This is a genomic window from Flavobacterium sp. (assembly GCF_027490375.1).
Lineage (GTDB): Bacteria > Bacteroidota > Bacteroidia > Flavobacteriales > Flavobacteriaceae > Flavobacterium.
On record NZ_JAIXYH010000095.1, the window covers coordinates 1 to 40891 of the forward strand.

36 protein-coding genes and 1 tRNA gene are annotated in these 40891 nt (G+C 41.6%); 22 read left to right on the forward strand and 15 right to left on the reverse strand.

Annotated features, from left to right (window positions below; all coding sequences use genetic code 11):
- Positions 1–696: 696 nt before the first annotated feature.
- A complete protein-coding gene (locus Q0064_RS14140) occupies positions 697–1128 on the forward strand; it encodes a hypothetical protein (protein ID WP_298148857.1) in 432 nt (143 codons plus the stop codon).
- A 65-nt stretch (positions 1129–1193) separates the two neighbouring features.
- On the forward strand, positions 1194–1475 hold the full coding sequence (locus tag Q0064_RS14145) for a hypothetical protein (protein ID WP_298148858.1): 282 nt from the start codon (positions 1194–1196) through the stop codon (positions 1473–1475).
- 55 nt (positions 1476–1530) lie between these two features.
- On the opposite strand, the gene Q0064_RS14150 is transcribed toward Q0064_RS14145, so the two are convergent.
- From Q0064_RS14150 to Q0064_RS14165, 4 genes are all read right to left on the reverse strand, one after another.
- Entirely contained in the window at positions 1531–4689 is a 3159-nt protein-coding gene (locus Q0064_RS14150) for a T9SS type A sorting domain-containing protein (protein WP_298148859.1), read from the reverse strand.
- A 425-nt stretch (positions 4690–5114) separates the two neighbouring features.
- Positions 5115–6017: a DUF4349 domain-containing protein gene (locus Q0064_RS14155; RefSeq protein WP_298148860.1), complete on the reverse strand. Its 903-nt coding sequence runs from the start codon at positions 6015–6017 to the stop codon at positions 5115–5117.
- A 357-nt stretch (positions 6018–6374) separates the two neighbouring features.
- A tRNA-Met gene (locus Q0064_RS14160) sits at positions 6375–6447 on the reverse strand.
- A gap of 80 nt (positions 6448–6527) precedes the next feature.
- Entirely contained in the window at positions 6528–7682 is a 1155-nt protein-coding gene (locus Q0064_RS14165) for a DUF4861 family protein (protein ID WP_298148861.1), read from the reverse strand.
- A gap of 123 nt (positions 7683–7805) precedes the next feature.
- Here Q0064_RS14165 and Q0064_RS14170 point away from each other — a divergent pair, with 123 nt between their 5' ends.
- The 3 genes from Q0064_RS14170 (at position 7806) to Q0064_RS14180 (ending at position 12272) form a co-directional block, all read left to right on the forward strand.
- Positions 7806–10502, forward strand: coding sequence for a PAS domain-containing protein (locus tag Q0064_RS14170; RefSeq protein ID WP_298148862.1), 2697 nt, complete (start codon positions 7806–7808; stop codon positions 10500–10502).
- Positions 10503–10620: 118 nt separating this feature from the next.
- Positions 10621–11103, forward strand: a complete 483-nt coding sequence (locus Q0064_RS14175; RefSeq protein ID WP_298148863.1) for a DUF1761 domain-containing protein — start codon at positions 10621–10623, stop codon at positions 11101–11103.
- The gene (locus tag Q0064_RS14180; protein WP_298148864.1) at positions 11094–12272 is read left to right on the forward strand and encodes a GNAT family N-acetyltransferase; all 1179 of its coding nucleotides are present in this window, start codon (positions 11094–11096) and stop codon (positions 12270–12272) included. The genes Q0064_RS14175 and Q0064_RS14180 overlap by 10 nt, the downstream gene beginning before the upstream one ends.
- Before the next feature lie 265 nt (positions 12273–12537).
- Here Q0064_RS14180 and Q0064_RS14185 read toward each other — a convergent pair whose 3' ends face one another.
- The gene (locus Q0064_RS14185) at positions 12538–13419 is read right to left on the reverse strand and encodes a diacylglycerol kinase family protein (protein ID WP_298148865.1); all 882 of its coding nucleotides are present in this window, start codon (positions 13417–13419) and stop codon (positions 12538–12540) included.
- A gap of 216 nt (positions 13420–13635) precedes the next feature.
- On the opposite strand from Q0064_RS14185, the gene Q0064_RS14190 reads away from it, so the two are divergent.
- The 7 genes from Q0064_RS14190 (at position 13636) to Q0064_RS14220 (ending at position 19388) form a co-directional block, all read left to right on the forward strand.
- The gene (locus Q0064_RS14190; protein ID WP_298148866.1) at positions 13636–14604 is read left to right on the forward strand and encodes an App1 family protein; all 969 of its coding nucleotides are present in this window, start codon (positions 13636–13638) and stop codon (positions 14602–14604) included.
- A gap of 35 nt (positions 14605–14639) precedes the next feature.
- Positions 14640–15860, forward strand: coding sequence for a helix-turn-helix domain-containing protein (locus Q0064_RS14195; RefSeq protein WP_298148867.1), 1221 nt, complete (start codon positions 14640–14642; stop codon positions 15858–15860).
- An 82-nt stretch (positions 15861–15942) separates the two neighbouring features.
- Complete coding sequence (locus Q0064_RS14200) at positions 15943–16305, forward strand: hypothetical protein (RefSeq protein ID WP_298148868.1); 363 nt, start codon at positions 15943–15945, stop codon at positions 16303–16305.
- A gap of 33 nt (positions 16306–16338) precedes the next feature.
- The gene (locus Q0064_RS14205) at positions 16339–16983 is read left to right on the forward strand and encodes a DUF2807 domain-containing protein (RefSeq protein ID WP_298148869.1); all 645 of its coding nucleotides are present in this window, start codon (positions 16339–16341) and stop codon (positions 16981–16983) included.
- Between the two features lie 27 nt (positions 16984–17010).
- Positions 17011–17496: a DoxX family protein gene (locus tag Q0064_RS14210; RefSeq protein ID WP_298148870.1), complete on the forward strand. Its 486-nt coding sequence runs from the start codon at positions 17011–17013 to the stop codon at positions 17494–17496.
- Positions 17496–17840 carry a hypothetical protein gene (locus Q0064_RS14215; protein WP_298148871.1) on the forward strand — a complete coding sequence of 115 codons (345 nt, stop codon included), beginning with the start codon at positions 17496–17498 and terminating at the stop codon, positions 17838–17840. The genes Q0064_RS14210 and Q0064_RS14215 overlap by 1 nt, the downstream gene beginning before the upstream one ends.
- Positions 17841–18407: 567 nt before the next feature.
- A complete protein-coding gene (locus Q0064_RS14220) occupies positions 18408–19388 on the forward strand; it encodes a pyruvate dehydrogenase complex E1 component subunit beta (RefSeq protein WP_298148872.1) in 981 nt (326 codons plus the stop codon).
- A gap of 83 nt (positions 19389–19471) precedes the next feature.
- Here Q0064_RS14220 and Q0064_RS14225 read toward each other — a convergent pair whose 3' ends face one another.
- Positions 19472–21370: an ABC-F family ATP-binding cassette domain-containing protein gene (locus Q0064_RS14225; RefSeq protein WP_298148873.1), complete on the reverse strand. Its 1899-nt coding sequence runs from the start codon at positions 21368–21370 to the stop codon at positions 19472–19474.
- A gap of 72 nt (positions 21371–21442) precedes the next feature.
- Here Q0064_RS14225 and Q0064_RS14230 point away from each other — a divergent pair, with 72 nt between their 5' ends.
- Positions 21443–21835 carry a DUF983 domain-containing protein gene (locus tag Q0064_RS14230; RefSeq protein ID WP_298148874.1) on the forward strand — a complete coding sequence of 131 codons (393 nt, stop codon included), beginning with the start codon at positions 21443–21445 and terminating at the stop codon, positions 21833–21835.
- Here Q0064_RS14230 and Q0064_RS14235 read toward each other — a convergent pair.
- The 8 genes from Q0064_RS14235 to Q0064_RS14270 all read right to left on the reverse strand — a co-directional run bounded on the left by Q0064_RS14235 (position 21813) and on the right by Q0064_RS14270 (position 31674).
- Positions 21813–22862: an FAD-dependent oxidoreductase gene (locus tag Q0064_RS14235; RefSeq protein WP_298148875.1), complete on the reverse strand. Its 1050-nt coding sequence runs from the start codon at positions 22860–22862 to the stop codon at positions 21813–21815. The two genes, Q0064_RS14230 and Q0064_RS14235, sit on opposite strands and share 23 nt — an antisense overlap.
- 61 nt (positions 22863–22923) lie before the next feature.
- A complete protein-coding gene (gldN, locus tag Q0064_RS14240) occupies positions 22924–23814 on the reverse strand; it encodes a gliding motility protein GldN (RefSeq protein WP_298148876.1) in 891 nt (296 codons plus the stop codon).
- Between the two features lie 40 nt (positions 23815–23854).
- Positions 23855–25399, reverse strand: coding sequence for a gliding motility protein GldM (gene gldM / locus Q0064_RS14245; RefSeq protein ID WP_298148877.1), 1545 nt, complete (start codon positions 25397–25399; stop codon positions 23855–23857).
- A gap of 53 nt (positions 25400–25452) precedes the next feature.
- Positions 25453–26085, reverse strand: coding sequence for a gliding motility protein GldL (gene gldL / locus Q0064_RS14250; protein WP_298148878.1), 633 nt, complete (start codon positions 26083–26085; stop codon positions 25453–25455).
- A gap of 50 nt (positions 26086–26135) precedes the next feature.
- Positions 26136–27557, reverse strand: a complete 1422-nt coding sequence (gene gldK, locus Q0064_RS14255) for a gliding motility lipoprotein GldK (protein WP_298148879.1) — start codon at positions 27555–27557, stop codon at positions 26136–26138.
- Between the two features lie 156 nt (positions 27558–27713).
- Complete coding sequence (locus tag Q0064_RS14260) at positions 27714–28862, reverse strand: formimidoylglutamase (protein ID WP_298148880.1); 1149 nt, start codon at positions 28860–28862, stop codon at positions 27714–27716.
- A gap of 3 nt (positions 28863–28865) precedes the next feature.
- The gene (gene topA, locus Q0064_RS14265; protein ID WP_298148881.1) at positions 28866–31376 is read right to left on the reverse strand and encodes a type I DNA topoisomerase; all 2511 of its coding nucleotides are present in this window, start codon (positions 31374–31376) and stop codon (positions 28866–28868) included.
- Positions 31333–31674, reverse strand: a complete 342-nt coding sequence (locus Q0064_RS14270; RefSeq protein WP_298148882.1) for a hypothetical protein — start codon at positions 31672–31674, stop codon at positions 31333–31335. The genes topA and Q0064_RS14270 overlap by 44 nt, the downstream gene beginning before the upstream one ends.
- A gap of 54 nt (positions 31675–31728) precedes the next feature.
- On the opposite strand from Q0064_RS14270, the gene miaB reads away from it, so the two are divergent.
- The 7 genes from miaB to groL all read left to right on the forward strand — a co-directional run bounded on the left by miaB (position 31729) and on the right by groL (position 38309).
- On the forward strand, positions 31729–33177 hold the full coding sequence (gene miaB, locus Q0064_RS14275; protein ID WP_298148883.1) for a tRNA (N6-isopentenyl adenosine(37)-C2)-methylthiotransferase MiaB: 1449 nt from the start codon (positions 31729–31731) through the stop codon (positions 33175–33177).
- A gap of 3 nt (positions 33178–33180) precedes the next feature.
- The gene (locus Q0064_RS14280; protein ID WP_298148884.1) at positions 33181–34440 is read left to right on the forward strand and encodes a sigma-54 dependent transcriptional regulator; all 1260 of its coding nucleotides are present in this window, start codon (positions 33181–33183) and stop codon (positions 34438–34440) included.
- Between the two features lies 1 nt (position 34441).
- On the forward strand, positions 34442–34960 hold the full coding sequence (locus Q0064_RS14285; protein ID WP_298148885.1) for an LptE family protein: 519 nt from the start codon (positions 34442–34444) through the stop codon (positions 34958–34960).
- Between the two features lie 4 nt (positions 34961–34964).
- Complete coding sequence (locus Q0064_RS14290; protein WP_298148886.1) at positions 34965–35765, forward strand: tetratricopeptide repeat protein; 801 nt, start codon at positions 34965–34967, stop codon at positions 35763–35765.
- A gap of 10 nt (positions 35766–35775) precedes the next feature.
- Positions 35776–36138 (forward strand): preprotein translocase subunit SecG, encoded by a 363-nt coding sequence (secG, locus tag Q0064_RS14295; protein ID WP_298148887.1) that lies wholly within the window; start codon positions 35776–35778, stop codon positions 36136–36138.
- A gap of 242 nt (positions 36139–36380) precedes the next feature.
- Entirely contained in the window at positions 36381–36656 is a 276-nt protein-coding gene (locus tag Q0064_RS14300; protein ID WP_094487229.1) for a co-chaperone GroES, read from the forward strand.
- A 27-nt stretch (positions 36657–36683) separates the two neighbouring features.
- Positions 36684–38309 (forward strand): chaperonin GroEL, encoded by a 1626-nt coding sequence (groL, locus tag Q0064_RS14305; protein WP_094487230.1) that lies wholly within the window; start codon positions 36684–36686, stop codon positions 38307–38309.
- 72 nt (positions 38310–38381) lie between these two features.
- Here the strand turns inward: groL and Q0064_RS14310 are convergent, their stop codons facing one another.
- Positions 38382–39269, reverse strand: coding sequence for a Brp/Blh family beta-carotene 15,15'-dioxygenase (locus Q0064_RS14310; protein WP_298148888.1), 888 nt, complete (start codon positions 39267–39269; stop codon positions 38382–38384).
- A gap of 107 nt (positions 39270–39376) precedes the next feature.
- Here Q0064_RS14310 and Q0064_RS14315 point away from each other — a divergent pair, with 107 nt between their 5' ends.
- Together Q0064_RS14315 and Q0064_RS14320 are read left to right on the forward strand one after the other, a co-directional pair.
- On the forward strand, positions 39377–40108 hold the full coding sequence (locus Q0064_RS14315; protein ID WP_298148889.1) for a bacteriorhodopsin-like: 732 nt from the start codon (positions 39377–39379) through the stop codon (positions 40106–40108).
- 50 nt (positions 40109–40158) lie between these two features.
- A complete protein-coding gene (locus tag Q0064_RS14320) occupies positions 40159–40383 on the forward strand; it encodes a hypothetical protein (RefSeq protein WP_298148890.1) in 225 nt (74 codons plus the stop codon).
- The last annotated feature ends 508 nt before the right edge of the window (positions 40384–40891 follow it).

Genomic DNA, 40891 nt, shown 5'->3' on the forward strand with positions numbered 1-40891 from the left:
CGACAGGCTCAGGCACCTTTGGAGCACAATGTTTCACTAAGTATTCCACAATGGGCACAACGCCGCAAAAGCCGAACTCAGGCAATAGTTTTAGGCACACAGAAAACGCCGAAGCGCACAGAATTTTGTGGAATGTTTGGCTGATGAAGAACACACAGAACGTATCAAACCGTTTGAAAAATTGTATCGACCTTCGACGCACTGTTTTCGACAGGCTCAGGCACCTTTGGAGCACAATGTTTCACTAAGTATTCCACAATGGGCACAATGTTTGCCTTCGACAGGCTCAGGCACCGGCGATACGTGGGTAAGGTTGGGAAAAGCGATACGTTAAGTGGTGAAATCATCGAAGTTTTAATACTCCAATCTTAATACTGCAATAAAACCGCTCTGCGAACTTTGCGGAAATCTTCGCATCCTTTGCGGTTGAGCTTTCGACAAGCTGAGGCACCGGCGATACGTGGGTAAGGTTGGGAAAAGCGATACGTTAAGTGGTGAACGTCGCTAAGTCTTAATACTCAAATCTTAATACTTGATACTTCATCCTAAAATATGCGGAAAACCCGTAACCGTATGTCGATTTTTTTTCAAAACTTCGCCTCGATGGGGGCGGGTGGGATGGGGAGCGATTCCCACGTACGAAATTCCCAGAGATAAATTTTACGGAAAAACCGCAATTTTTGGGAGATTGGGAGATTGGGAGCTTCGCAAATTTCCGGAGCCCAGTCTTGGCAACGCCCACCTGCCGAAGCAAACGACCCGTACGCAGAAACCGTACCGTTAGAAGTGTTGCAGTCGCCGGTAGTTCAAGATCCCGACACCATCAAAACCAAACAGCAGCAAGATGTGAACAAATATTTACAAGAGCAGGAAATGCAGTTGGCTACATTTATTCAAACACCATCATTTTATGAGAGTCCATGCAGCCAGTTTCTCCCCGGTACCGAGGAATACGAATTCTGCTGTGCCTTAAACCCCGGCGCTTGCGGTAACGTAAATATAGATTTGCTTTACTACTACCACCCCGACCACCTCGGTAGTTCAACAGCTATTACCGATAAAGACGGTACGCCTTACCAAATCGACGCAGGAGATTCACCGAACACCACTAAAAACAACTCCCAGTGAGGTAATATTTCTTAAATTTACCCTTTGGAGAAATCGTAGCTTTAGCGGAGATTCTTCGAACACCGATGAAGAATAAAAGCTTGGTGAGAAAAACCTTTGTAGAACAAAACACCTTTGGCCCTTTGGATAACCAGTTTAAATTCAATGGTAAAGAACTTGATTCTGATATGCGCAGCATTCTTCGAACACCGATGAAAAATAAACACTTTGTGAGAAAAACCGGTCTCTACTACTACGGCGCCCGCTTTTACGACCCGCGTTTTAGTTTTTGGTATTCTCCCGAGCAAACAAGTGCGATGGATCCTATAGAGGAGAAGGAACTAGCTGGAATTCAAGAAGAAAAATAAAAAAGCCATTACCCAAAGAGAGTAATGGCTTTTTCTAAAAAAATGGAGTGGTTAGTTAATTTTTAATCAGTTTTTTTGTGGTCATTTCCGTTTGATTTTCATTGTAAATTTTGACAATGTAAATTCCACGAGGCAAGGCAGACACGTCTGTAGAGATCGTATTTTTACCCTCTACTAATTGATAAGTGTTACTTACTACTCTATTTCCTGTGTAAGCAAATATTTGAAGGGAAATCTCGCCATTTCGATCAGACAAAATATCCATATAGAAACGATCAGATACCGGATTTGGATAAAGTTCCGAGAAGGTCCCGCCAGCTTCTGCACGCGCACTTCCACAAATAGGCTTAGTTATAGCTAAGGTTCGCGTTGAACCCGCCATAGCTGCTCCACACGCGGTTCCAGAAGCTACAACTCGAATGCTGGCCGTTGAACCAAGTAAAACGGAAGCAAGCGATACAGGATAATTTACGACAACATTAGTAGTGCCTTGACCAGACACTATCGTTGCGCCTGGGATATTATAGAAACTCCAAGTATAGGTTGAAGCGCCAGGAACAGTTGCACATGAATAAGAGATAGAAGATCCCAATGATGCGCACGAAATTTCGCTTGGTCCTGTTATAGAAGATGAAGGCGCAAAAACTCTGTACACTCTACTGGATCGCACGCTGCTTTGTGCACATCCATTCGACGATTGGATAGTAATTGCTCCAACACCGGAAACTAAACTTGAAGGATATAAAACCGTGAACGTTAAGTCGGTGCTAGTTGTGATTGTATTTGTTGTATTTGATAAGTTATTTGGGGATTTTACCACTGACCCGGCAGGGCCAGTAATCGTCCATGATGTTGCAAATGCTGGAGCCGATGCAAGAGTATACGTGTAAGCACCTGAACTTGGACATATTGCATAAAACTGTCCGATTGGCATTGCTGGAGTTGAAGGTAAACGACGTGTAACGGTAAGCATTCTAGTTAGAGCTGCAGAACCCACAGAATTCGAAGCAGCAACAATCACTTGACCGCTAGCAGTAAATTCATTTGAATAATTTACATTAATGGAATGAGTTCCTTGACCTGAAACAATTGTTGCTCCAGCAGGCACCGACCAATTGTACACAACACCTAAGACATTAGTGGTACTGTAGGAAACGCTTGTCGTTGTCCCTACAAATGAGCATACATTTGCACTAGAAGCTGTAATTGTTCCAGGCGTTCCTGGTATAGCTTTGGTTGCGGTATAAGTCCTTGCAGCACTTGCGCATCCTGCTGATGATATAGCTCGAACCGAAAGAGGCATCGTGCCGGCAGTCGTATTGCAACCAAATAAATTAACAACAACCACATGCGTACTGGCTCCAGAAACTATTGTCGCCCCGCTGGGTAGTGTCCATTCATAAGACGTCGCATTTGCAACAGGAACAATCGAAAACTCAACAGGTAAAGTAGTTCCAACAAAATTTCCAAACGCAGAAGAACTTACTGTGATATTGTTGTGTTTTGCAACAATAGAGCCCGGCATTGCAGGTGCTCCCACAACATTAACAACTAATGCAACTCTTGGTCCCTCTATTCCTCCAATAGTCTGCGACACATAAAATGTTCGGGTGGTTAAAGATGAAGTTGAAATAGTTGGTGTCGTTAGCGATGCGGTCCCACCAGTAGCAGCTGTGTACCATTTTAAAACACTTCCCGGCACCTCCTGCACTAATGTCGCCAAATCTGGAGCTGTAGAATAGCGGCATAGGTTGACAGGAGAGCTTGTTTGCAAGTTAACTTGATCATAAAAATAATACTGACCTGTTGTTCTGTTAAAATGTGCGGTAAACGTTGATGCCGAGGTCACGCCAATATTTGAACCATTTAAATTAGCAACTCCGCCTGGAAATGAATTACCTCCCCAATTAGTTCCCCAGTCAGCGCCTTGACGAAATTTTAGTTCTCCAACAGTAAGATTTAAACCAGAAAGTGTATAATCAACGCCATTTGTAGTACTCATGAAAGTATCTGACGACCAGCCGCCTGGTGTTGAACTTCCAATTACGCCAATTGAGAGATATTGAAAACTGTATGCACCCGTTGTTCGATTAAACGAAATATTATAATCGCCTCCAATAACTGGGATATCTGATCCCGAATTTGTTCCCGTTCCTGTAGGGAAACTTGCAGAACCCCATGTAGTTGTGTTTGAATAGGACTGCCGGAACCGATAGCTACCACTATTAATAGTATAATTGTTAAGATAGTACGTAACTCCATCTAAAGTCGTTAATTCAATATCGGTTCCACCACTTGTAAACAAACTTATTACTGGAAATCCCGCGTTGAAACTGTAAACCCCAGTTATCCTGTTAAAATTAATTTGATAAATGCCCGGAACAACAGAAATATTATTACCGTTTAATGTTGCTGTTCCGTTGGGAAAAGCACTTCCGCCCCAGTTAATAGCCCAACTTTGCCCTTGTCTGAATTTTATTTCGCCAGCCACTAGAGATACATCAGATCTCGAATAGTTGACACCGTCGGTGGTGGTAAGTAATGTGTCCGATGTCCAACCGTTTGGCGTCGAACTACCTATAATTCCTATGGTTGGAAACGTAAAACTAAACGCCCCCGTTACCTTGTTAAAACGTATATCATATGTCCCTGGCGTGACAACAATCGACGGTGCATTTATCGTTGCTGTTCCTGTAGGAAAATTGGAAGAACCCCAAGTAGTAATAGGACTACTGCTTTGAACAAACTGAATGGTTCCAGCTGTCAATGTGTAGCTGTCAAGTGCATAATTAATTCCATCGACGGTTGACATGGCAACATTTACACCTGCACCGGGACCAGCGGAACCACTTATATTTACGATTCCAAAGCCAGTCGATGCGGGAGTAAAGCTGTAAACTCGAGTTGTGCGGTTAAACATTACATCATAAACACCCGCAGTAACTGGAATATTGCTACCATTAGGCGCGGCAGTTCCGTTAGGAAAAGAATTTGCACCCCAGTTATTGGCCCAACTGGAATCCTGTCGAAACTTTAGCCCTCCAGTTGTGAAAGTGAAGTTTGATAATGTGTAATTTACATTATCTGTTGTACTCATTGCTACGTCGGTTCCCCAACCGCTTGCTGCATCACCAATCACGGAGATACTTTGGGCGCTACTGCTCACACAAAACAGCAAAGCCGTTATCACAGTTAAAACGATTTTTTTTAGCATTCTTTAAAAGTTTTTGGTTAATATTTTATTAAAATTATAATAAAAATGCTAAAAAATTTTAACGATCGTAATTTTACCTCTACTAAAACGTTTTCGTGTTGATAATTTTTTTTAATCCTTAGATTTTTATGCAAAGGTTTCTTTATCAATAATAAGTATGCACTAAAAACGAATGTCCATCAATAATTAGTAAATATCGTAAGTGTGAATAAATATTTAAGGTTTTTCCGTAATGCCATGTCGATTTTTTTTGGGAGCTTCGCCCTAAACGGGAAGGGGAAAACGGGTTTATCCCTACGAAGAAAAAACGAAAGTTGGTTACGGGAAAACCGTAAAAATTAAAAGATTTTGAGATTGAAAGATTTTGAGATTGAGAGATTATTGAAATCCCTTCGTTAAAAGACCAAACGCCGATACCTTGTAAATCAAGGTAGTTCCACTCGACGGTTGCTTTTTCTATAACCAACGATTACCAGAATAAGTACAAGTACAACTGGCCAAATTCGAACTAAGAATGTAATAATTCCCTCGAGCAAATTCCAACCACTTTTAAAGCCTTCGAATATCTTATCTCCAAAACTAGCCTGAAAAGTATCGAGGTTTGCTTCGTTTAAAACCACTTCGCGGCGCATGCGTTCGCGTTGGTAAACCTTAAGGGTAACAGTACTAAAGGCTACATTATCACGTAAGGAAAGTTTGTTCATGAAAGCTTGATCCACTTGTGCGCGTCGTAAATCTGCTTCATTTTCGGCGTCAACAATACCCGACAGTTTTGTTCCTTTATGGTCAATTGCCTTACCAATACGTTTTGCTACCACTGCATTACGCCGACGCTCTAAATCGGTTGCCAAAAGTTGTAAAGAAACATCGTCACACTTAAGCGTTTGAAAATCAACAAACTTAACCTCCTTCCCGATCGTACGCAAAACAGTATCGAGCTGTAAGTTCGGTACGCGCAGCGTTATCACATTTTCAATTTTATACTTCTTCGTCAGCAATAAACTGTCGGCACTAACAGCTACTTCATCACTTTGTAGTACCTGCGTTTGAAGATTTGACAAGGTTACAAAACCGCCAAACTTTTTTGTAGCATATTCAATTGCTTGTGTGGCGGCCCTAACATCCTCTACTTCAAATTGCGCATCAACAGTGCGAACAAACTCACGTTCAAGATTAGGGGCATTTACAGAAGCAGTGTTCGATGTGTCAACGACCTCACTTTCCATTTTTGCTTCGGAGAATCGCTCCTCGGCCAATTGATTTTTACACGCTGTCGCTGAGAAAAAAAGTACGACAAATAAAACAGATGGGAATACAGGTACCTTCATGATTAATTGATTTACAAATGATTAAAAAATATGTAATGATCAATCAATGCAATGTGTTTTTAGGTTTGTAATGGACAGTAATAAAAACTATGCCAAAAAAATTACGGGCTTAATGCAGAAATCCAGAAAATCTTCCCTTAATAAAAATTGTGTAACTCTTCTTTGTTTAGAACAGGACTCGAACCTGTGTCCGCCTTGGCGGATAAGAGCCCACGAGCGTAAAATAAAAAACTCCAACCTTTCGATTGGAGTTTGACTTGTAGCGGGAACAGGACTCGAACCTGTGTCCGCCTAGGCGGATAAGAGCCCACGAGCGTAAAATAAAAAACTCCAACCTTTCGATTGGAGTTTCTCTTGTAGCGGGAACAGGACTCGAACCTGTGACCTTCGGGTTATGAGCCCGACGAGCTGCCTACTGCTCTATCCCGCGATGTTGAGTGCAAAGATACACCTCTTTATTCGCTAAAAGCAAGTTTTTTTTGAAAATTTTTAGAATGCGCTCACAGCCAACTACTCACGCGGTAATTTCAACGCTACTTTTAACGGATTTGATCTGCAAAGCTCGAAATTCTTGACGGTTTGTTCCCATTCTTTAAACGCTGCTGCGCTCGTTTTCGGAATTAATTGATATGCCACAGCAAAAGTGAAGCGATCTTTGGGCTTGTACGAAAATAAAGTATGTGTTCCTAAAGCCGGATCGGCACTAAAAGTTTGTACATCTTTTGGATTTTCGTACGGAAAAAAAACGGTTTGTACCAATTCTTGCTCTCCTTTGCGGGTTTGAAGATGATAATACCGAGAATCAGTGGTAAGCTTTGCTTGTGAAAGTACTCCCTCGGCAACAATCGAATAGCCCAGCGCTTTTGAAGGCTGCGTCATAAATACATCAACAGAAATAAACAGCGCACTTTTGTCGATCGAAATTCGTTTAATTTCTCCAATCTTTTGGGAACCCCACGTTGGGTAGTACAATAAAAAAACCGTTCGAATTGGCCCGGCCGCCAAAATTTCCAATTTTTCAATTTTCTCTGCAAATTCCAACACATTATCTTTTAAAACAGCTGTAGCACCAAGACCTAAACTGTGCGAAACATCAGAAACTAAACTTTGAAAAGGAAGTTCTTTATTTTTATACTTTTTAAGCTGACTCTCTAACGCTTGCGCAGATGGCTTGATCCCAAAGTCAAAAGCTGAAGGCTTCGACTTGCTGCGCTCTGGCGTTCTAAATACAACACTTTCATTTTCCCAATAAATCTGCCCGTTATGCTTAAAAACAGCTGTTTTAACCATCGAGCTCGAAGCGCCACGAGTACTATCTAATACTATGTCGTACGACAAAATAGAACCCGCAGGAATGTTCACGTGCAGTAAAACCTGATCTTCCACACCATCGAAATCAGAATCGTACCACTGCGTAGGTAAATAACTATCTGTCCCTTCTCGCTTAATGCGAAACGCTTTCTTGGCGTGTTTCTTTACTGTTGTATGTAACAAACTTCGCTGAATGGCTATAACTTCAGAGCGATCGATGTTTAAGTCGTTTGTAACCGTGACCTTCTGAAAAACCTGTGCCTGCAAATGAGTGCTAGAAAAGACAACAAATAGCAGTAAAATCAATTTTTCTAAAGTTATATGTTTAGGAAGAATTCGAAAATTTGAACCCATTTTATGGAAAAAGATTGTACATTTAGGAAGTTCAAATGTAAGGAATGTGCCAAAGCAGTTCGCTTATTTACCACTGAATTCTCGCGCACCTTGCCTATTAGAAATTTAAAAACCTAACTCCACTTGACAAAAAACGACTTTATCAAATTAATTGCTAGCAAAGAGCCGCAACTTGAGGCATATTACCACAATTTGCCAGAAGAGGTATTTCAGGATACCGAGTTGTTTTTCCATCTGAAGTTGTTTTTAGCGCTGCCCGAGCCCGTTTTTCTAGTTTGGGGAGTCGAACCCTATTTCCTACCTAATACCAAAGCGTTGAAATATGATGGGCTAATTGAACATTTTTCGAAACTAAAAGCTTTTCCTGCAAACCAATCCCAAATTTTGTTGCTGGAAAATAGAGTCTTTACTTTCGAGTTTCATCCCATAGACGAACAGCAACCTCACTTCCAAAAAGGAATTCTTTATGTAAAAGAAGAATCCTCAACCGATCAACACGATGCGCAAATACTTGAAAAACTTCCCGTTGCCGCCTGTATTTTTAGCACGAAAGAACTAATCGTTACAGCAGCTAATGATATTATGCTTTCTTATTGGGATGTCGGTAAAAATGTGATCGGAAAACCGCTGCAGCAAATTTTACCGATCCTTCACGACCAACCGTTTATTGCGCTTTTGCAGAATATTTTCCGTACAGGAGAAATACACACCAGTACACAAGCGCCCGCCCGACTGCTACGCAACGGAATGGAACAAACGCTGTATTTCGACTTCACCTACGTGCCTTTAAAAGATGACAAGGGTAACGTATACGCCATTTTAAGCACCGCCTCTGATGTAACTGCGCGTGTGCATCTAAACCGAAAAGTTAAAGCAGAACAACAACAGTTTTTAGATTTGTTTGAAAATGCGGCAGTTGCCGTGGCTGTTTTAGATAAAAATCTAGTTTTTGAAAAAGCTAACCCTTTCTACTTGTCGCTCGTAAATCGAACTGCCGAAGAAATTATCGACCGACCTTTACTGGAAGCCATTCCTGAAATTAAAGGACAGGGATTCGACGAACTTTTACTCGACGTCATTGCCAGCGGAAAACCGTACGCAGCAAAATCGGAGCGAGCAGAGATTACAAAAAATGGAGCACTACAAACCATTTATGTGGATTTTACCTTTCAACCGTTGGTATTAGAAACTGGCGAAATTGAAGGTGTTTTTGTGATTGTAACTGATGTTACGCAGTCGGTGATCGTCGATGCCGATAATAAAAGCAAAGAAGCTACACTACAAAGTATTCTTGAAAACGCTGCGGCTGGTATTTCCCTGTTTGTGGGTCGCGATTTGGTCATTGAGCTTCCTAACAAGAAAATTGTTGAGCTTTTAGGTAAAGGACCAGATGTAGCCGGCAAAAAGTTAACCGAAGTAATGCCTGAATTACTTACTGAAAACCAATCGATTATTGGAATTTTACACGGTGTTTTTGATTCGGGCATCCCCTACTCTACGCAAGATTCTATGGTAAAAATCGTCCACGACGGTGTATTACTCGAAAAGTACTACAACTTTACGTATACGCCCTTATTCGACGAAAACAAGAACGTTTATGCTGTCTTGCAAGTTGCTATTGAAGTTACCGATAGCGTTTTGGCACGCAAGAAAATTGTCGAAGCACAAGCTGCTTTAGAGCAAGCGGTTGATTTGGCGCAACTTGCCACTTGGCAATACAACTTAAAATCGAGCACGCTAATTGGGAATCGGCGTTTTACCGATTGGTTTAAGAATGTGGATGCTTTGGATGCCGAATATTTGGAATTTCAGAAATTTCTCGAAAACATCGCCACACATCCTGAAGAACTTCAAGGGAAAACCGATTTTCGAGACGAGCGCGTCAAAATTGAACCGCAAACGGGCAAAAAACGCATCATTGTTTCGGCAGTGAAAATTAGTTACGACGACGAACAGAAGCCGGAATACATCTCGGGCACTTCGCAAGATGTTACTGTGCTTCGGCAGAAAGAAGAAGAATTAGAAAAGCTGGTTGCCAAACGAACCAAACAGCTCGAAGTGGTTAACAGCACACTCGAACAAACCAACCAAAGTTTAGAACAAAGCAATAAAGCACTGGCACAATTTGCCTATGTAGCTTCGCACGATTTACAAGAGCCGCTTCGAAAAATTACCACCTTCGTGAAAATGCTTGCGAGTCATTTAACTGAAAAAGATAGCCGAACGGAAATCTACATCGAGCGAATCATCAATTCTTCGGAACGAATGTCGAATTTAATCCGCGATATTTTAAGCTATTCGCAGTTATCAAACGGCGAGACAAAATTTGTGCAGGTCGACCTCAACCAAGTTGTTTCTGAGATATTGGCCGATTTCGACTTAGTTATCGAACAAAAAAATGCCGTTGTTCACGTGACCGACTTACCAACAGTGTCGGGAATTAAAATACAGCTGAGTCAGCTTTTTGGAAATGTTATTTCAAATTCGCTTAAGTATTGTCACGATTCAAGACCGCCGCGCATTGATATTAGCTACACAGCAGTAACCGGCGATCAGGTTACTGATTTGAATTTGAGAGCCGATTTAAACTATTATCAGTTTACAATTCGCGATAACGGCATTGGTTTTTCACAGGAGTATGCCGAACAAATTTTCAACATTTTTCAGCGTTTACACGGAAAGCTTGAATACTCGGGAACAGGCATCGGACTGGCGATGTGTCGAAAAATATGTGAGAATCATTCCGGCGCCATTCGCAGCAGCGGAACTGAAGGTATTGGTGCTACATTTGACATCTACTTGCCCGCTTTACAAAGCTAATTTTAGGAAAAACGTTCCTTAATAATTTGCTTCACTACTTTCTTAGAGAAAAGTCTTTTGCGTTTAAGTCCGTAAGAAAATGCTTACTATCTTTGATTAAACCAAAAACTAAACAATTATGAATGTAAACTTTATCGCTATACTCGGAGCGGCTGCCGTTCCGCTTTTAGTTGGATTTTTATGGTACAGCAAACTGCTATTTGCTGATGCCTGGATGAAAGTCGCTAAAATTAAACCCGAAGACTTGGCGTCATTTAATCCGGTAAAAGTATTCAGCTTGTGTTTTCTCTTTTCAATTTTCATCAGTTTTGTGCTCCAATTTTTAGTCATTCATCAAACGGGTGCTATTGGCATGATTGGTGGGGATCCAACAGCTGCCAAAGAATCGTTTACTGCCTTTATGTCTGATTACGGAACTGCTTTTAGAACGTTTAAACACGGCGCGCTTCACGGTTCTATGACTGGCATTCTTTTTGTGCTTCCGATTTTTGGAATAAACGCACTTTTTGAAAAATTATCATGGAAATATGTTTTGATTCACGGCGGCTATTGGACAATTTGTTTAGGTGTCATGGGCGGTATACTGTGCCAATGGGCCTAAGTGAAACAAAATTAGAAACGGTTATTTACGAGAACCCGCAAGTACTTCCCGAATATTGGGATTCGCTCGCGGGTTCTAATATTTTTTTAAAGCAGTCGTATTTAAGTGCTTGTTACGAAAGCAAACCGAAAAACATGCGCTGCTTTTTTATCGTTGTTCGTGCGGAAGATAAACCTCTAAGCATTGCCGTTGCCCAATTTCTAGATTTGAATCAGTTAGAAACCTTCGGCGAACGACAACGCTGCATGAAAACAGTTGCTCGGAATTTTATCTTCAAGAAATTTAGTTCGCATGTGCTTTTTATTGGAAACAATATGCTCAGCGGGCAGCATGCTTTTGCGGCTTGCGATGAAATAAATTCAACTAAAGTACTAACCGCCTTACAGCGTGCAGCCACGCAAATTAAGGAACGACTGAGGACCGAGGGTATTTCCCTACATCTCACCGTTTTCAAAGATTTCGACGCTGCATTCTTACAACAAAACAGTCCGAATTTCCCAGACTTTTTCAAGTTTACGACCCAGCCCAATATGGTTTTCGAACAGCTAAACACTTTTGCCCACGAAACGGATTATGTGGGCGCTTTTGCCAAGAAATACCGCGATCAGTACAAACGCAGTCGCAAACGCTTGCAACCAATTACCTCGCGCTTTTTAACGGAAACCGACTTAGCGGATTACCAGAAAACTACTGCCGACTTGTACTTTAATGTGGCGAAAAACTCGGCATTCAATACCTTTTTACTTCCCGAAAATCATTTTTTGGCATTGAAAAAGCAGCTTCAGGACGACTTTATCGTAAAAGGATATTTTGAAGCCGAACGTCTTGTAGGCTTCAGTACTATAATACGCAATGGCAGCACTGCCGACACTTATTTTTTGGGTTACGATGCCGAAATTCAAAAACATCATATGTTGTACCTAAACATGCTGTACGACATGATACTAACTTCGATTTCGCTAAAGTTTGAAAAAATTGTTTTTGGACGAACGGCAATGGAAATTAAAAGCTCGGCAGGTGCAGTACCGCAAGAGCTTTTTGGATTTATGAAACACCACAATTACCTGTTAAACAAAATATTACCCTACTTTTTTAAACAGCTAGAACCCAAAGTAATCTGGCAGCAACGACATCCGTTTAAAGGAGTTGGTGACGAAGCACAGCAGTAGATGTTCAGTTTGCTTTTCTTGTCGTAATGTTTTTGGATAACGATTTTCCTAGCCCCGGGTGCAGCGGCAGCTCCGAAAAAAATACGGCTACGTGAATTGTACAGCAAACGGCGACCCAAGAAGCTGTGTGCTGGACATATGAACGTGCCGTATTTTTTGAGGACTACAGCGAAAGACGGGATTAGCTTCGAAAAATAAAACAAAAAACTTTGATTATCAGCTAGTAACGCAATAAAACTCTATCACGTATAAAAATTGCTTGCCATTAATTATAATCGGGAACGGCAATTTTCATATTACTGGCTAAGATGGAGATATTGAGTTCGGAAACCAAACCGATGTACTCGCCGTCGACTTGAAATTCGGTTGGCGGATCGATGAAAATACGTGCGTTTTTGGTGCTGTAAATGTCGACATCCTCGGTATCCAGACGGATGTTTCCCGTTAAAATCTTGGTTAAAACCGCAAAATCGAGATTGCGAAGCACTACTATTTCGAACTGCCCATCGTCCATTTTACCAAACGGATTGATCACGACGCCGGTTCCATACTTTTGTGAATTGGCCACCACAACCATTTTTGCCTCGGTAATTACCTCTTTACCTTCCATTTCGATACGCGCCTGAAACGGTCCGGTTTGCTCTTTAAATGTAGCGAGCACCTGTTTTGCATAGCCCAACATGCCGCGCGTGGTGCCGCTTTCGTAGTTTTTAACCAGCATAGCGTTTAAACCCACATCGCTTAGGTGCAAACTTGTGTGCCCGTTTATTTTTATCATGTCGATATCGATAAACTTAGCTGAAAAAGCGGCGGGAATGGCGAGATCTAAAGTGGCAGGAATATCTAAATCGACCGACAAGCCGTTTGCCGAACCGGCAGGTAAGATTCCGAAAAGTACGTCGACATCTTCGAGAGCTGCCGCCACTTCTTTAATGGTACCGTCGCCGCCTGCAATAATTACGCGTTGTGGTTGGTATTGGTCGTACAAATTTCGGATGTGCTTACCATCGTTAATACCACAGGTTTCGTAAACAATGGTTTGCAAACCCAAAGTAAGTGCATGTGCTTCAACATCGGCTACGAGTTCGCCTTTGTCGATATCGCCTGCTATCGGATTCACTACAATGATTACAAATTTCTCTGCCATTTGATGAGGTTTGCTCAAAATTAGAGAAATTTAGGGCAATCCCAATTTACATTAACGATTTGCATGAGATCGCACAGAAAACGCCTTTCTTTTTCGCTTTTTGAGATTGCGGAATGCGGACAAATGTGGTTTACTGCTGTGTATTTTAAGGCATTTTGAAAAAAGCGCTGATAAAATCGTTTCCAAACAAAACGCTTTGCCGTACTTTTACATAGTATGAAACCTGTTTTAAAACTATATCGAGGTTACGCCAACGAAAATCAGCTTTTAGTGATGGGTCATGTGTTTAAGCCAACGACTAAAGCCGATTACGATTTTCAGAAAACGAAATTTAGGAACGCTCGCTCGGTGATTCGCATGTTTCGACAAAAGACAGCGTCGAATTTTGATGTATATTTCAAACACGACGGACGTGTTATTCACACCAAAACCTTAGACGACGGCTTTTTTCAGTTTTGCATTCCGCTCGACAACGATGTGGGTTACGGCTGGATTACGTACGAAGTTTCTATTAAGTCGGAAGGAACGCACGTCACACAAAAAGGCTCGTACATTCGGCCGTTTGAAGGAAATTTGGGTTTTATCTCGGATATCGACGATACCTTTTTGATTTCCCACAGCCGAAATATCTTTAAAAAGCTGTACATCTTGTTGTTTAAGAACGTGAACGACCGCAAAATCTTTTCCGACGTGGTTGCGCATTATCAGGCTTTAAGTACAGCCGGACGCAATAACAAAACCGAACAAAACGCTTTTTTCTATGTGTCGTCGAGCGAGTGGAATTTGTATCGATTTATTGTTCAGTTTGCCGAATTGCATCAGTTGCCTCGAGCGGTATTGTTGCTAAAAGACATCAAACAGAGTTTATTCGACTTTTTGATAACCGGACGCGGAAACCACGATCATAAATTTCAGAAAATCAAACATATATTAGAGTTTTATCCGAAATTAAACTACACGCTATTGGGCGACGATTCGCAACAAGACGCCGAGCTTTACGAACGGATTTGCAAAATGTTTCCGGTAAATGTTCAAGCCGTTTACATTCGGCAAACGGGCAAACTTCCTAAACAAAAGGTAACCATCGCCATTCAAAATATGAGTTTAATGGGTGTTCACACCTGCTATTTTACGAACAGCAAAGAAGCTATTGCACATTCTAAAAGCATCGGACTCATCGTATAAAATTATGCTTACCTTAGTTGCGTTAGTCGAAACGCATGCTTTTTCAATTTAATATCTACTCCGGGTTACTCTTAATTTTCTTTACACACAATCTGGTTTATGCCTTGATACTTCTCCAAAAAAGTATACAAGAACGCAGTAAATCGGCGTTTTGGCTCGCTTTATTTTTGATTATCGTTGCCTTGTATTTAGCGCCTTGGATGTTGGGCTTTGCGGGTTGGTACGACTCAGAAAGCTACCGTGCAGTGATCTTCAGCGTACCGTTCCATCAACTGTATTTTTTTGGACCGATTTTGTATTTCTACACACAAGCGGTTTTAAATCCGGCTTTTACGTTTCGAAAAAAGTACTTCTGGCATTTACTTCCTGGTTTTTTATACCTGCTTTATGCATTGATACAGGTGGCAAACGATTACTACGGCAACGGAGGTGCGTTTCCGGAATTTTATGCCGATATCGACTTCGACGAATGGTACCAAATTAGCGGTCATGTTAGCATGCTTTGCTATTTAATTTACTCTTTGAAATACTACAATTTGTATCGAAAAGTGATTCAAAACATCGTCAGTTTTGCCGATGAACTCACGTTTAAATACGTAAAGGAATTTATCATTAGTTGTTTGGTGATTATTGGTGTTGACATTGGCTTTCGAATTGCTTTTGAGATTTTTCCGGAGTTTGCGAATTTTATAGGAAGTTGGTGGTACTACATGGCGGTTGGCGTGATTTCCTACCGCATTGCCATTAGAGGTTATGCTAATGAAAATTTTAGAAGCAAACGCGTTGGCTATGGTTTCGTGAACGAAAGTAAAATTGAAAACGCCGAAATACTTGCGGAGTATGCCGAAATCGAGTTCCCACAAAGCGACTCAAATAATTTGGGACTAACCGAATCGGAGGAAAAACTGCGCGACCAACTAGAAAAATTACTGATTACCAACGGCTATTACAAAAATCCGGAACTTACCCTCCTCGATTTGGCAAAAGCAACCGGCAGTAATACCGCGCTTATTTCAAAAGTAATCAACAAAGGCTTTAACCAGAATTTCAATGATCTGGTAAACACACTTCGAATCGACGCTTTTAAAGCAAAAGTAGCTGCTGGCGAAAATTCGAAATCGACCTTACTTGGCTTAGGGCTCGACTGTGGTTTTAATTCGAAAGCTACTTTTAATCGGGCGTTTAAAAAGCATACGGGAGTAACGCCAAAAGACTACTTAGCAAAAAACACAGCAGAATTAGGTCTCAAATTATAATTTGAAGCGCGCAGCTACTGGGATTGCCGCAATTTTGCTTCATCAATAACCGGAAACTGGTTTTCCAAAAAAGTAAACAATTATGAAAAAAAATGTAATCCTTTTAGTGCTCGCAACAGTACTTGCTTCGTGCGGAATGTTTAGTTCTTTAAACTCGGGAACAACAATTAACGCCAATGAAAAATTTGTACTCGGCGATAATCCACACGGCAATTTTAGAACGCACATTAGAAACGACGGCTCGACCACGCTTCGTGTTTTTCAAGCACCAAATGCCGGCGGAACCCACTCTCCTATTCTACTTGAACCTACGCAAAGTACGTACGTAAAAACCGACGAAAATACTGCTTTAGTAATCGAAAATACGGGAAATATAGCGGGCTTCGTTTCGTTAAAAGTTAAAGGTGATTTAAACCTGAACATGGGATTCCAAAACAAGAAATAACAAACACATTCTAAATTTCTAAATCTAATACACATGAAAATCTTAATTAGCACTACCGTAGCACTTCTTTTATCCTTATTCTCGTTTGCTCAAGAAAAAATCGAAAAGAGCTTTGACTACAAAAACTTCGACAAAGTGTACCTCCAAGGACAAAACGCCGATGCACAAATTTCTATCGGTAAAAACTGGTCGATTCGCGTAGAAGGTCCCGAAGAGAGCGTAAACAACCTTGAAATGACCTATTCCAGCACGGAATACAAACTGGAAATAAAAAATAAACCAGGAAAAGTCGGATACAAGAAAAATCAAAAACCAACCACTATTTACATTACAATGCCCGAAGCAAGCGTTATTGCACAATCGGGCAACGGCGACTTAGCCGTGAAAGGAATCGTTGGAAAATACTTTCGCTTAGAGCAAGAAGGTAACGGCGATTGTACTTTGAGCGGCTCTATCGATAGTTTCGATTTAGAAAAAGGCGGAAATGGCGATCTAAACGCAGGAAGTTTAAAAGTTGCTGCGATGAAATTTACAACTGCTGGAAACGGCGATACAACCGTAAACGTAAGCGAAAAAATGAGCGGAAAACTAGTAGGCAACGGCGATCTAATCAACCGCGGTGCCGCACGCTGCAACGACTGTAAGAAAAACGGCAACGGAGATTTTATTTACCGCTAGAAGTTTCAATCATCAATCAAAATCATCATGAAAAAAATAATCATAACCGTTACTAAACCTACTGTTTTGCCTCATCTTTGGCAAGACATTTTGTTCACCTTACCGCGCATTTTATGCGGTTATTGGATGGCGGTCGATTTCGGTGCCGTTAAATTCGGTCTGCCGTGGTCGCCACCCGAAAACAACCTCGGATTCTTCGAAGTAGCCTTTTGGTTTCCGAACGATGTAGCCGAATTCGGTGGCGTATTCGCACTCTTTCCCGCATTTTTCGCTTGGATGGCCGCTTTTAGCGAAGCCGTTGGCGGTATCGCACTCGTTTTGGGTTTTCAGACGCGCATTTTTAGTTTCCTTGCCGGTTGCACCATGTTCGTAGCTGCTGTTTACCAACAATCGAGCGAAGGGCTGTGGAACATGATGCCCGCACTCGGAATTCTATGGGTTTGCTTGGGCGGCATAGCACTTGGTAGCACCCGTTTCGGAATCGATTATCTACTCACAAAAACAAAGAAATAATGAAATACGTAGCCTTTTCACTGCTGCTTTTGTTGGTTTCGTGCGTGCAGCCAACAGCCAATCAAAAAGTTCGTTACACCGTTGTGGTGCCTAAATCGATGCCCGTTTCGCAAATGGCGGTTCGAGGCAGCAACCAACCCTTGAGCTGGGAACAAGATACCGCCATGAAACGCCTCAACGACAGTACCTTTTACGTTGATGTGGTTCACAAAACCGGTTACGCATACACCGAATACAAGTTTGTTGCCGATGGGCAGTTTGAGCGGCAAAATCAAGACAACCGCAAGCTTACCTTCGACGCCGATTTAAACACAACCGTAACGCACCTGTTTAATGGCAAGTAATTGACATTTTTTTTGGGCGGCATTTCGCGCTGTACGTTGCAATAAAAACGCACAAAAGCGGTTCGTGCTGGCTTTGCCTGGGGCTTCCGTTGGTCGCCCATTCAAAACCGCACTCACACGCTTTTCGTGCGTTTTTATTTCCACTGCCATCACGGCCACGGGGATCGTTGCAAAAAAATGTACATTTTAAAAACGTTTTTTTTAAATCGCGACAAGCATTAGTTAATATTATGTATTTCAATTTTTTACTCGAGGTAATATTGCAATATTACGTTTGTTAAAAAACCGTCAAAAAACAGACGTTTTATTGGGTAACGCATTTGCGGCCCGGATGGCAGCGAAAAGCCTTTTGATAAATTGGGCAAACAAAAGCTCGTTGGGCGTGGCGACCTCAGAAGCCGTGCCAAACGATTGCTTTTGTGCCCGATTTGAAAAAGCTTGTAGCGTACAGCCGGAACTGCTGCCCAAAAAATCAAAAAAAGCTGCTTTTACGTATAAAACGTTTTAAAAATATGGGATGGATTTCCAATTTTCGGCTATTTTTGCGTTTCGAAAAATGAATCCTTTATGAGAACGATACAGTTTAGAGAAGCCGTTGCCGAAGCAATGAGCGAAGAAATGCGCCGCGATGAGTCGGTTTATCTCATGGGCGAAGAAGTAGCCGAATACAACGGTGCTTACAAGGCTTCTAAGGGTATGCTTGATGAATTTGGTCCGAAGCGTGTAATCGACACACCTATTGCCGAGCTCGGATTTGCTGGTATTGCGGTAGGTTCGGCTATGAATGGTTGCCGACCGATCGTGGAATACATGACGTTTAATTTCTGTTTGGTTGGTATCGACCAAATTATCAATAACGCTGCGAAAATGCGCCAGATGTCTGCCGGACAATTCCCTATGCCGATGGTATTTCGCGGTCCAACAGCCTCGGCCGGACAATTGGGTGCGACGCACTCGCAAGCTTTCGAAAACTGGTTTGCTAACACGCCCGGTTTAAAAGTTGTGGTTCCGTCGACACCATATGATGCAAAAGGTTTGTTGAAATCGGCTATTCGCGACGACGATCCGGTTATTTTCATGGAATCGGAGCAGATGTACGGCGACAAAGGAGAAGTTCCGGAAGAAGAGTACACGATTCCGCTTGGCGTGGCTGATGTTAAGCGCGCGGGAACAGATGTTACTATTGTATCGTTCGGAAAGATTATTAAAGAGGCTTTAGCTGCAGCGGAAACGCTTGCTGCTGAAGGTATTTCGGTAGAGGTAATCGACTTACGTACGGTTCGCCCAATGGATTACGATGCGATTATCAACTCGGTTAAGAAAACAAATCGTTTAGTGGTTTTAGAAGAAGCTTGGCCGTTTGCTAGCGTTGCTTCGGAAATTACGTATATGGTTCAGGAACGCGCCTTCGACTATTTAGATGCGCCCGTACAACGTATTACAACCGCTGATACACCCGCGCCGTACTCGCCAACTTTATTGAAAGAATGGTTGCCAAATGCAGACGACGTTATTAAGGCTGTGAAGAAAGTACTTTACCGCTACTAAAATAAAACTCAAAATAAAAACCCGCTCTCAAATGGAAAGCGGGTTTTTTGTTTTTTCTACGTTAAGTTAATTAAAGGCAATGATTAACTTTCGGCTTCCATGAGCAGTATTTCCCATTCTTCGATCAGTTTGTCGAGTTGCTTTTTCTTTTCGTTGTAGGCCGTGAAAAACGCAGCGTCTTCGATGTGTTTATCGTAATTCGATTCGAGCGCACGATCGTCGAGACGGATGGCGTTTTCAAGATCTTTAATTTGCGACTCGACTTTAGAAATGCGGTTTTGAAGTGCCTTTTGTTTCTTTTGTTCTTCGAAACTCTTTTTTGGAGCCTCTTGAGAGGCTTTTACGACATCGCGCTTTTCGACCTCACGCATGCTATCAACGTTTCGTTGTTCTAGGAAGAAGTTGATGTCGCCCAGATATTCTTTAATTTTCTGATCTTTAAACTCGTACACAATATTCGCAGTTCCTTGAAGGAAATCGCGGTCGTGAGATACGAGAAGCAGTGTTCCTTCGTATTTCTGTAGTGCGGCTTTGAGTACGTTTTTCGATTTGATGTCGAGGTGGTTTGTAGGTTCGTCCATTATGAGCACATTGATGGGCTGTAGGAGCAACTTACAAAGTGCCAGACGATTTCGTTCGCCGCCGGAAAGTACTTTTACTTTTTTTTCGACGTCGTCGCCACGGAAAAGAAAAGCCCCGAGCATGTCGCGCACTTTAGAGCGATTGGTGTCGTTTGCGGCGTCTTCCATGGTTTGTAGCAGTGTGATTTCGCCATTCAAATATTCTGCTTGATTTTGAGCAAAATAGCCTACTTGAACATTGTGCCCGAGTTTGATGCTACCTTCGAACGGGAATTCGTTCACGATTGCTTTTATAAACGTAGATTTCCCTTGTCCGTTTTGACCTACAAAGGCGATTTTACTACCGCGTTCAACGTTCAGCGAAATATCTTTCAAAACTACTTTATCTCCGAACTTTTTGGTAACGTGTTCGGCTTCGACGACTACGCGACCTGGAGTCACCGAAACTGGAAACGAGATGTTCATAACCGCATTATCGTCTTCATCGACTTCGATGCGTTCTACCTTATCGAGTTTCTTGATAAGCGATTGTGCCATCGATGCTTTGCTGGCTTTGGCGCGAAATTTCTCGATTAGTTTCTCGGTTTCATCTATTTTCTTTTGCTGGTTCTTTTGTGTAGCTAGTTGCTTTTCGCGAATTTCTTGGCGAAGCGTCAGATATTGTGTGTACGGCTTATTGAAATCGTACACTTTACCAAGAGAGATTTCCAGTGTTCGGTTCGTAACGTTATCGAGGAACATCTTATCGTGAGAAACAATAATTACGACACCTGGATACGATTTTAGAAAGTTCTCGAGCCAGATAATACTTTCGATATCTAGGTGGTTAGTAGGTTCGTCTAAGAGAAGAATATCATTGTTTTGAAGGAGCAGTTTTGCGAGCTCGATTCGCATGCGCCAGCCTCCAGAAAAAGTGTCGGTTTTGTTGTTGAAATCTTCTCGTTTAAAGCCGAGTCCCAGCAGAATTCTCTCGGTATTACCCACGTAATTGTATCCGTCCAGAAGTTCGAATCGGTGCGTTAGATCGCTCAAATCTTCGATGAGTTTTGCGTAAGAATCAGACTCGTAGTCGGTACGTGTTTGAAGTTGTTCGTTGATGTGATTCAACTTGCGTTCGACTTCTTTGATTTCGGTAAAGGCTTGATAAGCCTCTTCGAGTACGGTTCTGCCTTGTTCGAAGTCGATATCTTGACGCAAGAAACCAATACGGACTTCTTTTTCTGTGGCGATCACTCCGGAATCGGGTTGAAGATCGCGACTAAGGATTTTGAGCATTGTCGATTTACCGGCACCATTTTTTCCGACAAGACCAACACGATCACCTGCTCCCAGTCGGAAGGTAACATCTTCAAAAAGATAGGAACCTCCGAAAGAAACTGATAAATTGTGAATATTTAGCATGATATTGGCTTAGAAAACTTAAATAGACTGTAACTTTGTTATTGTATTACAGTAATAAAGAATTGGCTGCAAATGTTAAAAAAAGGAACGAAATTATATAGCATTTTAACAGGAACTTGTCCGCGTTGTCATAGCGAGAGTATGTATGAGAACAAAAACCCATATATCGTCACCGAAACGATGCATATGCACGATACTTGTTCCCATTGTGGGCTCCGCTATAAAATGGAACCGAATTTCTTTTTTGGCGCCATGTACGTAAGCTATGCACTTGCTGTAGCTGTTGGAGTTGCAGCATTTATCATCAGTTTTGTTTTCGTGGGCTGCACGGTAAAGGAGGCTTTTATTACCATCATTGCTGCTCTTGTTGTTTTGATGCCTTGGATTGTGCGAATGAGTCGAAACATTTACATCAACTTCTTTATTGCATACAAAGACGATGCTATTGCTTCCAAAAACGTTTAGCTTGTAAATAAGTCGGAATTTCTTTTTTGTCGACTATAGAATCGTATAGCAGCTTTGCCATCGTTGGACCTAACATAACACCTCTCGTACCTAAACCATTTAAAATGTGAAGCTGTGGGAACTGTGGATGATTACCTACAATGGCTTTACGATCGGGAGTAGTAGGACGTACACCTGCCCATTGATCGACGATTTCAAAATCGCATTGAATTACTTGTTTGAGGCGCGTAGTGAGTTCCTCGCGCGCAGCAGCGGTGGTTTGCTCCGTTTTATCCGTCCATTCGTAAGTTGCACCCACTTTAAACAAATTGTTGCCTAAAGGAAGAATAAAAACACCACTGTTGATGATTTCGGTAAGCTTCAACTGAGGTGCATGAATCGTTATGCCCTCACCTTTGGTGCCAGGAACGGAGACAAAATTAAAATACGGATTTTGATTTACTCCATATCCTTCGGCGAAGATCAGATTATTGGCTTGAAATTCGTGGTAAGTAACAAACTCGCTACTGAACTGCATATCTGCGTAAATAAAAGACTCCGCTATAAAGCAGCGTGAATTAGCTAGAAACGTCTGATAACTCGTTATAAAGACATTGGTATCTAAGTGACCGGTGTAATTAACCACTCCAAACTGAAATGGGCTATCAATTCCGTCAATCGCGGAGGTAAACAAATCGTTGCTTAATAAATTTCCAAGTTGAGGTTTATCGGCGTGTTCGAACCAATCATTTTGCTCCGAAATAGAGGCGAACTTGCGTAAAGTAAGCTTTTCATGATGAAACTTAGCGTTTAGCCGTTTCTCAGCAGCAGAATAAAACGAACGCAGAAAATCAATCTGATCGACGGCGTCTTGTAGCGGCCGATACCTTTTCACTATTAAAGGATTATACAGACCTGCTGCCACGCGACTCGACTTCAATTTAGAATCGCCGAAAACCACAAAAGAACAGTTATTCTGAAGTAGTACTTCCGCAAAAGCGAGCGCCGCTAAACCGTTGCCTACAATGATAAAATCAAGCATTTTCATACTGCAAATAAACAAAAACGGCTGGTTAAAAAACCAGCCGTTTGAATATCATTAGTGAAAACTAGTAGTTCCACATATCTTGTTCAAAGTTTCGAATCTTTTCTTTAATTCGATCGGATTCTAACAATTGCATCTGCGCATTGTCTTTCATATAATCCTGAATCATACGATCACCATATACGTTTTCCTCTTGATAGATAACCGCATTGAAACGACGTGAATTCAAAAGAACATCGAATGAAATTGGCATTGCAGAGTTACGATCGTTGAAAGCATTATTAGCATGAAGTACATCGCGAACTGCAGGGAAATATACCCAGAATAACTCAATGTAATCAACTTCATCTTTACCTACTGTGTAGACGTCTGGTGTAACAGGACAAATACCTAATAAGCGGTATTTCAATTCCCCTTGACGTTTATCGAAGTACCAATAACCTTTGATTTTGTAAGCATCAACATCTTGTCCCGTGATATCAGTCTTCACGATATATTCAGGAGAGATCGGTAATCCTGCGTTAAACTGTTCTCTACCCGGATCAGTTGTATCGATTCGAGATAGTGATTTTTCTATATCGCTTAACGTCTTTTTGGTATTGAAATAACCATCTGTATAAACTTCGGTAATTTTACCTTCTTTCATACCCTTGGTAAGCACGTCGTACAAGTTACGACGGTCTCTTCCAATATTAGCGGTATCAATTGGATAATATAAAGGGAAATTGATACGTTCATCCAAATCGATAAGTTCCCAAACTGCTTTACCGAACATGATATCACGATCGTGCACATATCCGTAAGGAAGGGGCTTATCGTTATCTGAATTTAATTGCGCAGCAGTTTTCTTTCCGATTTCATCTGGTGTTTTTGCATTTAGTAGATTAGACTGCGCAAAAGAACTTGCAACACCTAGAACTACCAAAACAATACTAAAAAGATTCTTGCGATTCATATCTTTATTTTTGTGAATAGAGAACGACTATTCTTACTAATTATTGTATCTCGTAAATAACAACTGAAGTTCTTGGCAATAACAAGTTCTCAGCTCCAACTAACTTTACTTTGATTTCAGAAATGGTTACTTGATCACCGCGACCTGCTTTTGAGAGTGCAGCAACAGCTTGAGCATTTAATTTACTTCCTTGCACAACAACTGTAGGTTGTCCAGGAACTTTAATATTAAAACCAGTTACGTTTAAAGTAACATCAAAATCAAAGTCAAGTAACTTTGCTCCAACTGTAGATGCAATTAAGCTCGCCTTCGGTCCTTTTACTACACCATACTCACCGCGGATGGTTCCTGTCGGTGCGGGAATACCTTTAATACGAAACATTTTCTTGTCAGAGACAGTTGACTTATCCGGTAAAGTAGCCGTTACGTTAACTACCACTTCCTGACCTTGCTGTGGCTTCATAATGTATTGACCTGGCTTACCAGCTGGACGTAAACCTGGAGCAGAAGCATTAACTTTATCCGAAGAAACTCCAGCAAATGAAATAGTCATTGGGTTATCTAAACCACGATATACAACGTTCATCTTATCAGCAGAAATTGTCGCTTGATTCGGGCGAGGAACCACAACGTAAGCACCTTCGAACTTCAATGGAATATTTTTACCATCTTCCAAGAAAGTAAATGTACCTGCGATTTTTTGTTCACCAACAGCTCCTGCAGTCATCGAAATGATTGCCTGACCGTTCTCAATCTTACCTGGACCAGAGAATGAAGTTGGTTTTGTGTTTGCGTCATAGCGACCTAATACCACTTTACCAGTAACTTTCTCTCCTTGAAAGTAAACATTCTTATCAAGAGCAACAATAGCTTGGAAATTCTTCATCGAAGCAGCTTCCTTAAATGTGTTACCCATCAATACATTATAGATTCCAGACTCTAATGTCTTAATATCGTTCTGTAAAGCAGAAAGTTTAGTAATTGACGCGATCGCTGGGAAACCTTTGTAATGGTAATCTAAATACTTCTTAGTTATACCTTCACCGTCTTTCACATCCTTAGTATTGAACTTCAATTCTAATTCCTTGATTACTGGCTGGTATTTTACGTCATTTCCAAACACAGTCTTCATATCTGCAACGAACTTCTCAAATTTTCCAACGATTTCCTTACCCTTTGGAGAGTAACCATCGCCTTCAAACCACAATTCGTCAATTTTGTCTCCCTTATCCATCGACTCGTAAGGTAACTTACCTGTAGACTCGTCTACGTCAAAACCTTCAGAAATTTCCTTTTTCAAACCACCTAAATAGTTATAAAAAGCTTCAGACAATTGTGAAACTTGTTTAGCTTTTTGGTTTGGCTCAGAAAACTTTGCTGGATCTTCGCCTGCCTTAGCTTCGAGGAAATTTAATAATTTTTTATTGTAATCAGTTGTAGAAATGTTAGAAGCATCAAACTTTTCGTTCATCAAACCAAAAGCCGATAATACTTCTTTCGACATATTCAATGCCAACATAGCGATGAAAACCAGATACATCAGGTTAATCATCTTCTGTCTAGGGGTTAATTTTCCTCCTGCCATTGTTTTTCTTAGTTATTTCGTGTTTTTAATAATGATTAGTCAGGTGGTCTTAATTAACCTTTGTTACCCATTGCAGAAAGCATTCCGCCATAAACATTATTAAGTGTAGCGATATTTGCTGTCATGGCAGCCATTTGCTCCTTCAAGCGCGTTGCGTTGTCCGCAATTTCTTTATTTGCCTCAGCATTACGATTAGCGCTTTCCAATTGAATTTTGTATAGATTGTTCAAAGATTCCATTTGAGCAGCAGCTATAGAAAGCTCTTCGCTATATTTTTTTGTTGCAGCAATTCCGTCTGCAGCTGGTGAGATTCCTTTAGCAGCACTTTCGAAATTTTTGATGCTATTACCTAAGCTTGCCATCAACTCTCCGTCGATCTTAGCTTCTTTCAATAAATTATCTAATTTCTGAGATAATAGTCCTTGTGCATCTTTTGGATCTTCTTTCTTACCACGCTCTTTAGCTTCACCACCTGCTAATTCAGGATATACCAACGACCAATCCAACTCTTTATCAACTGGATCGAATGCAGAAAGACCAAAGATAAGCGCCTCAGTTCCCAAACCTATAATAAGCATCGCTGATGCAAAAGGCCAGTGCATCAATTTGAATAATGCTCCGATGATTACTACTGCCGCCCCCATACCGTAAGCGAAATTCATTGCTTTTTTACTTAAAAATGCCATAATAAATAGTTTTTTGTTTTAAGAGTAATTAATTGTTGGTTTAAAGAGTTTTATTTTTTTGGCGCGTTGCCAGTTACTTGTAATCCCATGTAATCTTGAACAGTTCGGAATCCGATGTAGCTTCTTGCTGTATCCGCGTATTCGAAGTCGCGTGTACTAACTTGCAAGTAATAGCTCACATCTTTCCAAGATCCACCGCGAACCACTTTACGTAAATTCTTAGTATCTGGCACATTCGGATTCATAGTACTTACATACTCGTAAGCTCCTGGATCATAAGATGAATCTGTCCACTCCGCTACGTTGCCCGCCATGTTGTACAAGTTGTAGCCATTCGGATCGTACGATTTTGCTTCAACAGTGTATAGTGCACCATCAGCAGCATAATCACCACGATTAGGCTTAAAGTTTGCTAAATAACAACCTCTGTCGTTCTTCGCGTAAGGACCACCCCATGGGTAGGTTGCAGATTCGAGACCACCTCTAGCTGCATACTCCCACTCTGCCTCAGTTGGCAAACGGAATGAATTGACAAAATCCTGTTTCTTTTTCTTAGACTTTATGTAAGTATTCTTATTTAAAGTTCTCCATGCACAGAAAGCCTTTGCTTGCTTCCAGTTCACACCCACAACTGGGTAATCAGAATAAGCTTGGTGCCAAAAATAATCGTTGTGCATTGGCTCGTTGTACGAATAAGCAAAATCTTTAATCCATGCAGTTGTATCTGGATAAACTGGCTCTTGTTCAGTACGAATAAAGTCTTTACGACGTCCGTTCTTCGCTTTAGCAGCAGCTTGTATATCCATCCACGAATAGCGGAACTTTAATTTAGAAACATCTATTGTTCTTAAACCATTGTAGGCTTCGGCAATTGGAATGTACATACTATCCATAACTTCAACGTAGTGTTCGTCTGGATATTTCTGAACATTTGTCTGCAATTTCACCTTACGGTTCAACTTACGACCTGCGTACATATCTTCATCTGTACCTACACTGTAGTAGTTTTCATACATGTACTTGTCGTAGGCCGACATTTTTGCAGGATCAGCATCTGCAAAAGCATAGTCGTTGATACTACCTCCTGCTTTTTTACCGCCGCCTTTACCAGCTGCACCTCCTGCCGCAGCGCCTCCGCCACCACCTACTTCATCAGCCATGATCGCCAGACGCACACGAATAATGGAATCTTTAACCCATTCTACAAACTGACGGTATTCGCTGTTTGTAATTTCGGTTTCATCCATGTAAAATGAACGAACGGTCACAGTTTTGGTAGGGGCATCACCAATGTTTGCCAAATCATCATCTGATTTACCCATGATAAAAGAGCCTCCCGGCACCAAAGTCATCCCATAAGGCTTCTCTGGATGCCATTTCTTCCCTTTTACACCTACAAGCTCTCCCTTGTCGCCGGAACTACAGCTAAACAACAGTGAGGATAATGCTGCAAACGCAATGAACTTCTTCATATAAAATCGGGTTATTTTGTATTCTAATTTTAAGGGCGTAAACCTATCTAATATTTTTTGAATAAACAATTAATTTACTAACAAAAAGCTAATTTAATGTGAAATCAACTACTGTAATCACTGATTCATTCACGAATATTCATGTTTCAAATCAAATCATACGATAGCCTTTCGTATTGCTTTCCAGTACCTTTCGGGAATATCCTGCTCGCAAGCTTGTAAGTAATCGTCGTATGAACAAGGTAATAACGACGTTCTTTTTGATTTAGTGTGTGAATTCATATTAACAATTTCAATCCACCATCTTCCCGTTTTATCACTCTTGTAAAACACCATTTCCTCACCTTCGTGTGGAACTATATATCTGATGTAGCTCTCTTTGCCACCAAAAGGATAATCTCCAGCTCTGTACTGAAAGCCATCGATAAAGTACCATACCATCTGCGAAAGCAACTTTAGCTCGCGCTGATTACCTTGAACATTGAATAAACCCAAACTTGATGTTTTATCGCTGATACCTGCATACCGCATCAAGGCGCAAATTTCTCGACCTGTAAATCCGTTTGGTTCACCTGGCAGATTAAAAGTAACGTCGGCCGAAACCGCATTAATGTCTACACTTACTAAATCGGCATCGCGAAACACTGGCTCGGCTAATTCTATTTTGCCGCTTATTTCTCCTAAACGATATGCTTCGAAATACAACTTATCAACCAAATCAATCTCTTCTTGGGCATTATAATAGGTTTGATATCCCAAATTTGCGTAGTTGAACAAATTGTTTGGTTGTTCCATGATGATGGGCGAAAGATAAGATTCTGCAGAAATAGCATCTGGAGCCTTTCCCAAATCAAATTTGTAATCGATCCCAACCAAATTAACCATTTGATCCAACTTATCGTAAGCTCGATACATCGGATAAGTCAAATCTTGTGAACCGCCAATCACTATAGGAATAACGCGATTCTTTATCAGATCGGCACATAAGCTTTGCAACGCAAAATACGTGTCTTCTGGTGCCTCACCAGGAATTAATGTTCCTAAATCGGCGACAGACGACAGCCAATTCCCTGGAAACATCGTGTAAAAATGCTTTCGAAATTGATTTTCTATACCTGAAACTGTTTGTTGCGAACTGTTTCGGTACTCAGGCACAAATACTAATGCAAGCTTTACTTTCTCTAAATCCGGGAAATCTGTTTCAGTATGAAGTACAATTTTAGACCCCAATTGCTGCATGTTGCACGATTGAGCAAAGGCGAACATTTCCTCGGAAACGGGAGTTAAAAAATCAAGACCTGACATGAATTACTTTGATTTTTTTGTTTTTGCGGGAGCCTTCTTTGCTTTAGAGCCTGTTTTCGCAGGAGCTTTCTTCGCCGTTGCGCTTTCGATCATCGCTTTAACTTCCTCTAGCGTAAGTGCTTCTACTTTAACATCTTTATTCAGTTCAATTTTGGTTTTACCTTTTATCAAAGTAAATCTACCCCAACGTGCTTTTTCGATAACGATGCCTTCAGCGGGCCATTCACGCAATACCTTCTCCTCCTCTTTCTTAAGCTTTTCCTGAATCAACTCCTCGATATCCTTTTGTGATAAGGAATCAAAATTATATTTCTTAGACACGTTAATGAACATGCTGTTCCACTTGATAAACGGACCGAAACGACCCACTCCTTTTTGCACCGGCAATTCATCGTACACAGCCACGGGTGCATCTGCTTGCAATTTCTCCTTTATGTATTGCTGTGCAAGTTCATCAGTGACATCTAGAGGATCAACGCCCTTTGGCAATGAAACAAAAGTTTTGCCATAACGCACGTAAGGACCGTATCTTCCTGAATTTACTTCGACTTCTTCGCCGTTGTAATCCGCTAATTTTTTGGGAAGCAAGAACAGATTTAGTGCATCTTCCAAAGTAATGGTGCCGATATTCTGTTCCGGACGCAAACTTGCAAAAACCTTTTGTTCGTCGTCTGGCTCGCCAATTTGTGCCATCGGACCGAATTTTCCTAGACGTACACTCACAGGTTTTCCCGATTTAGGATCTGTTCCCAGGATACGTTCACCGCTTTCGCGTTCGGCATTGGCTTCAACTTCTTTAACGTTCGGATGAAAGGTATTGTAGAAATCTTGCATCATGCGAGACCAATCGATGTTTCCTTCGGCAATTTCGTCGAAATCTTGTTCCACTTTTGCCGTGAAGTGATAGTCGAGAATGGCGCTAAAATTCTTTACCAGGAAGTCGTTTACAATAGTCCCGATGTCTGTCGGAACCAATTTCCCTTTGTCGGAACCCGTATTTTCGGTGAGCGTTTTCGAAGTAAGCTCCTTGCCTACTAATTCGAACTGGAGGTACTTGCGTTCGGTTCCTTCGAGCGTTCCTTTTTCTACGTATTTTCTATTTATAATTGTAGAAATCGTAGGTGCGTAGGTCGACGGACGTCCGATTCCTAATTCTTCTAATTTTTTAACTAGCGATGCTTCCGTGTAGCGCGCGGCTGGGCGTGAGTAGCGCTCGGTGGCAACTAGTGCTTTACGCAGAAGCGACTCGCCTTGCTTTAATGCCGGAAGCATGCCTTCTTGTTCTTCTTCATCATCGTCGCTACCTTCGAGATATACTTTAAGGAAGCCGTCGAAAAGAAGAACTTCGCCTGAAGCTTGAAATATCTCGCTGTGATTATTGGCTTGAATTTGAACGTTTGTGCGTTCTAGCTCGGCATCGCTCATTTGCGAAGCTATGGTTCTTTTCCATATCAGATCGTACAAACGGTCTTGGTCGCGATCGACGGAAATTGTATGTCGCGCCATATCTGTCGGACGGATTGCTTCGTGCGCTTCTTGCGCTCCTTTCGATTTGGTCACAAAACTGCGCGTCTTGGCGTAACGTTGTCCGTAAGAACTTACGATTTCCGCTTGTGCTGCTGCTAGAGCTTCTTGGCTCAAATTCACGCTGTCGGTACGCATGTAGGTAATTAAACCCGCTTCGTAAAGGCGTTGCGCTACTTGCATGGTAATTCCGACAGGCATATATAATTTACGTGCTGCTTCTTGTTGCAAGGTTGACGTAGTGAACGGAGCCGCGGGCGATTTACGTCCGGGTTTTGTTTCTAAAGAAGCTACTTGGTACGTTGAATCGGTATTTTGTTTGAGAAATGCTTCGGCTTCCTCGGCTGTTTTAAATGACTTTGAGAGTTTAGCTTTTACTACTTTTCCGGCTTGGTTGGTGAATTCGGCAGCAATGGTAAAGCTTGCAACAGGCTTGAATTCGATGATTTCGCGTTCGCGTTCTACGATTAGGCGCACAGCAACCGATTGCACGCGACCGGCAGATAAACCGCTTTTAATTTTGCGCCACAATACTGGCGATAGTTCGTAGCCCACTAAACGGTCGAGAACGCGACGCGCTTGTTGGGCATTTACAAGATTATAATCGATTTCTCGTGGATTTTCGATGGCTTTTTGGATGGCCGATTTAGTAATTTCGTGGAAAACGATTCGTTTGGTTTTCGACTTATCGAGTTTCAGTTCTTCGGCAAGGTGCCAGGAAATTGCTTCTCCTTCGCGGTCCTCATCGGAAGCGAGCCAAACCGTTTCGGCGGCTTTAGAAAGCGATTTTAATTTGCTGACCAAGGCTTTTTTGTCGGCCGAAACTTCGTAAGTGGGTTTAAAACCTTTGGTAACGTCGACCCCAATTTCCTTTGAAGGCAGATCGGCAATGTGGCCGTAGCTGGATTCCACCTGAAAATCTTTTCCTAGAAATTTCTCGATGGTTTTAGCTTTTGCGGGTGATTCGACTATTACTAAATTCTTTGGCATATGTAGCTTTGCTTTTGGCGCAAAAGTAATTGAAAAAAAATATTATCGACTCGCCGACGCGTTTTTGCTTAAAAATTGATTCGAAACGAACCGCTAACACCTTAATATAATACGTAAAGTGGTAACGATTTTGTGCCGCCGGTTGCAGTGAAAAGCTTGCTGAACTAGAGGCAGTTGCATTTTGCAGGCGGGAAATGCGACCGGAGGAAGCGCTTACCCGACCATAAAATGCCTGCCTGTAGAAAGCAACTTGTAACGAAAAACGGCAAAAGGCACCCAAATCAATCTTCTGCCACATTGTCAGTCGACCGAAATAGTATTATCTTTGCACTCAAATTGTAAAGCGCGCCTGATGGAGAAAGTGATCGATGAATCGATTCAGGGTTCGGCACTCGACCTAGTTTCGAAGCCTGAAAACTCAAAGAAATTATTTATAGAAAGTTACGGTTGTCAGATGAATTTTTCGGACAGCGAAATCGTTGCGTCTATTCTTGCTGAAACTGGATACAATACGACTAAAGTACTTGAAGAAGCCGATTTAGTTCTGGTGAATACGTGTTCGATTCGGGACAAAGCCGAACAAACGGTTCGCAAACGTTTGGAGACCTACCAAGTAGCTAAGCGCAAAAATCCGTGTATGAAAGTGGGCGTTTTGGGCTGTATGGCTGAACGCTTGAAGAGTCAGCTTTTGGAAGAAGAAAAAATCGTTGATTTAGTTGTAGGACCTGATGCCTACAAAGATTTACCCAATTTATTGTTGGAAGTTGAAGCCGGACGCGATGCGATAAACGTTATTTTATCGAAAGACGAAACCTACGGCGATATTGCCCCGGTTCGATTAGATACAACAGGCGTTTCGGCCTTTGTTTCGATTACGCGGGGCTGCGACAACATGTGTACTTTTTGCGTAGTTCCTTTTACACGCGGAAGAGAACGCTCGCGCGAGCCGCAAAGCATTATGGATGAAATTGCCGATTTGTGGCAAAAAGGCTATAAGGAAGTAACGCTACTTGGCCAAAACGTTGACAGCTATTTGTGGTACGGCGGTGGTTTGAAGAAAGATTTTGTGAAGGCAACCGATTTACAAAAAGCAACAGCGGTTTCGTTTGCCGACTTGCTCGACCGCGTAGCCACAGCGTTTCCTAAACTTCGCGTTCGCTTTACGACGTCGAATCCGCAAGACATGCACAGCGAGGTTTTGGAAGTAATTGCCAAGCACGCCAACATTTGCAAACACATTCACTTGCCTATTCAAAGTGGCAGCGATCGTATCTTGAAGTTAATGAACCGTTTGCATACCCGCGAAGAGTACTTTACCTTAATAGATAACGTGCGCAGAATTGTTCCGGATTGTGCTATTACTCAAGATATTATAACCGGATTTCCGACAGAAACAGAAGAAGATCATGCCGACACGATTGATTTGATGAAGAAAGTTCGGTACGACTTTGGATATATGTACGCCTACAGCGAGCGTCCGGGTACGTTAGCAGGCAGAAAAATGGAAGACGATGTTCCGCAGGAAGTAAAATTGCGACGACTAAGAGAAATTGTTGATTTACAGCAAATTCACTCTGCCGAACGCACCCAAGCTTTCGTCGGACAAATTGTAGAAGTTTTAGTAGAAAAAGAATCGAAGCGCAGCAAAGCTGAATGGGCGGGAAGAAATTCGCAGAACCTAACAACTGTTTTCCCAAAAGGGCACTATCAGGTTGGTGATTTTGTGAACGTATTGATACACCGATGCACTTCCGGGACCTTAATTGGCGAAGCTGTAGGATACGGATCAATGCAATCGTAAACTATGGAAAGCGTACAATCAATAAAGCAACGATTCGAGATTATCGGAAACGATCCGAAATTGAATCGTGCTATCGAAAAGGCGATTCAAGTGGCACCGACCGACATTTCGGTGTTGGTTGTGGGAGAAAGCGGCGTGGGAAAGGAAAGTATTCCGAAAATTATCCACGGACTTTCGCATCGCAAACACGGAAAATACATTGCTGTAAACTGCGGAGCGATACCTGAAGGAACCATAGACAGTGAACTATTTGGGCACGAAAAAGGTGCTTTTACTGGAGCCACACAAACGCGCGAAGGCTATTTTGAAGTAGCCAACGGCGGAACGATATTTTTAGATGAAGTGGGCGAATTGCCCCTAACGACACAAGTTCGCTTATTGCGTGTTTTGGAAAACGGCGAGTTTATCAAAGTAGGATCGTCGCAGGTTCAGAAAACAAATGTGCGCATTGTTGCAGCTACGAACGTGGACATGTTTGCGGCAATCAGCAAAGGGAAATTTCGCGAAGATTTGTACTACCGATTAAGTACGGTAGATATTCAATTACCGCCACTGCGTGAACGCAAAGACGACATCCATTTATTGTTTAGAAAATTTGCAGCCGATTTTGCGCACAAATACAAAATGCCTCCAATAAAGCTCGACGAGCAAGCGGTGCAGTTGTTGTTGCAATTTCGCTGGAGCGGAAACATTCGTCAATTGCGAAACGTTGCCGAACAACTTTCGGTATTGGAAACCACGCGCGACATTAACGCGGCGACATTGAAATCGTATTTACCGGGCGAAAACGTGAATTTACCCGCTGTAGTTTCAGAAAAAAAGAGCGATTCGGATTTTTCAACCGAAAGAGAGATTTTGTATAAAGTTCTTTTTGATATGAAAAGCGACTTGAACGACTTGAAGAAACTGACGCTCGATTTGATTAAAAACGGTAGTGCAGCTGTAAACGAAACGCAAAGCGGTTTAATTCGAAAGATATACGGCACGGAAGAAGTAGAAACCGATACCGATTACGACGATAGTTCGCTTTCGGTAATTCAACCCGTAACTGCTCCAGCTAAAAAGGAGTTTCCGACTAGAGCCGACAATTATGTGTTTGCAGAAACCGTTGAAGAAGAAGAGACGCTAAAACTCGAACAGAAAGAGATCGAAATGATTAAAAAATCATTGGAAAAGAATAAAGGTCGTCGTAAAGCTGCAGCCGATGAGTTAGGCATAAGCGAACGCACCTTATATAGAAAAATCAAACAATTCGATTTGTAACATGAAAAACAACCGAAAACCCATACAAATCGGAATTTTATTCTTGGCTATGTTCACGCTGATGGCATGTAGTGTCTCGTACAATTTTACAGGAACTGGAAAGATCGACGCCAAAACTTTTCAGGTAAATTACTTTTTGAATAATTCGGAATTAGTGCAACCGGGAATTGAACGAACTTTTACAAATCGTTTGCAGGAAATTATTCTAAATCAGACGAATTTAAGTTTGACCAATACCGGTGGAGATTTAGTTTATGAAGGCGAAATAACCGACTTCAGAATAACGCCTATGACTGCAACGGCCGACCAAAGAGCGTCGCAAAACCGATTAACGATTGCGGTACAAGTTCGATTTACCAATAAAAATAAAGAAGAAGATAATTTTGATAAAAAGTTTTCTTTCTTTTACGACTATTCTGGTGATGCACAATTAGTAGGCGGACCTTTAAATGAAGCTTTAGAAGTAATTTTTGAACGAATCACGCAGGATATTTTCAACGAATCGTTAGCAAAATGGTAAACCGATGATAAACGCACAGGAACTGAGCTTGTTTTTGGAAAAACCTGAATTGGTGAAAGACCAGCACGTTGCTGTTTTGCGCGAATTAATTAATCGGAACCCTTATTTTCATGCACCTCGAGCCATTTATTTAAAAGCGCTGTACAACCAAAACAGCAGTGCCTACAATCTTGAATTGAAAAAAACTGCGGCTTATACGCAAGATCGCGGTGTTTTATTCGACTTCATCACTTCGGGCACTTTTACGGGTTTGCATCAAGCTTTTCAAGCAGAAAAAGAAGCGCGTATCAACGAAATTGAAGTTTTTGCGTACGAAATTGTATCGCATAAAACTGACGATACAATAGTAGCAGATCTGGCAGCTACAACTATTGAACCAACAGCGGTTACAACGCAAGCGGCTGCAAATCTGGGCGTAGGAAAACCACTGCAATTTTCGCAAAAAGAAAAACACAGTTTCCAAGAATGGTTGCAACTAGCAAGTTTTAAACAAGTAGATCGAAGCGAAGCAAGCGTACCCGACAGTCGAAAGCGCAAACTCGACTTGATTGATAAGTTTATTGAAAGTAATCCGAAGATCATTCCGAATCGGGAACAAACGAGCTCGGTGAAATTAGTTCAGGACGACGACAGCCAGCAAGCTACGCTAATGACTGAAACTTTGGCACAAGTTTACCTCGAGCAAAAGAAATATCAAAAAGCAATTCAAGCTTATGAAATTTTAATTTTGAAATATCCCGAAAAAAGTTCTTTCTTTGCAAGCCGAATTTCGGATATCCGAATTTTGCAAACCACTAATATTTAATTGATTTAAAATGTTTTCGATTTTTGTAGTATCTATCACAATAGTTTGTTTTTTATTAATCCTAGTTATTATGGTGCAAAACCCTAAAGGAGGCGGTTTGTCTTCTACTTTAGGAAGTTCGGCACAATTAGGTGGTGTTCAAAAAACAACCGACTTCTTGGATAAAAGTACTTGGACATTAGGCGCAGCACTAATTGTGTTGGTATTATTGTCTTCTATTAGCTTTTCAAAACCAGAAGCTGAACAAGTTGCGTTACCTGAGTCTACAGAAGCTCCTGCTGCGCCAGCTGCTAACGAAAACAAACCAGCTGCCGAAAAACCAGGCACTACTACTACAACAAACACACCTGTAGAAGTACCCGTAAAGAAATAAGACTTACGTGCTCAAAATACCTAAAAGCCGATTCCGAAAATGAATCGGCTTTTTTTATGCGCGTTCTTATCAAGAAAATCAGGGCTTACTGCTGCGGTTTATGCCTCTTTTGGCAGTTAAGCAAACCAGATTTCCGACAATAATTCCGCAAACTGAAAATGTGTCAGTTTTAACACAGCTGGCACAATTTCTGAAATGTAGCGAGCAGTCAATTAAGTTAACCTAAAAAATAAATAAGAGTTATGGCATTGAACATTCAACCTTTGGCAGACAGAGTTCTTATCGAGCCTGTAGCCGCCGAAACGCAAACCGCTTCAGGTATCATCATTCCTGACACCGCGAAAGAAAAACCTCAGCGCGGAAGTGTAGTTGCTGTTGGGAACGGGAAAAAAGATCACAACATGACCGTGAAAGTTGGCGACACCGTGCTTTACGGAAAATACGCCGGTACCGAACTCAAACTAGACGGAAAGGACTATTTGATCATGCGTGAAGACGACATTCTGGCAATTGTTTAATTCAATCTTTAAAAACTCACCAAAAAAATGGCAAAAGAAATTAAATTCGATATCGAAGCTCGCGACGGACTTCGTCGTGGCGTAGATGCATTGGCTAATGCAGTAAAAGTAACGCTTGGCCCAAAAGGACGTAACGTAATCATCGGTAAATCGTTCGGCGGACCTAACGTAACCAAAGACGGTGTTACCGTAGCTAAAGAAATTGAGTTAACCGACGCGCTTGAAAACATGGGCGCACAAATGGTTAAAGAAGTTGCTTCAAAAACAAACGATCTAGCAGGCGACGGAACCACTACTGCAACCGTTTTAGCACAAGCTATCGTTAAAGAAGGTTTGAAAAACGTCGCTGCAGGAGCTAATCCGATGGATTTGAAACGCGGAATCGACAAAGCTGTTGAAGCTATCGTAGCCGATTTAGCAAAACAAGCAAAAGTGGTAGGCAGCGATTCAGAAAAAATCAAACAAATTGCTTCAATCTCGGCTAACAACGACGAAGTAATTGGCGAATTGATTGCAACTGCATTCGGAAAAGTGGGAAAAGAAGGTGTAATCACCGTTGAAGAAGCAAAAGGAACCGACACTTTCGTAGATGTGGTTGAAGGAATGCAGTTCGACAGAGGATATTTGTCGCCGTATTTCGTGACTAATCCTGAAAAAATGGATGCGGAACTAGAAAATCCATATATTTTATTGTACGATAAAAAAGTATCGTCTTTAAAAGAATTACTTCCTGTACTCGAGCCTGTTGCGCAAAGCGGAAAGCCATTGTTAATTATCGCTGAAGACGTTGATGGCGAAGCACTTTCGACACTTGTGGTAAACAAATTGCGCGGTGCGTTGCGTATTGCCGCTGTAAAAGCTCCAGGATTTGGCGACCGCAGAAAAGCGATGCTTGAAGACATTGCCATTCTAACCGGCGGAACTGTGATTTCTGAAGAGCGCGGTTACACACTTGAAAACGCTACTTTAGACATGCTTGGTTCGGCAAAACGCGTAACGATTGACAAAGACAACACGACCATTGTAAGTGGTGCTGGCGATGCTGAGTTAATCAAAAATCGCGTGAATCAAATCAAGGCACAAATGGAAACAACTACTTCAGATTACGACCGCGAGAAGTTGCAAGAGCGCTTAGCTAAGTTAGCAGGCGGTGTTGCTGTACTTTACGTAGGTGCGGCTTCGGAAGTAGAAATGAAAGAAAAGAAAGATCGCGTTGACGATGCACTTCACGCAACACGTGCTGCTGTTGAAGAAGGAATTGTTGCTGGTGGTGGTGTAGCACTATTGCGTGCTAAAGCTTCATTAGCTGCAATTAAAGCGGATAACGCAGATGAAGCAACCGGAATCCAAATCGTTTCACGCGCTATCGAAGCGCCTTTGAGAACCATTGTTGAAAACGCTGGTTTAGAAGGTTCGGTAGTAGTGGCAAAAGTTGCTGAAGGTTCTGGCGATTTCGGTTACAACGCTAAAACCGACGAGTACGTAGACATGCTTGCAGCGGGAATCATCGATCCAAAAAAAGTGACACGCGTAGCTTTAGAAAACGCAGCATCCGTTTCGGGAATGATTTTAACTACAGAGTGTGCGTTAATCGATATTAAAGAAGATACGCCTGCACCAGCTATGGGCGGCGGAATGCCAGGAATGATGTAATTCATTTCGAGTTCAAATACAGAGCCTTCTCAATTTGGGAAGGCTTTTTTTATGGCTGAGTGTAAGCGGTGTTTATGCCGATTTCTTAAACAACCGCAGCATCACAAAAGCATGCGGAAAGGTTATCGCGGCTAAGGCTGCAAACAAAAACGAGGTAAGTTCTTGAACGGAACTACTAAAGAAAAATGTTGCTGTAATACCAATTGCCGCAGCAAGCCAGTACCAAAAAGCCGATTTAAAATACATCCGAAAACTGCGCCATTCCGAATTCCCATAGAGAAATTGTACTTGCGCTAAAAGCGACGGGATGCTGTGCCATAGAATAAAATAAACGGCAAAACCCCAAATTAGGCTGCCCGAAAAAAAGATCAGTGCAAAAAATGGCAGCAAAAGCAAATCGCGCGCAACCGATTGTAGTCTTCCTGGAATCGACACAATACGCCAGAGCACAAACAAAGCAAAAAAAATTACGGTACCGACTAAAATGCGTCTCCACGGAAAGTCAAGCAAATTGCTATGCGTAAGTGTAGCTAAAACGCCGTTAACTTCCGCCTGGTGCGCAGCAAACAACAGCGCAAATAACAACCAGCCGTACAGAAATCGAAATACATACCGATCGAGCGCCTTCCAACTACTGTCGTAGCGCTCCGAGTGCTGCTCACCAAAATGATAGCTGCTGGTAAGCACAAAACTAATAATCGCTAAAACCGGTAACCAAAAAAACAACAGCGCAGCCAGCACAACAACGGCAATGTATCGCATCAATAAGTGCCGATCTAATCCTAAAGTATGTGGCGACTTAAACTGCTGCAAAAGCAATAAATCGTTTGCGCCATGCAAAACACCGAACGATAAAATCAGCGTTAAGCCCGCAATCAGCTCAACAGTTGCCGAACCGTACGAACGCACGAAAAGTCCGCCAAAGCTCGCCAATATTAGTATTTTTTCAATCTTATTCATTCAAAATTATGTGTAATGCAAATTTTAAGATAAATTTTTGAATTATTCATAATCAATTTTGTTTAATGTTTCGTAGATTTGATTAAACAAAATTAATCCTAATAATTATGAATGCAATTTTATTTAGCTCAATGGTAACAAAAATGTTGCCCGATGATTACATTGGTTTTACGTTTTTCGTAGGTTGTATGGCTATGATGGCCGCATCTGCGTTCTTTTTCCTCTCACTAAGTCAGTTCGACAAAAAGTGGAGAACATCTGTATTGGTATCCGGACTTATCACGTTCATTGCTGCGGTACACTATTACTATATGCGCGACTATTGGGGAGCTTTCCAAGAATCGCCTACATTTTTCCGTTACGTTGACTGGGTACTTACTGTGCCGTTGATGTGTTTAGAGTTTTATTTAATCCTGAAAGTAGCAGGTGCAAAAACAAACTTATTGTGGAAAATGGTTTTCTGGTCGGTAGTAATGTTGGTAACTGGCTATTTCGGAGAGACTGTATTTAGCGATCAGGCAGCTCTTTGGGGTGCTATTTCGGGTGCAGCTTATTTCGTTATTGTTTACGAAATATGGCTCGGAAGCGCTGCTAAATTGGCACAAGCTGCTGGTGGCGACGTACTAAAAACGCACAAAATTCTATGCTGGTTTGTGCTTGTAGGTTGGGCAATCTACCCATTAGGCTACATGCTAGGAACTGAAGGTTGGTACACATCAATCCTCGGAAGTGGAAGCGTAGACGTGGCATACAACATTGCCGATGCCATCAACAAAATCGGATTTGGTTTGGTAATTTATAGCTTGGCTGTAAAATCAACCGGAACAGCAAATTCGTAAATATAAATGCTCATGGGAAAAGCCGACTTGGAAACGAGTCGGCTTTTTTTATGGCATTCAACGGAGAATATTTTCAAAAAGTGGTTTCATTTTTGGGCGTTCCGGCGGCAGGTAACGTAACGCTTGCGCAGAACAGTAATCCGCACGACCGCCGTCGCGTTTTCCGCTGTATCTTTTGTGGCCATTCTAAAGAAAACGCATCGGAGCCACAAAAGGATGACGCTCCAACCGCTAACGCAAAAAACGTTACCAGCAAGAAAAGTATTAAGATTTGAGTATTAAGTATTAAAACTACGATGAATTCACCACTTGACGTGTCAATTTAGTATTAAGATTTGAGTATTAAGTATTAAGACTACGATGAATTCACCACTTGACGTATCGATTTTTTAGAAGCTAGAAGCTAGACACGAGAAGCTAGACTCGATGAATTCACCACTTAACTTGTCGATTTAGTATTAAGATTGGAGTATAAAGTATTAAGACTACGATGAATTCACCACTTGACGTATCGATTTTTTAGAAGCTAGAAGCTAGACACGAGAAGCTAGACTCGATGAATTCACCATTTAACGTGTCAATTTAGTATTAAGATGGGAGTATTAAGTATTAAGACTACGATGAGTTCACCACTTGACGTGTCGATTTTTTAGAAGCTAGAAGCTAGACTCGATGAATTCACCACTTAACTTGTCGATTTAGTATTAAGATTGGAGTATTAAGTATTAAGACTTTAATGAGTTTGCCACTTGACGTGCCGTCTATCTGCCCGAACCCCGAATC

What these genes read in the sequence shown, in the direction of transcription:
- Q0064_RS14145 (WP_298148858.1), top strand. Translation starts at nt 1,194, where the DNA reads ATGAAGAATAAAAGCTTGGTGAGAAAAACCTTTGTAGAACAAAACACC.
- Q0064_RS14150 (WP_298148859.1), bottom strand. Translation starts at nt 4,689, where the DNA reads ATGCTAAAAAAAATCGTTTTAACTGTGATAACGGCTTTGCTGTTTTGT.
- Q0064_RS14155 (WP_298148860.1), bottom strand. Translation starts at nt 6,017, where the DNA reads ATGAAGGTACCTGTATTCCCATCTGTTTTATTTGTCGTACTTTTTTTC.
- Q0064_RS14165 (WP_298148861.1), bottom strand. Translation starts at nt 7,682, where the DNA reads ATGGGTTCAAATTTTCGAATTCTTCCTAAACATATAACTTTAGAAAAA.
- Q0064_RS14175 (WP_298148863.1), top strand. Translation starts at nt 10,621, where the DNA reads ATGAATGTAAACTTTATCGCTATACTCGGAGCGGCTGCCGTTCCGCTT.
- Q0064_RS14180 (WP_298148864.1), top strand. Translation starts at nt 11,094, where the DNA reads ATGGGCCTAAGTGAAACAAAATTAGAAACGGTTATTTACGAGAACCCG.
- Q0064_RS14185 (WP_298148865.1), bottom strand. Translation starts at nt 13,419, where the DNA reads ATGGCAGAGAAATTTGTAATCATTGTAGTGAATCCGATAGCAGGCGAT.
- Q0064_RS14190 (WP_298148866.1), top strand. Translation starts at nt 13,636, where the DNA reads ATGAAACCTGTTTTAAAACTATATCGAGGTTACGCCAACGAAAATCAG.
- Q0064_RS14195 (WP_298148867.1), top strand. Translation starts at nt 14,640, where the DNA reads ATGCTTTTTCAATTTAATATCTACTCCGGGTTACTCTTAATTTTCTTT.
- Q0064_RS14200 (WP_298148868.1), top strand. Translation starts at nt 15,943, where the DNA reads ATGAAAAAAAATGTAATCCTTTTAGTGCTCGCAACAGTACTTGCTTCG.
- Q0064_RS14205 (WP_298148869.1), top strand. Translation starts at nt 16,339, where the DNA reads ATGAAAATCTTAATTAGCACTACCGTAGCACTTCTTTTATCCTTATTC.
- Q0064_RS14210 (WP_298148870.1), top strand. Translation starts at nt 17,011, where the DNA reads ATGAAAAAAATAATCATAACCGTTACTAAACCTACTGTTTTGCCTCAT.
- Q0064_RS14215 (WP_298148871.1), top strand. Translation starts at nt 17,496, where the DNA reads ATGAAATACGTAGCCTTTTCACTGCTGCTTTTGTTGGTTTCGTGCGTG.
- Q0064_RS14220 (WP_298148872.1), top strand. Translation starts at nt 18,408, where the DNA reads ATGAGAACGATACAGTTTAGAGAAGCCGTTGCCGAAGCAATGAGCGAA.
- Q0064_RS14225 (WP_298148873.1), bottom strand. Translation starts at nt 21,370, where the DNA reads ATGCTAAATATTCACAATTTATCAGTTTCTTTCGGAGGTTCCTATCTT.
- Q0064_RS14230 (WP_298148874.1), top strand. Translation starts at nt 21,443, where the DNA reads ATGTTAAAAAAAGGAACGAAATTATATAGCATTTTAACAGGAACTTGT.
- Q0064_RS14235 (WP_298148875.1), bottom strand. Translation starts at nt 22,862, where the DNA reads ATGAAAATGCTTGATTTTATCATTGTAGGCAACGGTTTAGCGGCGCTC.
- gldN (WP_298148876.1), bottom strand. Translation starts at nt 23,814, where the DNA reads ATGAATCGCAAGAATCTTTTTAGTATTGTTTTGGTAGTTCTAGGTGTT.
- gldM (WP_298148877.1), bottom strand. Translation starts at nt 25,399, where the DNA reads ATGGCAGGAGGAAAATTAACCCCTAGACAGAAGATGATTAACCTGATG.
- gldL (WP_298148878.1), bottom strand. Translation starts at nt 26,085, where the DNA reads ATGGCATTTTTAAGTAAAAAAGCAATGAATTTCGCTTACGGTATGGGG.
- gldK (WP_298148879.1), bottom strand. Translation starts at nt 27,557, where the DNA reads ATGAAGAAGTTCATTGCGTTTGCAGCATTATCCTCACTGTTGTTTAGC.
- Q0064_RS14260 (WP_298148880.1), bottom strand. Translation starts at nt 28,862, where the DNA reads ATGTCAGGTCTTGATTTTTTAACTCCCGTTTCCGAGGAAATGTTCGCC.
- topA (WP_298148881.1), bottom strand. Translation starts at nt 31,376, where the DNA reads ATGCCAAAGAATTTAGTAATAGTCGAATCACCCGCAAAAGCTAAAACC.
- Q0064_RS14270 (WP_298148882.1), bottom strand. Translation starts at nt 31,674, where the DNA reads ATGTGGCAGAAGATTGATTTGGGTGCCTTTTGCCGTTTTTCGTTACAA.
- miaB (WP_298148883.1), top strand. Translation starts at nt 31,729, where the DNA reads ATGGAGAAAGTGATCGATGAATCGATTCAGGGTTCGGCACTCGACCTA.
- Q0064_RS14280 (WP_298148884.1), top strand. Translation starts at nt 33,181, where the DNA reads ATGGAAAGCGTACAATCAATAAAGCAACGATTCGAGATTATCGGAAAC.
- Q0064_RS14285 (WP_298148885.1), top strand. Translation starts at nt 34,442, where the DNA reads ATGAAAAACAACCGAAAACCCATACAAATCGGAATTTTATTCTTGGCT.
- Q0064_RS14290 (WP_298148886.1), top strand. Translation starts at nt 34,965, where the DNA reads ATGATAAACGCACAGGAACTGAGCTTGTTTTTGGAAAAACCTGAATTG.
- secG (WP_298148887.1), top strand. Translation starts at nt 35,776, where the DNA reads ATGTTTTCGATTTTTGTAGTATCTATCACAATAGTTTGTTTTTTATTA.
- Q0064_RS14300 (WP_094487229.1), top strand. Translation starts at nt 36,381, where the DNA reads ATGGCATTGAACATTCAACCTTTGGCAGACAGAGTTCTTATCGAGCCT.
- groL (WP_094487230.1), top strand. Translation starts at nt 36,684, where the DNA reads ATGGCAAAAGAAATTAAATTCGATATCGAAGCTCGCGACGGACTTCGT.
- Q0064_RS14310 (WP_298148888.1), bottom strand. Translation starts at nt 39,269, where the DNA reads ATGAATAAGATTGAAAAAATACTAATATTGGCGAGCTTTGGCGGACTT.
- Q0064_RS14315 (WP_298148889.1), top strand. Translation starts at nt 39,377, where the DNA reads ATGAATGCAATTTTATTTAGCTCAATGGTAACAAAAATGTTGCCCGAT.
- Q0064_RS14320 (WP_298148890.1), top strand. Translation starts at nt 40,159, where the DNA reads ATGGCATTCAACGGAGAATATTTTCAAAAAGTGGTTTCATTTTTGGGC.